The sequence below is a fragment of the Heyndrickxia ginsengihumi genome (assembly GCF_011008565.1).
Classification (GTDB): domain Bacteria; phylum Bacillota; class Bacilli; order Bacillales; family Bacillaceae_C; genus Weizmannia; species Weizmannia ginsengihumi.
In genome coordinates this window covers 115,343-173,013 of record NZ_JAAIWK010000005.1, presented here as the reverse complement: position 1 = coordinate 173,013, position 57,671 = coordinate 115,343, and the positions used below count along the sequence as shown (strand labels likewise).

General features: G+C 34.6%; 44 protein-coding genes and 2 riboswitches (2 of these 46 running past the window's edge). Of the genes, 3 read left to right on the top strand and 41 right to left on the bottom strand.

Annotated elements, in window-relative coordinates; translation table 11 throughout:
• The 3 genes from G4D61_RS05540 to G4D61_RS05530 form a co-directional block, all read right to left on the bottom strand.
• Nucleotides 1-204: the beginning of a sugar transferase gene (locus tag G4D61_RS05540; protein ID WP_025731154.1), read on the bottom strand. Its footprint begins 456 nt before the window's first position; 204 of the gene's 660 nt are visible here — the first part of the coding sequence; the start codon lies at nt 202-204; its stop codon lies off the left edge, out of view.
• A 297-nt stretch (nt 205-501) separates the two neighbouring features.
• Entirely contained in the window at nt 502-1,920 is a 1,419-nt protein-coding gene (locus G4D61_RS05535) for a lipopolysaccharide biosynthesis protein (protein WP_025731153.1), read from the bottom strand.
• Nucleotides 1,917-3,149 (bottom strand): glycosyltransferase, encoded by a 1,233-nt coding sequence (locus G4D61_RS05530; RefSeq protein ID WP_025731152.1) that lies wholly within the window; start codon nt 3,147-3,149, stop codon nt 1,917-1,919. The genes G4D61_RS05535 and G4D61_RS05530 overlap by 4 nt, the downstream gene beginning before the upstream one ends.
• Before the next feature lie 271 nt (nt 3,150-3,420).
• Between G4D61_RS05530 and G4D61_RS05525 the strand changes: the two genes are divergently transcribed.
• On the top strand, nt 3,421-4,554 hold the full coding sequence (locus G4D61_RS05525; protein ID WP_025731151.1) for a M20 peptidase aminoacylase family protein: 1,134 nt from the start codon (nt 3,421-3,423) through the stop codon (nt 4,552-4,554).
• 71 nt (nt 4,555-4,625) lie between these two features.
• On the opposite strand, the gene G4D61_RS05520 is transcribed toward G4D61_RS05525, so the two are convergent.
• The 12 genes from G4D61_RS05520 to G4D61_RS05465 form a co-directional block, all read right to left on the bottom strand.
• Nucleotides 4,626-6,113 carry a UxaA family hydrolase gene (locus G4D61_RS05520; protein WP_163173439.1) on the bottom strand — a complete coding sequence of 496 codons (1,488 nt, stop codon included), beginning with the start codon at nt 6,111-6,113 and terminating at the stop codon, nt 4,626-4,628.
• Entirely contained in the window at nt 6,110-7,600 is a 1,491-nt protein-coding gene (locus G4D61_RS05515) for a tagaturonate reductase (protein WP_163173437.1), read from the bottom strand. The genes G4D61_RS05520 and G4D61_RS05515 overlap by 4 nt, the downstream gene beginning before the upstream one ends.
• A 152-nt stretch (nt 7,601-7,752) precedes the next feature.
• Complete coding sequence (locus tag G4D61_RS05510; RefSeq protein ID WP_035355944.1) at nt 7,753-8,754, bottom strand: LacI family DNA-binding transcriptional regulator; 1,002 nt, start codon at nt 8,752-8,754, stop codon at nt 7,753-7,755.
• A gap of 81 nt (nt 8,755-8,835) precedes the next feature.
• Nucleotides 8,836-10,233: an MFS transporter gene (locus G4D61_RS05505; RefSeq protein ID WP_025731147.1), complete on the bottom strand. Its 1,398-nt coding sequence runs from the start codon at nt 10,231-10,233 to the stop codon at nt 8,836-8,838.
• A 138-nt stretch (nt 10,234-10,371) separates the two neighbouring features.
• Complete coding sequence (uxaC, locus tag G4D61_RS05500) at nt 10,372-11,778, bottom strand: glucuronate isomerase (protein WP_035355946.1); 1,407 nt, start codon at nt 11,776-11,778, stop codon at nt 10,372-10,374.
• A 206-nt stretch (nt 11,779-11,984) separates the two neighbouring features.
• Complete coding sequence (locus tag G4D61_RS05495) at nt 11,985-14,174, bottom strand: SH3 domain-containing protein (protein WP_163173435.1); 2,190 nt, start codon at nt 14,172-14,174, stop codon at nt 11,985-11,987.
• Between the two features lie 493 nt (nt 14,175-14,667).
• Nucleotides 14,668-16,950: an SH3 domain-containing protein gene (locus G4D61_RS05490; protein ID WP_163173433.1), complete on the bottom strand. Its 2,283-nt coding sequence runs from the start codon at nt 16,948-16,950 to the stop codon at nt 14,668-14,670.
• Between the two features lie 409 nt (nt 16,951-17,359).
• Nucleotides 17,360-17,791 (bottom strand): GNAT family N-acetyltransferase, encoded by a 432-nt coding sequence (locus G4D61_RS05485; RefSeq protein WP_163173431.1) that lies wholly within the window; start codon nt 17,789-17,791, stop codon nt 17,360-17,362.
• 322 nt (nt 17,792-18,113) lie between these two features.
• On the bottom strand, nt 18,114-18,842 hold the full coding sequence (locus G4D61_RS05480) for a LytR/AlgR family response regulator transcription factor (protein ID WP_035356202.1): 729 nt from the start codon (nt 18,840-18,842) through the stop codon (nt 18,114-18,116).
• Nucleotides 18,843-18,844: 2 nt separating this feature from the next.
• A complete protein-coding gene (locus G4D61_RS05475; protein WP_025727344.1) occupies nt 18,845-19,570 on the bottom strand; it encodes a hypothetical protein in 726 nt (241 codons plus the stop codon).
• Between the two features lie 694 nt (nt 19,571-20,264).
• On the bottom strand, nt 20,265-21,014 hold the full coding sequence (locus G4D61_RS05470; protein ID WP_025727343.1) for a LytR/AlgR family response regulator transcription factor: 750 nt from the start codon (nt 21,012-21,014) through the stop codon (nt 20,265-20,267).
• Nucleotides 21,015-21,617: 603 nt separating this feature from the next.
• Entirely contained in the window at nt 21,618-21,983 is a 366-nt protein-coding gene (locus tag G4D61_RS05465) for a winged helix-turn-helix transcriptional regulator (protein ID WP_025727342.1), read from the bottom strand.
• A 160-nt stretch (nt 21,984-22,143) separates the two neighbouring features.
• Here G4D61_RS05465 and G4D61_RS05460 point away from each other — a divergent pair, with 160 nt between their 5' ends.
• Nucleotides 22,144-23,355, top strand: a complete 1,212-nt coding sequence (locus G4D61_RS05460) for an MFS transporter (protein WP_025727341.1) — start codon at nt 22,144-22,146, stop codon at nt 23,353-23,355.
• A gap of 48 nt (nt 23,356-23,403) precedes the next feature.
• Complete coding sequence (locus tag G4D61_RS05455; protein ID WP_025727340.1) at nt 23,404-24,246, top strand: aldo/keto reductase; 843 nt, start codon at nt 23,404-23,406, stop codon at nt 24,244-24,246.
• A 232-nt stretch (nt 24,247-24,478) separates the two neighbouring features.
• Here the strand turns inward: G4D61_RS05455 and G4D61_RS05450 are convergent, their stop codons facing one another.
• The 26 genes from G4D61_RS05450 to G4D61_RS05325 form a co-directional block, all read right to left on the bottom strand.
• Nucleotides 24,479-25,780 (bottom strand): ammonium transporter, encoded by a 1,302-nt coding sequence (locus G4D61_RS05450; RefSeq protein ID WP_035348302.1) that lies wholly within the window; start codon nt 25,778-25,780, stop codon nt 24,479-24,481.
• A 14-nt stretch (nt 25,781-25,794) separates the two neighbouring features.
• Complete coding sequence (locus G4D61_RS05445; RefSeq protein WP_025727338.1) at nt 25,795-26,154, bottom strand: P-II family nitrogen regulator; 360 nt, start codon at nt 26,152-26,154, stop codon at nt 25,795-25,797.
• Between the two features lie 388 nt (nt 26,155-26,542).
• Nucleotides 26,543-26,854, bottom strand: a complete 312-nt coding sequence (locus tag G4D61_RS05440) for an STAS domain-containing protein (RefSeq protein WP_025727337.1) — start codon at nt 26,852-26,854, stop codon at nt 26,543-26,545.
• The gene (locus G4D61_RS05435; RefSeq protein ID WP_035353459.1) at nt 26,851-28,923 is read right to left on the bottom strand and encodes a FapA family protein; all 2,073 of its coding nucleotides are present in this window, start codon (nt 28,921-28,923) and stop codon (nt 26,851-26,853) included. Before G4D61_RS05435 ends, G4D61_RS05440 begins: the two co-directional genes overlap by 4 nt.
• A 15-nt stretch (nt 28,924-28,938) precedes the next feature.
• Entirely contained in the window at nt 28,939-29,769 is an 831-nt protein-coding gene (locus tag G4D61_RS05430; RefSeq protein WP_035353457.1) for a PP2C family protein-serine/threonine phosphatase, read from the bottom strand.
• The gene (locus tag G4D61_RS05425; protein WP_163173429.1) at nt 29,769-30,089 is read right to left on the bottom strand and encodes an STAS domain-containing protein; all 321 of its coding nucleotides are present in this window, start codon (nt 30,087-30,089) and stop codon (nt 29,769-29,771) included. Before G4D61_RS05425 ends, G4D61_RS05430 begins: the two co-directional genes overlap by 1 nt.
• A 15-nt stretch (nt 30,090-30,104) precedes the next feature.
• Entirely contained in the window at nt 30,105-31,688 is a 1,584-nt protein-coding gene (locus G4D61_RS05420; protein WP_163173427.1) for a HAMP domain-containing protein, read from the bottom strand.
• A gap of 3 nt (nt 31,689-31,691) precedes the next feature.
• Nucleotides 31,692-33,176 (bottom strand): class I adenylate-forming enzyme family protein, encoded by a 1,485-nt coding sequence (locus G4D61_RS05415; RefSeq protein ID WP_035353449.1) that lies wholly within the window; start codon nt 33,174-33,176, stop codon nt 31,692-31,694.
• 5 nt (nt 33,177-33,181) lie between these two features.
• Entirely contained in the window at nt 33,182-33,409 is a 228-nt protein-coding gene (locus G4D61_RS05410; protein ID WP_025727331.1) for an acyl carrier protein, read from the bottom strand.
• On the bottom strand, nt 33,399-34,469 hold the full coding sequence (locus G4D61_RS05405; protein WP_035353448.1) for an alpha/beta hydrolase: 1,071 nt from the start codon (nt 34,467-34,469) through the stop codon (nt 33,399-33,401). Before G4D61_RS05405 ends, G4D61_RS05410 begins: the two co-directional genes overlap by 11 nt.
• On the bottom strand, nt 34,456-35,391 hold the full coding sequence (locus tag G4D61_RS05400; RefSeq protein ID WP_163173425.1) for an ATP-binding protein: 936 nt from the start codon (nt 35,389-35,391) through the stop codon (nt 34,456-34,458). Before G4D61_RS05400 ends, G4D61_RS05405 begins: the two co-directional genes overlap by 14 nt.
• A 15-nt stretch (nt 35,392-35,406) precedes the next feature.
• A complete protein-coding gene (locus G4D61_RS05395) occupies nt 35,407-36,108 on the bottom strand; it encodes an SDR family oxidoreductase (RefSeq protein WP_035354335.1) in 702 nt (233 codons plus the stop codon).
• Nucleotides 36,109-36,112: 4 nt separating this feature from the next.
• Entirely contained in the window at nt 36,113-36,931 is an 819-nt protein-coding gene (locus tag G4D61_RS05390) for a 6-carboxytetrahydropterin synthase (protein ID WP_035354332.1), read from the bottom strand.
• Between the two features lie 12 nt (nt 36,932-36,943).
• Nucleotides 36,944-37,510 carry a GTP cyclohydrolase I FolE gene (gene folE / locus G4D61_RS05385; RefSeq protein ID WP_035354348.1) on the bottom strand — a complete coding sequence of 189 codons (567 nt, stop codon included), beginning with the start codon at nt 37,508-37,510 and terminating at the stop codon, nt 36,944-36,946.
• Between the two features lie 286 nt (nt 37,511-37,796).
• A riboswitch (cyclic di-GMP riboswitch) is annotated at nt 37,797-37,881 on the bottom strand.
• Nucleotides 37,882-38,238: 357 nt separating this feature from the next.
• Nucleotides 38,239-39,963, bottom strand: coding sequence for a diguanylate cyclase domain-containing protein (locus tag G4D61_RS05380; RefSeq protein ID WP_163173423.1), 1,725 nt, complete (start codon nt 39,961-39,963; stop codon nt 38,239-38,241).
• Nucleotides 39,964-40,309: 346 nt separating this feature from the next.
• Nucleotides 40,310-41,044 carry a LytR/AlgR family response regulator transcription factor gene (locus G4D61_RS05375; RefSeq protein ID WP_367613762.1) on the bottom strand — a complete coding sequence of 245 codons (735 nt, stop codon included), beginning with the start codon at nt 41,042-41,044 and terminating at the stop codon, nt 40,310-40,312.
• 75 nt (nt 41,045-41,119) lie between these two features.
• On the bottom strand, nt 41,120-41,863 hold the full coding sequence (locus tag G4D61_RS05370; protein ID WP_025727324.1) for an EAL domain-containing protein: 744 nt from the start codon (nt 41,861-41,863) through the stop codon (nt 41,120-41,122).
• Between the two features lie 285 nt (nt 41,864-42,148).
• Nucleotides 42,149-45,214 carry an ATP-binding protein gene (locus G4D61_RS05365; protein ID WP_163173415.1) on the bottom strand — a complete coding sequence of 1,022 codons (3,066 nt, stop codon included), beginning with the start codon at nt 45,212-45,214 and terminating at the stop codon, nt 42,149-42,151.
• Between the two features lie 23 nt (nt 45,215-45,237).
• Nucleotides 45,238-45,966, bottom strand: a complete 729-nt coding sequence (locus tag G4D61_RS05360; protein WP_163173413.1) for a LytR/AlgR family response regulator transcription factor — start codon at nt 45,964-45,966, stop codon at nt 45,238-45,240.
• Nucleotides 45,967-46,372: 406 nt separating this feature from the next.
• Nucleotides 46,373-47,569 (bottom strand): trans-sulfuration enzyme family protein, encoded by a 1,197-nt coding sequence (locus G4D61_RS05355; RefSeq protein ID WP_205603213.1) that lies wholly within the window; start codon nt 47,567-47,569, stop codon nt 46,373-46,375.
• 2 nt (nt 47,570-47,571) lie between these two features.
• Nucleotides 47,572-48,756 (bottom strand): cystathionine beta-lyase, encoded by a 1,185-nt coding sequence (metC, locus tag G4D61_RS05350; RefSeq protein ID WP_163173411.1) that lies wholly within the window; start codon nt 48,754-48,756, stop codon nt 47,572-47,574.
• Nucleotides 48,753-49,868, bottom strand: coding sequence for a methionine biosynthesis PLP-dependent protein (locus tag G4D61_RS05345; RefSeq protein WP_163173409.1), 1,116 nt, complete (start codon nt 49,866-49,868; stop codon nt 48,753-48,755). The genes metC and G4D61_RS05345 overlap by 4 nt, the downstream gene beginning before the upstream one ends.
• 112 nt (nt 49,869-49,980) lie before the next feature.
• Nucleotides 49,981-50,096, bottom strand: a riboswitch (SAM riboswitch).
• Between the two features lie 202 nt (nt 50,097-50,298).
• Nucleotides 50,299-51,894 (bottom strand): teichoic acids export ABC transporter ATP-binding subunit TagH, encoded by a 1,596-nt coding sequence (gene tagH / locus G4D61_RS05340; protein WP_163173407.1) that lies wholly within the window; start codon nt 51,892-51,894, stop codon nt 50,299-50,301.
• Between the two features lie 193 nt (nt 51,895-52,087).
• A complete protein-coding gene (locus G4D61_RS05335) occupies nt 52,088-53,428 on the bottom strand; it encodes a glycosyl hydrolase family 28-related protein (RefSeq protein WP_163173405.1) in 1,341 nt (446 codons plus the stop codon).
• Between the two features lie 127 nt (nt 53,429-53,555).
• A complete protein-coding gene (locus tag G4D61_RS05330) occupies nt 53,556-55,562 on the bottom strand; it encodes a DUF6270 domain-containing protein (RefSeq protein WP_163173403.1) in 2,007 nt (668 codons plus the stop codon).
• Nucleotides 55,563-55,594: 32 nt separating this feature from the next.
• Nucleotides 55,595-57,671: the 3' portion of a CDP-glycerol glycerophosphotransferase family protein gene (locus G4D61_RS05325; protein ID WP_163173401.1), read on the bottom strand. It continues 167 nt past the right edge of the window; only the last 2,077 of its 2,244 coding nucleotides appear in the window; its start codon lies off the right edge, out of view; the stop codon is at nt 55,595-55,597.

Genomic DNA, 57,671 nt, shown 5'->3' with positions numbered 1-57,671 from the left:
AGGTGAACCTGGTGTTTCAATCATAATAAGTAGCGAGCATATAAGTATAATTGGCAGTGCAACAATGATGCCAATTATTGAAACGACAAGATCAAAACCTCGTTTCAAATAAAGGTAATGCTCTGCATGATCAGGAATAGAAATGCTAGTTGATGCCGTATTTGAATACTGCTTATATAATTTCATGACCTTTTCAGCACTCACAACTGTATCACCTCAAACGAAAATTGATTGCTTGTTCAACATGCCAATAATCAAAAATGTTTTATCTTCGTCTATATATTTGCAATCATTGACAAATATTGTCGAACAAGCACCCTTGATAGTAGCTAACCCTTAATGTGTATATTAATGTTATTGTGTGTAGGTTTGACTTAGTTATGATGAAGAAGTCGTAAATAAAATATTAAGATTATTTAAACCATTATTTCCAAAAAAAGAGAAAAAAAACGGATATTAAGTGAAAGATATAGGATCTTTCCACTTAATATCCGTTATAAATTACGAACTTAATTCACGTTTACTTTTCTTTCTAATATACATATGCTTTATTTTTTGTATTGTCGTCATTTGTATAAATAACACGACTGCAAGCATACAAACATTCAGTACAGCAATATATTTGATATCGAACGAATTCATAAGCGCTCCTGCAAACATAATAGCAATCGTCCAAAAATGAATTTGCAACGAAAACCCTTGCCAATTTTTATTGGAGAAGAAGCTTCGCCCCCAAAAGAACATAATGTAAGAAATCCCTGTTGCAATCGCTGCCCCGACTGCACCGTATTTAGGAACGAGTACAATACTTAAAATAATGCTTGGAGTAATTGAAAGTACACTGACCCATATATTTAAAAAACTTTTCTTTGAAAATACAATCCCTAAAGTAGTCGTTTCACTAACTGTATACATAACAGGCTGCAAACATAAAAATCCTAAAATATAAATCGCATCGCCATATTTAGGGGATAGTAAGAAAACAATTAATTGTTTAAATATCAGGATAATGAAAAATACTACTGACATAAATAATAATACAGCTTCACTGACTAGCTTAAAATATCGAATATCTTTCTGCTCACTGTACCATCGATATGCTGTTGGTACCCAAAAATTTGTAAAGCTTGTTTGCAAAACAGATAAAATCGCAGCAATTTTTAATGTAGCTGTAAAAATGCCTATCTCATCATAAGTACTCCACGTTCTTAATGCCAATCTGCCAACAGAATTTAACAAACTGGCAACTGATGCAGCAACAGCTAATGGTAAACCAAATGTTAATAATGCCCGAATCAGCCGTTTATCCACTCGAAAACCTTTTATATTTAACAACTTATGATATCGAATGATTAAATAGGCATCTCCTACAATTTGACCAATTGCTGCAGAATATACAACCGCTAAGAAATCTCTTCTGATGAAGATGACAAATATGAGCGTGCATATTAAAATGATTAATTTGATAAGAATATTGAAGATAGAATATTCAAGCGCTTTTTCTTTCATTCTAATTGAGAGCAAAATGAATCTTTCAATGATCATGAATATAATCATCACTCCAAATAAAAAGGAGGCGATGATAAAAGAGTTTTGATCAAATAAAATATGAGAAACAAATCGTAAGTTGAAGCAAATAAATAAAAACATCGTTAATGCTAACAAAAGCGGTAGCAGCAAAGCGTTTTTAAATAATTGCATACGATCTTCGGTTTCATGATATTCACGTGTATATGCCTGATCAATACCTAAATATAAAAATGTGCCAAATAATGTTTGAAATAGTGTAAACATACTGGCTTTCCCATATTCATTCGGAGAAACAAAATGGGTTGTTAATGGAATCGTAATAAAAGCAATGAAAGCTCCGCCTATTGGTCCAATTGAAAAACCTAATAATTTTTTAATAAATCCATTCATTTTGAATAGTTTCCTTTAAATAAGTCAATTAATTGGTTGTTTAAGCGCTCAATATTAAAATCTTCTAATACCGTTTTTCTAGCATTCTCTGTAATCCGTTGCCAATTTTCAGGAGTCGTTATAACAATTTGTAGAGTTCGAACTAACCCTTCAACATCTCTCTCTTCGACTAAAAAACCATTATCATTATGGCGGATTAATTCTGGGATGCCGCTGTGATAAGTGGACACAACGATTTTTCCCATAGCCATCGCTTCCATTAATAAAACAGGAATCCCTTCCATATCTCCATCTTGGCTTGTGACGCTTGGTAATAGGATAATGTGAGCCTTCTTCATAATGTCGATTAATTCATTCTGAGTTTTCCAACCGAGCATATGAATGTGCTTTTCTAAATGCTTTTCTTGAATCATCGTCCGTAACTTTTCTTCTAATGGGCCGCCGCCAACGATCGAATACTGAATGGAATAGCCTTGATCGATAAGCTGACTAACCGCTGAAATTCCATACTCAATTCCCTTTTTTTCTACAAATCGGGCAACCGAAAGTACTCTAATTTCTTTCTCTTGGACAGCCGGACAATATTCAAATTTACCAACATCAATGCCCATATGGTGAACAATGGTATGTTTTGATTTCGCACCTAACTGTTCACAACGGTTCTTCCAATATTCGCTAATCGGTAATTGTGTATGTTTTGACTGGAATAGCTCCTCATATACACTATCACCATGCTTTTTCACATAACGTAACATATCATAGCCATGAAATGTCGTATACAGTTTGCCATGTAACAACCCTAGCTGCATTAATTTTTGTGCCAACAATCCATTGGGTCCAAAATGGGCATGGACAATATCAACATCTGTTAAATCTAATTTTCTTAACGTTTGTATTAACAAAATTAAATTTGGATACTTTAACAAATCTTTCAGGTGAACATTACGTATGTAATTTTTTTTCAATAATTTATGAATATAGTGGCGACAGAGGCCTTTCGAAAGCCCCCAGCCTTTGGATAACTTGCTGTCACGGCCATTTTGATCATAATAAATAACCTTGTCCATGAGATGATATTTCAGCACATCATCATGAACTTTTCCATTTGACTCTGCCTTTTTTGCTAAAATCCAAACATCATGACCAGCGTCAATTAAACCTGTCATTTGATTTAAAATAAAAGTTTGCGATAATTTCGGAAATTCCCCAACAAAAAATAATATCTTCATTTGTTCTTCCTCGTTTCTTAGGCTTAATTCATTCTGCCATGGACTAATAGTATTAGTATCAGCCCTTTTAGCAATTTTTAAAAGAAAAGGGTTAGCCTAACTATCACTTGGAATCATAATTGGAATATAGCTTACTTCTCGAAAAGAGTCAATGGTGCCTGACCCCTTTAGTGAACTAAAGGGGTCAGGCACCATTAAAAATAGGGTTTATAATAACTGTTCTATCATAATATAATGAATATAAAAAATATTATAAACTAGGAGTGTTTCAATGAATTTGGATTTAAGCGAAAACAATCAGCTTACAACAGAAATGATAAACATTTTTCAATATCTCCATACTTATCCGGAAATTAGTATGAAGGAGTATAATACAACCGCTTTTATTAAAAAGAAATTAACAGAGCTTGGTTGCCGCGTGCAAACTTTTGGTAATGAACCAGGAGTGATTGGTGAAATTGGCGAAGGTTCCCCCGTTATTGGCATCCGTGCTGATATGGATGCCCTCTGGCAAAATGTAGATGGTACATTCCGGGCAAACCATTCCTGCGGACATGATGCCCATATGACAATGGTACTTGGTACATTGATGTTACTGCGAGAAATAAACTTGCAGCCCCACGGAACAATACGCTATATTTTCCAGCCTGCAGAGGAAATCGGCAAAGGTGCAAAAATGATGATCCAAAAAGGAATGATTGATGATCTTGATTACTTATTTGGTGTCCATCTCAGACCGTTACATGAAACAGCAAACGGGCATGCAACACCAGTGATTCTTCACGGCGCAAGTGTTTCCATCAGCGGGAAAATTATAGGTGAGGATGCGCATGCAAGCCGGCCAGATTTAGGAACAAATGCAATTGAAGTTGCTGCTTCTCTTGTTAATGAACTCGGCCATATTCATGTCGATCCGATGGTACCACATTCGGTCAAAATGACGCAGCTTCAAGCGGGTGGAGAAAGTAAAAACATCATACCCGGGCAAGCAACCTTTAGTCTTGACCTCCGTGCCCAAACAAACGAAGTAATGGAACAGCTTATTAAGCAAGTTGAATCCGCTGTACACTCCATTTCAAAATTTTTCAAAGTGGAAATTAAACTTAGTATTCCAAACTATCTTGCAGCTGCCACAATGAATCACGATGCGGTGAACATTATGGCGCAAGCAATTGAAGCCGTATTAGGAAAGGATAAGCTTGATCAACCTTTAGTAACAAGCGGAGGAGAAGATTTCCATTTTTACGCAAAAGAACGCCCCCATATTAAAGCAACGATGCTTGGCCTTGGCTGCGGTTTAACCCCTGGCTTGCACCATCCACAAATGTCCTTTGATCATAATGCGATGTTTTCTGGAGCAAAGATCCTTACAACCGCAATATTAAAAGCAATGAAGCAAGGATAATTTGAGATGACGTCTTATAGGGTTAGCCATCTTTAAAGTGGCCAACCCTTCTATTATGTGTATGAACTTGCCTATAGTGTCACACCGTTTTTAAAGATCGCTATCTCTCTGTAGTTATTTCTTTCATTGTTTACTTGTTCTCCATTTGCAACATTAATAATAAATTCAATAAACTGCTCTAGTACAAGCTCCGAAGACTCTTCCAGCACTTTCCCGGCATTAAAGTCAATCCAATGCGGTTTTTTCTCGTATAATGGCGTATTGGACGATACTTTTACAGTCGGTACGAATGTTCCAAACGGTGTCCCTCTCCCTGTCGTAAATAAAACCATATGACAACCTGAGGCTCCCAAGGCGGTTGAAGAAACTAAATCATTACCAGGAGCACTTAATAGATTTAATCCTTGGTGATGTAATCGTTCACCATATTTTAAAACATCTTGTACAACGGAAGTACCAGCTTTTTGTACACAGCCTAAAGATTTATCTTCCAGCGTTGTAATTCCGCCTGCTTTATTTCCAGGAGAAGGATTTTCATAGATTGGCTGCTTGTGCTCAAGAAAATACTCTTTAAAATCATTTATGAGATGAACAGTTTTATCGAAAATCTCTTTATTTGCTGCTCTCTCCATTAGAAGGGTTTCTGCCCCAAACATTTCTGGTACTTCAGTTAATACCGTCGTACCACCTTGAGAAACAAGAAAATCTGAAAACTTTCCAAGCAGCGGATTTGCAGTAATTCCTGAAAAACCATCTGATCCTCCGCATTTTAATCCGATTTTTAGTTCAGATAAAGGGATCGGTTCTCTTTCATCATACATTGCGGCTTCGTAAATATCTTTTAACAGTTTCACACCCTCTTCAATTTCATCTGAAACCTCTTGGGTAACAAGAAATTTTATACGCTCCTCATCGTAATCTCCAAGACTTTTCTTGAAATCATATAAATTGTTATTCTCGCATCCTAAGCCAAGAACGAGCACACCTCCTGCATTCGCATGCTGTACAGCATCAAGCAAGATTGTCCTTGTATACGCATGATCATCCCCCAACTGCGAGCATCCATAACTATGTTTCAATACGAGGGCATTTTCGAACGGGTAGATATGACCAATTTCCTTTTCAAAGCGCTGCAAAATTTTTTCAGCGATTCCATTAACACACCCAACGGTTGGAACAATCCATAACTCATTCCGAATACCCACTTGGCCACTTTTCCTTCGATATCCCCGAAAAGAATACTTTGATTGTTGGACATGTTGACAAAGATTTACTGGTTTATATTCATACGTTTGAACCCCTTTTAAATTTGTTCGAATATTATGTGTGTGAACATGTTCTCCTACTGTTATTGACTTAGTCGCATGCCCAATTGGAAAACCATATTTTATAATATGTTCATGATCAGAGATGGGGTCGATGGCAATTTTATGCCCTCTTTGCACATCTTCTTTTAATAATATGCTTTCACCTCTTATTTGAATCGTTTCTCCCTTTTGTAAATCCTTTAACACGACAGCAACATTATCTTTCTCATTAATTTGCAAAATATGTTTCAAGTGTGATCAGCCCCTTTTTGCCCGATTTCCGCTTCTGCCATGACGGAGGATAAAGCCCCCCCCATTCCCATTTTTTCAATTAAATAAAGCTGTTCAGCAATCGCATTTGTGAATCCTGGAATCTTGTTAAGATCCTGACCCCACCATGCTTCAAATGATAAAACATTTGCAGTTAGTTGCTTACAATCGACTAGCGAACTAGTAAATGTTCTCCATAAATTTGAAAATTGCTGTAAAACATCTGGGGCATCTTCTAATTGGAAAATTCCTCCTTCTCTCATCCCTTTATAAAAGGCGATCAGCGCTGCAAATGAAAATACAAGCTTCATAGGTAATTCATTATTTTGCTCATAGTATGCTAGCAATGTCGGTAAATTCCTTGCTTTAAATTTTGCGATAGAGTTTAAAGCAATCGATTGCAGATAATGGTCATTAAAAGGGTTTTTAAATCTTTCAAAAACACTTTCTGCAAACGATAACAATTTTTTGCGGGGCATATTTAATGACGGAATGATTTCTCGATATAACAGTTCCTTTAAATAAAGTCCAATAAGCGGATCATTGACAGCGTCAGCAACCGTATTCATTCCAGATAAGAAAGCAACAGGTGTCATCGCTGTATGCAAACCATTCAAAATCCTTACTTTCATCGTTCGATAAGGAGTTAAATCATTTACAAAGAGCGTATTTAGGCCAACCTTATTAGCAGGAAACTCCTGTTCCACCCAGTCAGGTCCTTCAATTACCCATAAATGATAAGGTTCACCTGCGACGATGAACTCGTCTTCATAGCCTAATTCCTCTTTCATTTCTTGAATATTATCATAAGGATAACCGGTGACGATGCGGTCAACAAGGCTGGAACAAAATGTATTCCCTCTATGAACCCAGTCTTTAAAAGCGTGATTAAGCCCCCATAAATCAGCATATTGCAGCACAATTTCTTTTAATGTTTCGCCATTTTTTTCAATAAGCTCACAAGGAATGATAATTAGCCCCTTATGTAAATCTCCTTTAAATTCCTTAAAGCGTTCATATAAAAACGCCGTTAATTTCCCTGGAAAACTTTTTTGCGGACAATCTGCTAATTGATCTGTTTCCTCAAAAATAATCCCCGCTTCGGTTGTATTTGAAAAAACAAATCGAAGTTCTTCTTGGTGTGCAAGTTCGACAAACAGGTCATATTCACTGTATAAATTGATTCCTCTACTAATGGACTGAATGATCCGATGTTCCTTCACAATTCGGTTATCCTTTACTCCTTGTAAATATAAAGTATATAAATAATCTTGCTTCTTTAATTTTTCTATTTTCTCATACCCACGCGGCTGCACAACAACGACACTTCCGTTAAATTCTCGCGCTTCATTCATCACATCGATTTGCCAATCGACAAATGCTCTTAAAAAATTTCCTTCTCCGAATTGCAGTACTTTTTCTGGAAAGCTTTGTTTATTGCTAATCATGCTGAAATTTAGTTTCTCCATCATGACACCGCCTTTTTAATTTATGCACACGTTAACATTTTTCGTCATAAAATTGACTTATGACAGACTTCGTTTAACGAACTTGTTGCTTCTTGTATTCACTCGTGTGATCCATGTTCACACGAGTGACCTGCTTTAGCAGTGAAATAAGTTTACTTAACAAGTTTCGATACTGAATTGCGAACGATTAATTCCGTATGCACAAATAATTTTTCATATTCAAATGTCTGCTCTTCAAGCATTTTAAGTAATTTCTCTGCACCAAGTATACTTATTTTTTCAATGGGCCGCTTAATTGTTGAGAGAGAGGGTGTCGTATATTTTGCAGGATCAATATCATCAAAACCGATAATTGACATATCCTTTGGGACGTCGATGCCATTTGCAAATGCTGCATTCATCGCTCCAATTGCCATATCATCATTAGAACAAAACACAGCTGTTGGAGGGTGAGGCAATGAAAGCAATTGCCGCATCGCACTATAACCACTTTCCATTGTGTAGTTTCCTGGTATCATCCAATCCGATCTTGAAGTAAGATGATGAGATTTTAATGCATCCAAATACCCCATTTTACGTTCGTAAGATGATTTGAATCCTTTTATCCCCTCAATAATAGCGATATCACTATGGCCGTTTTCAATTAAGTAATGTACCGCCTGAAAACTTCCTTCACGATCATTTGCAGTAATATTTGTAATCGTCAGCCCACTAACATCGCGATTCAATACGACTAATGGAATACTTTCTTGTGTTACATGTGCAATAAAAGCATGATCTTCTTCACTTTGACTCATTAAAATAATGCCATCAAATCTCCTTTTATGAATAGAAGAAAAATCATGATAATCATCAATGCCACGTACAAATAAATTATATTCTTGGTTGATAACCTGATTAACTCCTTTTACTGTATCAACAAAAAAACTGGCAGAAGTACCGTTCGAAATACTTGTAAAGAAAAGACCGATCGTATAAGACTTTTGTAAAACTAAACTTTTGGCATTATAATTCGGCGTATAATTTAACTGAGATGCAATTTCTAATATTTTCCTTTTTGTATCTGGTTTAATAAGCGGGCTATCATTCAATGCACGAGAAACCGTTGTATGGGACACATTTGCAATTCGAGCAATGTCTTTAATCGTAACCATCGTAGGAAATACACCAACCTTTAATGCCAAACTCTTTTAGTGTTATTGTATATTTTTTCAGTTTATTTTTAAAGGAGTAGATTAATGTCCCGACCTAAGCTCTAATTCATGAACGATTTCCGCATGGCGCTTATCAGTAATTTTATATAAAAAACCGATAATTAACATCGCAATAAACATTGCGACAGCCGGATACAAGCAAAGTAATGCTTTAATTCCAATTAATGCATGAGCGGTTTGTGCAACATTCGGAACATATCCAACTAAGCTTAAACCAATTCCAGAAAGAAATCCTGATAACGCCTGTGCAAGCTTACGCGAAAAATTGAATAACGAATAGGTCGTTGCCTCTTTACGTTCACCAGAATGCCATTCGCCATAATCGATAATATCGGAAACAAATGCCCAAGTAATACCATTTGGCAGACTTATACCGATAAAAGCGATACTGGCTAAAATCGTAAAAACATAAACATTTGAAGGCAGAAGAAAATTTGCTAAATCTGCCAACGTCCCAATACAAAACCCAAGCATAGCTGTTTTCTTTTTACCGAGAAACTTCACTAATAGTGGGAGGATCAGTACGCCTAAAAACGAAGAGCCAATAATAATAAAATTCATATAAGCCATTAATTCAACATTACCGAGATTATACTGTGCAAAGTAAGCGATCATGGCAGATTTAATATTGTAAGCAGAAATAGAAAATACAGTCATGAGTACAATCGTAAGCAAAGGAGTATTTTGAATAAAAGTCTTTAATACAGATTGAACAGAAAGTTTTTCCCTCGGTCCTTCTTTTACAATGACACGTTCTTTACAATTTCGATAACAAATAAAAAATCCAATGATCCCAACGATCGCCATAATAGCCATGACTGCAGGGTAACCAATCTTAGGATCATGAAATTGAACAATCAACGGCATAACGATTACGCTCGTAATAAGTAATGCACCGAGAGATCCCATTTGCCGAAATGTTGATATTTGTGTTCGTTCCTCAGCATTTTGGGTAATCGCAGCTCCAAGCGAGCCGTATGGAATATTTACAAATGAATACCCTATCCCCCATATCATATAAGATGCATAAGCATACATTAATTTACCCATTGTTGATAGATTTGGAGATATAAAGGTTAACACTGTTAAGATTGCGAGGGCAATACTTCCATATAGTAAATATGGACGGAATTTTCCTCTAGATCCTATTCTTTTTCGATAATCAATTGAACTTCCTACTACTGGATCGACAATAGCATTAAAAAATTTACTGACTAAAAAAATTCCTCCGGCTGCGGCTGCTGGTAATCCAGCGACGTCCGTAAAGTATTTCAATAAATATATTTGCCCTAAATCAAACATAAAACCATTTCCAAAATCACCAAAACCGTAAGAAATTTTTTCTTTTAAATTTAACTTTTTAGCTGCAGCATTATGATTCGTATATCTAGCTGTATTTACTGTAGATGTTGTACTCATGTTTACACCTCCCAGAAATAAACTCCTCTTGAACGATATACATTTTTCCGCTATAATTTTTTCTCGTAATATTCTTTTAAAACACCATCTCATGCACAGTCATTGGCAGATGATATTGGCATGAGGTGGGACTAGTGTTTAACAATCAAATGAAAAATAATTCTTTGCGTTGTAATACGAAATATTCTTTACGACTTCACCGAGAAACTCTATTTCATTAGGAATTTCTCCTGCTTCAACCCATTCCCCAAGTAAATTACATACAATTCTTCTAAAGTACTCATGTCGCGTATATGATAAAAAGCTTCGGGAGTCTGTCAGCATTCCGATAAATGTCGTAAAAAGTCCTACGTTTGCAAGCGCCTTCATTTGTCTGAGCATTCCATCCTTCGTATCATTAAACCACCATGCAGTACCAAGTTGCAGCTTTCCAATTGTACTTCCGCCTTGAAAACTTCCAATAATCGCTGCAATGATGTCATGATCGTTTGGATTTACGGAATATAATACTGTCTTCGGTAACGCATTTTGTTGTTCCAAAGAATCTAGCAAAGAAACTAAAGGTTTAGCGATTTTTTCATCATTGATAGAATCATAGCCTGTATCTGGCCCTAATTGTTGGAACATTTTTGTATTGTTGTTTCGGAGTGCATTCATATGATATTGCATAACCCAGCCAAATTTTGAATATAGCTTTCCGAGATAAGTTAACGTAAAAGTTTTATATTTTGTTTCCTCTTCGATTGATACTGTATTTCCTTCTAATCTTTCTTTAAAAATCTTCGCAGCTTCATCTTCAGATGTCTCAGAAAACATAACCATATCAATGGCATGATCTGACACTCTTCCACCTAGCGAATGGAAAAATGCAACCCTTGATTCAAGCGCTTGTAAAAAATCAGCATATGTTCGAATCTCTATTTGCGAAATAGATGCTAATTTTTGGACCCAATCAAGAAACCCCTCACGATTGATTTCTAATCCTTTATCAGGTCGAAACCCTGGTAAAACGCTTACATTAAATGTCGAATCATTTTTCAATAACTCATGGAATTTTAGACAATCTGTTGGATCATCTGTTGTACAAATAACCTTAACATTTGATTCTGTAATAAGATTCCTTACCCCGAATCCTTCTTTATTCAACTGAGTATTTACCTTCTCCCATATTACTGGAGCAGTTTTTTCATTTAGCAGTTCGTATACTCCGAAGTATCTTTGTAATTCTAAATGTGTCCATTGATATAGCGGATTTCCGATTGTCATCGGTACTGTTTTTGCCCAAGCCAAAAACTTATCATAATCATCTGCATTCCCTGTGATGTACTTTTCATCAATGCCATAAGCTCTCATTAAACGCCATTTATAGTGATCCCCGTATAGCCATGCTTCAGTAATATTTTTAAATTTCTTATTCTCATAGATTTCCTGAGGACTTAAATGGCAATGATAATCGATAATTGGCATATCCTTCGCAAAATCATGAAACAATTGAACTGCTGTTTGATTGTGTAAAAGGAAATTCTCATCTAAAAATTTTCGCATTCGCTCACCTTCCTATTCGATTAATGTTAACGTTAACATTTTTCTGTCCATCAAATATAGGTAAATATTAAACATTTAGATTTTCTATAATGTTAACGTTAACATTTAAAATATTAGCAAAACTCAAAACGAACTTCAATCCCTTTTTAAAATATAGATAAAAAGATCGGGCACTAATGTTGCAGTGCCCGATCTTCAATCAGTCATTACTTATAGTTTGGAACTTCCAATGTAATACTATAAGAATCTAACAAATTATATAAGTTATAAATTTCATTAACTTGTTTATATGCCCAGCCAATATCAGTAGCATATTGATGAGTTGCATATCCATAGGTAGCAGCACCGCTAGGGTTCCATCTCATTGCATAAAGTGTATCCTGCCCTGCGCTAATATAACCATTTGCAATAAACCTTGCTCCTCCGATAATGGCTGCCTCTGGGGAGAACCATCCTTGGCTATATGCATAAGCTGCTCCATCTTCAACAGCATTACCATCGTAAGCGCCAATTCCGTACATATTATACACTGTATAAGTTTTACCTTTATAAGTATATGGATAGCCTTTCGCTAATTGTGAAGTTCCATTACCTGTTTCAAGCAATGCATGGGAAATCAAATAAAGTTCATTCACTCCATATGTCTTCGCAGCCGTTATAAATGACTGAGCTTTTCCAGCCAATGTCCCCTTACCTGCAAGAATTTTTTGGTTAACCTCGTTTACATCAATATTTGCCGTTGTAGACAATTTCAAAAATTGTAAGGAACTCACTGGATCATTAATAAAATTTTTAGGGTTTAAATAATACTCAACTTCATTTGCTGTTGCATTTTTCCACGTCTTGTTATAACTAATCTTGTACCAAGTATGTCCATCAGTGCCTGCCACTGTGTCTAAAATCGTAACACTTGTTCCTGATGGTAACGTCTCGGCGACATCATAATTTGTGCCAGCCCCATCCCGAACGTTCCAGCTTCCATCTAACGTACCAGTTGTTGAACTTGTTTTCTTAACTGCATCACTTCGTACGTAACGATTATTTGTATCCGTTTGAGGGGATGCCTTCATTTCAATATTCGTTAATTGGCTTAACGAAATATCATAATCTTGTTCAACCGTTGTAACTTTTCCATTTAGTGTTGCACCGCCGGTTAAATATTTCGTGCTTACATACCCGGTGTTGCCATTAACAGTAACTCTCGCCCAACCATTTGTTTCAGAATATACGGTTACTGCTGTCCCTTTCGGAATGACCGTAATAACACTTGAAGATGTAGAATTACTTTTACGTAAATTTAGATCTGCAGTTGTATATTTCGTTACAGTCTGCTCTGAATCACTATTTCCACTTTGATCATCACTTGTACTTGGTTTTGTTGATGTTAAATATTCTGTATGTACATAGCCTGTCTTATTTCCTACTTGTACTTTCGACCACTCGCCTGATGTTGAGATGACCGTTACACTTGTACCCGGATTTAAGCTTGCTAATACTGAACCGCTTGTGCTCGCTGTTGAGCGCAAGATTAAATGTGACCCTTTATCTACGTTCACATATTTAGTCGTTGTTTTTGTTGTTGAACTACTGCTATTGCTTGTACTGCTTGGTTTTGTTGTTGTTAAATATTCTGTATGTACATAACCTGTCTTACTTCCTACTTGTACTTTCGACCACTCGCCTGATGTTGAAAGGACTGTTACGCTTGTGCCCGGATCTAAGCTAGCTAACACTGAACCGCTTGTGCTCGCTGTTGAACGTAAGATTAAATGTGACCCTTTATCTACGTTCACATATTTGGTCGTTGTTTTTGTTGTTGAACTACTGCTGCTTGTACTGCTTGGTTTTGTTGTTGTTAAATATTCTGAGTGCACATAGCCTGTTTGGCTGCCTGCCTTTACTTTTGACCATGCTCCTGATGTTGAGATAACTGTTACACTTGTACCCGGATTTAAGCTTGCTAAAACCGAGCCGCTCGTCGAAGCTGTTGAGCGCAAGATTAAATGTGACCCTTTATCTACGTTTACATATTTCGTTGTTGTCGAGCTACTGCTACCTGTACTACTACTCGGTTTTGTTGTTACCAAATATTCAGCACTCACATATCCGGTTTTCCCATCAACTTTTACTTTTGCCCAATTACCAGAAATAGAATAGACTGTTACGGCTGTTCCTCTTTTAAGTCGGTCTAATGTTGAAGCACTTGTAGAAGGTTTAGAGCGCAGAAGTAAGCTGGAGTTAGCATCCACATTCACATACTTAGTTACGCTTTTAGTCGTTGAATCACTCGAACTGATCTTAGTTCCCGTTGGTGAAGCTGCATGAACAGCTTTTTCAAAGGCTGGAGTTGACAACACAGCTAAACAAAGAGTAGGAATGACTATACTTTTTTTCATTTCAATCCCCTTTCAGTTTTATATAAAAGATTTAAAACTCATTATAAAAAAGAAAATATTTCCTAATAAATATTGGTTTTTTTTCCTATATATCTAAAATTTACTAATACTATTAGTCTACCATAAGTTTCGTCATTTATTTTAAACATTTTAGCGTTAATTCTATAAATTCATCGAATTGTAGAATAAAATTATGATTATAGTCGTAATTAATCCCTTTTTAATAGATATAGAAAGTCCTATATAAATATAGTAACAATGAATATTTCATATGCTATAAAGGAATTTCGCTAACCAATGGTCAAATTATGGGTATTTAGATTCATTTTATTGTTTTTTATTACCAACACTTATCATTTTCAATACTCTTAAATGTACAACATGTTCATATTCGCAAATCTAGCTAAAAAAAGCAGAACATATGTTGACTGTCAGTTATATAAAAAATTCCCTATAGAGCTCTTTCCTGCTCTATAGGGAATTTTTATTACATTTATTCTTTATATGTCGGTATATCTAAAGTTAGTGAATACGAAGTTAATAAACTATATAAATTATAAATTTGTTGCACTTGTTTTGATGCCCAACCGATATCTGTTGCATATTGGTGAGTTGCTGTATTACTTGCTGCCGCTGCATTTGGATTCCATCTCATTTTATATAAAGTATCTTGTCCAGCATTAATAAAGTCCTTCGCAATAAATGCTGCACCACCAATTATTGCTTTCTCCGGTGTTGTCCATCCTTGGCTATAGGCATATGCCGCTCCTCCAGTAGTAGGATCATTGTCATAAGCACCAATTCCGTACATATTATAGACTGTTACTCCTTTATAACTAACACCGTTCGCGAGGTCAGAAGTTCCTTTTCCTGTTTCAAGTAATGCATGTGCAATTAAATAGATTTCATTAATACCATATGTTTGACCTGCTTTAATAAATGCTGCTGCTTTTCCAGCTAAGATCCCTTTTCCTGCAAGAATTTTTTCATTTACTTCTGCAGGATCTAAGTTCGCTGATGTTGACAATTTAAGGAATTGTAGTTGTTGAATTGCATCTGATGAAAAGTTATTAGGGTCTAAATAATATTTTACATCATCAGGACTCGCATTTACCCAAGACTGGTCGAGACTGACTTGATACCATGTGCTTCCATCAGCGGCTTTTACCTTTGATAAAATTTTCAATGTTGTTCCATTCTTTGCTGTTGCTACAACCCAATAGTTTGTGCCAGCACCGCCCCTAATATTCCATGTACCTGACACAACTCCTTGGGTTGGATTCGTAGAACTGTTTAGCGATGAAAAGGCGCTACTGCTAATAAATGTACTATATTTTTTATCTGTCTGCGGATTTACTTTCATCTGAATATTTACTGCATCGTTTAATGTAATATTATAAGCTTCATATACTTTACTGATTTTTGCAGTAGCGGCCCCCGGAAGCTGAACTACAGTTGAGGAAAGATATGCACTATTTACATATCCCGTCTTCCCATTTGCTGAAACTAATGACCAACCATTTGCTTCGGAATAAAACGTAACAGCTGTTCCACGAGCAAGCTTTGTAACAATGCTTGCTGACGATGAAGGTGTAGAACGCATATTTAAACTTGATCCATTAGAAACATTAACATATTTGATAATCGATTCAGAAGTTGTTGTTGAATTTGAATCACTATGATCATTTTCTGTAACATTTGAACTTGAATTACTGTTGCTAGTGGATGCTGTATTAGTATTTGAACTACTGCTTGTATTATTGTTATTTGTTGTACTACTCGTTGAAGGTGTATTACTACTTGTACTTGGTTTCGTTAAGCTCAAATACTTAGAATGCACATAACCCGTTTTCCCGTTTGCTTCTACTTTTGCCCAATCTCCAGTTGTAGAGTAAACTGTTACGCTTGTTCCTCTTTTTAAGCTTGTTAATATCGTCCCAGTTTCCGAAGCAGTAGAACGTAATATTAAACTAGAACTTTCATCTACATCAACATATTTCGTCGTGACGACAGGCTTTGTCGTTGACAAGTATTTTGATTCAACATACCCGGTTTTTCCACTTACTGTTACTTTTGACCAGCCGTTTGTTGTCGAATAGACTGTGACACTTGCCCCTTTACTTGCCTTCGTTACTACGCTCCCTTTTGTCGATGCCGTTGATCTTATGCTGATACTTGTCGTCGCATATTTTGTCGTCGTGACGACAGGCTTCGTTGTCGACAAATATTGTGAATGCACATAACCTGTTTTTCCATTGGCTTTTACTTTTGACCAGCCCTTTGATGTTGAGTACACTGTGACACTTGTTCCTCTTTTTAAGCTTGCTAACATTTTTCCTTTTGTCGATGCTTGGGAACGTAAAGTCAAACTGGAATTAGAACTGACATTAACATATTTCGTTGTCGTTTTTACTGTCGCAGTTGTACTACTTTTTTCTACAGTTGAAGTACTTATTTTAGCTGTAGATAAATATTTAGAACTAACATAACCTGTTTTTCCATTGACCTTTATCTTTGACCAGCCATTCGAGGTAGAATAGACTGTTACTGCTGTCCCTCTTTTTAAATGATCGAGCACCTTACCGCTTGTTGACGCCTTAGAGCGCAACATCAAGCTAGAGCTGGAACTAACATTGACATATTTTGTCGTCGTTTTCACAGTAGACGTAATAGAAGATTTTGATACTTCTGAAGATGCAGCATGGACAACTTTTTCAAATGCCGGAGTAGACAATACCGCTAAACAAAGAGTCGGTATAACTAAACTTTTTTTCATAGAATCCCCCTTGATTTGTATATCTAGATGATTAAAGAATCTAATATTTGCTAGACTCTTGATTTAATAGAAAATATTTTATGAAACATCGCTTTGAATAACTCTATGATTTAAACAAAGCAGTATTTCTAAAACATTCGGAATCAGTTTATCCGCTCTTTGTAACGATAAAGACAATACCGCCAGGCATCAAAACGAGACTCCACTGAAATGAACAAATTTCATCAATAAACAACATTAATTGACAACTACGACAGTTAAATTCAGTCTATCATATGGTACAAGATTTTTTAAAAAGAAATAATAGGAAATTCAGTCCATTTTTAATAAATATATAGTCTTTCATCCATACTTTTCTTTCTTCATGACGAAAAAATAGCTTTCTGGAAATATTTGCTCAATACATAAATTAAAGAAATTTTTCCATCACAACTGTTTTTACTAAAAAACCATTTGGATTAGTCATCATCTCTTCTTCCGTTATTAGGTGGCCAATAGATTCATATAATTTGGCATTTTTTGATAATGATGCGCACACGAATTTCATTTTTAAAATGCCATTAGTCTGCGCATAACTTTCAAGCCAGCACAACATCGCTTTTGCTACACCCATTCCTCTAGCAGAGGGCGTTACTGAAACTCTAAAGAAGTACAAAGATCCATCCTGTACAGTAAATCTCATGGAACCAACAACTGCTTCATTTATAAAACTGAGCACCGCCTTTTCTTTACTGTTTATAAATGCTTGTTGCAGACTTTCTATCGTTTCATTTAATGCACTTGAAGGAACGTCCATCAAGCGGTACTCTTCAAAAGCTTCTAACATCAGTTGAAAGTTCATGCTCGTCCGCTAATTTTACCTTTATATTCATTGATTTCCACTCCTAGAAATGTTTTTTCTGAAAAGAATATCACATGTTCACTAATGTAAATAGATTCAGAATGAAGATATTCTAAATCCATTCTTTTTTAACATTTTCCTTGTTTTCTCGTTTTCTTTCTTAACTAAGGATGCTCTGATTGATAAACATACTAGCAGATAAAGCAGATGAGGAAGACTCCTGCAGGATCAGCATATCAGCGAAATCCCACAGGAACTTGCGGAGAGGAGACCCGCGGGCCACCCGCGGAAAGCGAACCCCTACAGCGGAATCATCATCAAGTCAATTTGACATATATGCTTGTACTTCGCGGATTTTTAACTTTGATATATGGGCAACTTTTGTTGATTGCGGAAAATAAGCTAAATAAGTTTCACCAAATGATTCAATGCGAATAACCTTGTGTAAATTTACTAAAAAAGATCTGTGCGTCTTAAAAAAGTAACCTGGCAAACTTTTCTCAATTTCCCGCAAAGATTTCGTCGTCTCATATTGATTATTACAAGTATGAAAAACGGTTTTCCGTGCTTGTTTCTCAACAAATAAAATATCATTTACAGATAAAAATAAAAGCCTATTATATGATTTAACTACTACTATCGTTTTTTCATTCACTCGATAATCATTCATCATATTGAAGATATTCAATGATTTTCTAGCTTTTTCAAGAGCCATATAAAATCGGGTTCGTTCAATAGGTTTCAATATATAATCTACTGCGGAAATATTGAAAGCCTCTACAGCAAATTGATCATTTTCCGTAATAAAAATAATCTGTAGGGAAGGGTGTATATCCTTACATGATTTTATGGCCTCCATCCCATTTATCCCCAATATATTGAGTTCGACTAACGCAATATTTGGTTTTTCTTTGATAATAGCCTCTATAAATTTTTCCCTACTATCAACTTCTCCAATAAGATCATATCCATTACAAAGGTCGATAAAATGCTTTAGAGTGGCTCGTGCAGAAGCATCGTCATCAGCAATTACGATCTTTAAAGGTTGCATGTTTATTCCTCTACTTTATGTTTACTACTATAAAAATTTTCTATATTTATTTTTCTTAAGACTTCTAGAAAATAGTTTTGAACAGAAGAAACATATAACATTTCCTCCATCTTGGTCCCCAACATGAAATTCATTGTTTCTCGTGAAACATTTTGCGTAGAAGTAATAAGCTTTTTCCTCTTTCGAAAAGTTAATTGTTTATGTGAAGAAGCTACTTTCGTAATGTAAAATAAGAAAAGTCGCTTAAAACCTAGAAAGAATGCGCTTTTTCCAATATGATCCTTATGGAAATAAACTTGAACCTTTAACGCTTTCAAAGAATTGCAAATAGATTTCGCTATAATAAATTCTTTTAACTCAAACACAACTTTACCTTCGAAGTAAGGAAATTCACTAATTATGGATGTAACAAAGGAGTTAAATTGATAAATGAGGGCAGAAGGAAATATATTGATGAATGATAACTTGTTTTCTAATATATGTAATCGAAAACTTGCGGTGCTTTTGTTAATGGACAAATTATCTAACTCATATAGTAAAAACTGCTTTCTCGCTTCCATCGAGATATTGTCAATCTTGTTTATGATATTTGTTATTATTGTTATGAGACTTCCATAGTCAAACATCTCTCCTTTACTTAGGTTCAATTGAAAACCATCGTTGTTTTCTTTGCTTTCTTTAAACTGCTTAATATCCATTTTCCCCACTCTCTCAACATTAATATCCATAATATACGATTTCTAATGTAGCTTTTTCCTTTATTATTGTCTAACGATTCTAACACCTAACACTCCTTCATAATCTCCTTTTATTGTTTCAAAACGACTTTTTATAACAAAAAAGCATTATTTAACATGGTTATTCCTTTTTTTTAAAAAAGGCTTTGTTAAATAACACTGCTGATTTTAGACACAAGTTTTATCAACAGCATTGTTTAACAAAGCCTTAATGTTATCGATTAAAACACACCGAGACTGGGACAAAAGTATATTAACTAAAGAAAATCCGAATATTGCGATCTAATGCCGCTCCAGAAATATACTTCGCTTTCCGTGGGCGGCTGGTGAGCCTCTTCGTGCTCATGCACTGCGGGGTCTCACTGATGCCTATCCTCCCGTAGGAGTCTACGTATATTTTCGGAGCTGATTTGTGCAATGTTCGTCTTTAGCTAACCACTTTTGATTTTTGTCCCAGCCTCAAAAAATCTATAGGATAAAGTATGTTTACATTCGATAAAATAATTTCATTACTAGAGAATTAAAGCGCAAGGGGAGACTCCTGTGGGATCAGTGTGTCTACGGGAGACCCCGCAGGAGTCTCCCTGACCGCCCGCGGAAAGCGAGCCCCTGGAGCGAGAACGATGACCATATATATATATGATACCTCCAAAACATTCACAATTAAAAGGGTACAATGTTCTATTCAAATAAAAAAATATTGCTGATGCAAACTTTGTAGCATTTTTTCCTTTAAAGCTTTTATCCTTAATTTTGAAATACTTGCATAATGTTCAAAATCCCAAAACTGCGCAGTATATGTATCATTCTTCATTACGATTTGGCTGATTTTCGTTAAATTAATAATATAAGAACGATGGGCTAGAAAAAAATAATCGTCAAGTTCAGTCATTAAATCTCCCAAATTTCCATTTGTTTCATATATCCATTCTTTCGTATATACTAAACATTTTGCCCCGTATTTTTCAATAAAGATAATTTCCTGCAGGGGTACATATGTTGTCCCTTTATGATCTTTAATGATTAAATTTCGGTTGTTCTTCTCTTTCATTTGCCTTCTTTCGTACAAAATCATCGATTCAGCTTTATTAATTGCTTGATAGAGCCGAAGCCTTTCAATAGGCTTTAATATATAGTCAACAGCATTCATTCGAAACGCTTCAATGGCGTACTCATCGCATTTAGTAATAAAAATAACTTTCACATCAGGATGAATCATTAAACAATCCTGAACAGCACGAATTCCATCTACATTTGATATTTGAATGTCTAATAATAATAAGTCAGGTTTTTCTAACCTTACCAACTCTCTAAGCTCATCACTGCTATGACATTGTGCAATCACTCTAATATTCGACAATGGTTTAAGAAAATGATGGAGAATATTTAATGAGTCTTGATGATCATCCGCTATAATGACTTTAATCAAACTCATTTTCCCCTTTCTCCTTCAATTAAATGAACATATATGTTTATCAAAATATTTCCGTATTTCTTCAATATAATTATGTTTACTTCATGTATTTACATGATTTGAAATCCATGTTTCAAGCATCAATGAAACAAAATAATATCTATATAAATTTATCATACGATAGTAGATGATGATAGAAATTAGATTTAGTTGTACTATTTATTCAACATACGTAAAGCTATTAATAACGTTTTTCTTCTCCAGGTGCATTTGAATGTTTACAACTTATCTTAAGCAGGCGAATATAAACAGGGAACTTAAACATACTCTTCGCCATTTCATGAAACCCTTATATTTATTATTATAGCGAACTATTATTTTAACTTTTGTATATATATGATGCCACTTTGCACTTCACCAACTATCAAATTTCTATAATTTCTTATTAAAAATAACTATTTGCATGACATAAACTCATCGTTTACTTCCAAACAAATAAACTAATTAAAAAAGACTGTTCCAAAAGTACCCAGCTTTCAGAAACAGCCTTTATTCTTTAATTTGATATGCCTGTCTCAGCTTATTTCCTTCCTACTATATTAAACAGCCTCGAGACATTACAAATTATTTATTTAAAATACTGTCCTCCAAAACTGCAGATTTATCTCCATATACCTTCATAATATGCTTTTCTCCCCAAGCACATAAAGAATCTAAAATACTTTTTAAACTCCACCCATATTCGCTTAGTTCATATTCCACTTTTGGCGGAACTTGATTATACACAATTCGATTAATCACGCCATCCTCTTCAAGTTCACGTAATTGCTGTGTTAACATTTTTTGCGTAATATTCGGCATAAGACGTTTCAATTCACTTGTACGTTTCTTCCCATGAGTAAGATGGCAAAGAATGACACACTTCCATTTACCGCCTATGACCTCCAAAGTTGCTTCAACAGATATGTTATATTTTTTCTTTTTTTCCATGAGGAAACCTCCTTAACAGGAACTAAAAAGTACCTATATAACTTTTTAGTTCCTATATCACTTTAAAGTACGTACTTTTCTTTTCGTATTCTATATTTCATAATAACATGTGCCGGCAAAATTTAATATAATCATTATTTTTTCTTAAGGAGGGGAAAATATGACTTTAGATAAAAAACGAAGCACACTTGCCTTACTTGCATTAGCCGTCAGTGCTTTCGCAATCGGAACAACTGAGTTTATTAGTGTTGGATTACTGCCCATGATTGCAAATGATCTGCACATTCCTACAACGACTGCAGGTTTAACAGTCTCTTTATATGCGATTGGGGTGGCATTCGGAGCACCTGTACTTACTTCACTTACATCAAGCATGTCGCGAAAGTCATTATTAATTTGGATTATGATTGTCTTTATTTTAGGGAATAGTATTGCAGCAAGTGCAAACAGCATTTCAATACTACTAATTGCACGCGTCATTTCAGCATTTTCACACGGTGTATTTATGTCAATTGGCTCAACCATTGCAGCCGATCTTGTTCCTGAAAACCGCAGAGCATCAGCTATTGCAATTATGTTTACTGGATTGACCGTTGCAACTGTAACTGGTGTACCATTTGGAACATTTTTAGGTGGAGAACTCGGATGGAGATTCGCTTTTATATTTATTGCAATAATCGGATTCATCGCCCTAATTTCTAATAGCATTCTTGTTCCGGCTAACTTGCACAAGGCAGAACGCTCAAGTACGAAAGATCAATTAAAATTGATCACAAATGGCCGTTTGCTACTTCTATTTATTATTACTGCTCTAGGATATGGCGGTACATTTGTTGTCTTTACTTATTTATCTCCAATTCTTCAGCATATAACAGGCTTTAAAGAACAAACAGTAGCTGCCATTTTACTCATATACGGTATTGCAATTGCCATTGGAAATACTTTAGGAGGGAAATTGTCCAACAAAAATCCGATCGCTTCTCTTTTTTATATGTTCTTAATCCAAGCAATCATTCTTTTTATTCTGTCGTTCACTGCACCATTAAAAGTTGCTGGATTAATTACGATCATTTTAATGGGACTGCTTGCTTTTATGAATGTACCTGGATTGCAAGTATATGCCGTTATTTTAGCAGAACGTTTTGTACCAAGTGCCGTTAATGTTGCATCAGCAATTAATATCGCAGCATTTAATGCTGGTATTGCAATCGGTTCATATTTTGGCGGTATTATTACTGACACAATCGGTTTGATTCATACAGGCTGGGTCGGCGGACTAATGGTATTAGCAGCTGTTTTCCTTACAGCTTGGAGCCGGGCATTAGAAAAAAAAGATCAGGGAGCTTTAAAAGTAGGAGCTCGCATTCAATAACTATAGATAACCTACAATCAAATTTATTATTTCATTTAGGAGGAAAACATGACGAGACATTTACAAGATACAACTACTTTGCATAATGGAGTTAAAATGCCTTGGCTTGGCTTAGGTGTATTTAAAGTAGAGGAAGGACCTGAATTAGTCAATGCTGTTAAAACAGCGATTAAACACGGATACCGAAGTATTGATACTGCTTCTATATATGGAAATGAAGAAGGTGTTGGCCAAGGAATTCGTGAAGGCATAAAAGAAGCTGGCATTACACGTGATGAGCTGTTTGTTACATCAAAAGTGTGGAATGCCGACTTAGGTTATGAATCCACCATTGCAGCTTTTGAAACAAGCTTAAAAAAATTAGGCTTGGAAAAATTAGATCTTTATTTAATACATTGGCCTGTTGAAGGAAAATATAAAGAGGCTTGGAAAGCATTAGAAACACTTTATAAGGAAGGAAAAGTAAGAGCAATTGGTGTCAGCAACTTCCAAGTACATCATTTAGAAGATTTAATGAAAGAGGCAGAAATAAAACCGATGATCAACCAAGTTGAATTGCATCCGCGTTTAACCCAAGAAGAAGTTCGGGCATTTTGTGCAAAGCATCATATCCAGGTAGAAGCATGGTCACCTTTAATGCAAGGACAGTTACTGGACAATGAAGAACTTAAACAAATCGCCAATAAATATCAAAAATCAATCGCACAAGTAATTATCCGTTGGGATCTGCAAACCGGTATTGTAACCATTCCTAAATCTACAAAAGAAAACCGTATTATTGAAAATGCCGCAGTATTCGATTTCGAATTAACAGAAGAAGATATGAAAACCATTAATGCCTTAAATCAAAACCTGCGCGTAGGTCCTGATCCAGATCATTTTGATTTTTAACGCCCCTATAATAAAAAACTTGTGAAATGACTTGAGGTTCAGAATGAGATAATTCTGAACCTCTTTTTCGTCACCACAGTAGCAAAAATCGCTCCATCGGTCTACCTAAAAAAATGGATTTACAGCAGGCCCCCAGACCGCCCGTGGAACGCGAAGTATATTTCCGGAGCGGGGCTGGAACGTAATATTCGGGTTTTCTTTAGACATATACTTTTTACCCCGCCTCTTTATTTTAAATAATATCTTTAGCCTTTTCTCCGTTCGTAGGTGCAACCATAATACCAGTCGTTTCCTCAAAATTATAAAGGCTTGTTGGAATATCTGTAAATCTTTCTAATTCATTATAAGCAGGAATACCGTGGTGAGACATATCTAAACCTTCTTTTTCTTCACGTGCACTTACACGCAAACCAACCGTTTTATCACAAACCTTTGCGATAAACGTTCCACCAATTAATCCCCACAAAATAACAACTACAGCGCCTAAAAGCTGTATACCTAATAAGGACGCATGCCCAGTAGTGAACAAACCTTGAGATTTATCAAATAATCCTACAGCAACCGTTCCGAATACTCCATTGAACCCATGCACAGCTACAGCACCTACTGGGTCATCTACTTTTAAATAATCGACAAACAAAGTAGCATAAATGACAATCAAACCAGCTACTGCACCAATAATCACTGCGCTCCATTGAGAGACGTACGCACATCCAGCAGTAATAGCAACTAATCCTGATAATACACCATTGATCGTCATACTTGGATCACTTTTACCGAACTTTTTCATTGTTATAAAAAGCGCAACAGCTCCGCCACTTGCCCCCGCAAGCATTGTATTAAGCGCGATCGACGGAAGTGCCTTATTCGCTGCATCTAAAGTACTTCCCGCATTGAAGGCAAACCAGCCAAACCATAAAATGAATGCTCCTGCTGATGCCAACGGAATGTTACTAGGTGCAAAGACGTTGGCACTGCCGTCGGAATTAAATCTTCCCATTCTCGGGCCTAACAACTTTGCCATCGCAAAAGCGGCAAACCCTCCTACCGCATGTATAGTAGCAGAACCTGCAAAGTCCTTCATACCTAATTTTTCCAGCCAGCCTTCACTATTCCATATCCAATGCCCTGTAATTGGATATAAAATAATACAAATAAGGATTGCTGTTAATACGTACGCTTTAAAATTCATACGTTCTGCAACTGCACCTGAAACAATAGAAATGCAAGCTACAGCAAAACCCATTTGAAACAATACATAAGCTGCACTTGGTAGTTCAATAGAAAGATGGATATGCTCTGGAGATCCAAACAAATTTGTACCAATTATACCGAATAGGTCTTTACCGAACATTAAGCCAAAACCGATTAGCCAAAAGGACAATGCCCCAACAGTTAAATCCACGAAAATTTTCATCGTGACATTAACCGCATTTTTAGTTCGCACTAAACCGGATTCAAGCAGACTGAATCCACCCTCCATAAATAACACCATCGCAGCAGTAATGACGACCCAAATCGTATTGACATACATTGGCTCCACACATCTCACCCCTCTCCATTGACCAGATCATCGATATCAAAATCTGCTTCACCTGTTCGAATATTATAAGCTTCTAAAATTGGATAGATATAAATCTTCCCATCTCCGTTTTCTCCCGTTTGAGCTGAATCTACAATCGTTTTAATCGTTTGCTGCACCATATAGTCAGAAAGGACAATTTCCAATTTCACCTTTGGATGCAACATTACTTGATAATTTTTACCACGGTAGACACCTTGAGTTTCTTTCTGTTTCCCTCTGCCAACAACTTGTGAAACAGTAAAGCCTGTCACACCTATATTTTTTAATCCTTTAATTGTATCCGTTAATTTTTCAGGTCTAATGATTGCTTCAAGTTTTTTCATACAACCACCCTATTTGTTAGGTTTTATAACATTTATATGTCGAATAATATAACACATAATAAAGGATGTCAATGGTAAATCAAGTATATTTATTAAAATTATTTTATTTTAATCAAAATTCCAACTTCTTCTATTTTCATCTAACGATTTATAAAATTGATTGGGATAACCTCCGTGGGATAGGTGAGCCTCTGCCTAAGAAGGCTCACCATCCGCCCGCAGAAAGCGGAAATCAACGCACAATAAACAACTAAAATTAAAAATGCCCCATGTTAATATGGGACATCTCTTCTCTTTATTATCTTATGTATGAATACCTTAGTCGACATTCATTATTCCAATGAAACATCGCAACTTTAAGTATGATTTACATGAGATCGGAAGCCTCTTAGGCAAAAATACTTTCGCCTAAAATTTCCGGTATTTGTAAAAGCTTAAGTACTTCCATCACTTCTGCCGTAACATTACATATCGTTATTTCCTTATTCTGTTCTTGCAGTGTCTGAACTAAAAACATTAAAATCCCTATACCAGAGGAATCTACAAAAAGAACCTTTTCAAAATCTAGTCTTATCGATTGATACTTCTCTAACATCGGAATAAGTTCCTGCTCTATCAATTCGGTACTCTCTATATCTAAATCCCCACTCAACTGAATAACGATATGCTCTCCAGATATAGAATATGAAAGTTGAATCATGACTTACCTCCATTATATGTTTCAAACAAAATACATTGATTGTGATCAAGCCGAGCACGAACATGATAAACTGTTTCTTTTAAAATATGCTTAATAGAACCTATCTGAATGACTGTGCCTTCCATTGCTTTGTTCACTTCGATCGTTTGATTATTCGGTACACAGATCACTGTCGGTTTTCCTCGCAGTGAACCTACCTCATTGATTTTCACCCCTAATCCCCCATATACTTCTTCCCCACGAACAACGCCGCTAACATGCAAACTGCCTCCTGCATGAATTTTTGTATTGATACAACCCTTTCCAACAATAGAAACGTTACCGCTGCTGTATAAACAACTATTAAAAGCATGAGGAAGGGAAATAAAGGAATCTGGTTCAACCATCACTGTACTTCGTTTATGGAGTTCTTGCATTTTCTTCGATAAAAGTAATAGCCAATCAATCGAGATCACTTCATTACTTAAAGATAAAAACAGTGTAGACAATGATAGCGATGTTTCTTTCCATTCATCTTCATCTAAATAGTTTTCTGCCTTTCCTATCATTTCTACATATTGTTGAACTAAGGGAGAAATAGGTTTAAACTTCTTTTCTAATAAAATACGAATAAGTGGCTGCACACCTCTGCTAGAAATATCATTTGATTTAAAAGCAGCTGCTGACGTAAGTTGTTTAATTAATTGAATCATTTTTTCAACATGTTGATTAATTTCTCCTAGAAGCTTTCCTAGTTCGGTGACAATCATATTATGCTTTCCCGCCGATAACTTTGATCCTATGACATTTCCATAAGTCATTATGGCTCCGGACGCAGTAATGGTTGCCTGATTAATTGTTTTATAGACATTAATATTGCCGCGTGCCTCAACGATCATATTTTGTTTCACTTCACCTAAGACATCAATATCTCCCGTAAAGTGAAGGTTACCAGATGATAAATCAACATCCCCATTGTGCTTTAATTTCGGCATAATTTCAACTTTGAACAGTTGTCCTCGCTGTTCAAAGTGCGGACGTCCTGATTCTAGTGCTACAACTTTATCATCAACTAACATGATGCCCTTTCCTGCTCTTACAATGATCGGTACTGTTTGCTTGGCAGGAAGTGGTTCATTTGTGACTGTATATCCAATCTGTCCTGGGATAGGCGGATGAATAATGGCAATAACTGCTCCTCTCTCAACGGTTGTAATAGATTGGATTTCCCTGTAATCGACCCGACCATCTTCCAATTTCTTAGGTGCTTGACTCGTTTCCAATGTTATTTTAATCTCTACCCAGCCATTTTTACCTTCTTTCGGTTTAATTCCTGTAGCAATTTCAAAAGTACCAGGTTCAGTAGTAGTGATTGCCTTCATAATTGCAGCCTGATTGAAACCATGTTTTACTTTTAATTGATCCAACTTTGCCATTACATCCTGATATGTTAATTGATTTGTTATAACCTTATTTTCCTCAATTTTTATATCAATATGTTGGTCTGCTTCAATATCAGGTAGATGGCGCACCCATTTCGCACCTGGTTCAACAGTTAATCGGGCAGATAATTTTAATGGATCTAATTTTAATTCCCATTTCGTTGCAAATTCCTTGTTCTCTACCTTCAGCATATAGGCGCTAGCATCTGTAACAACTGTCGTTTTTTCTTTTACCTCTTGATCATTTTTGAATAACTTAATGCCACTATGAACGGTAATCGAGGGAAAATGGTTTGAAGTAGATGTACTATATAATTTTCCATTTTTAATCCAAACCTTTGCTTCGTCTTTTTCCTTTTCGATTTCGTTTTGTATGTCTTTCTTAAATGATCTTCTATTATTTTTAGCAGGGGTATCATCCTCAATCATCTTTAACATTTGCTCGATATTAGAAAAAGCAGAACTTGATGTACTTGGCTCTTTTTTCGTTAATTTGACAACTGCGTATTTTGAACGAATCCCTAAAAATCCCTTTTTTCCATTATGAATGATTTCAACATTTACTTGATCTTTTGTAGTTTCTAATATTTCAAGCCCTAATCTAATTGCTTCATGAAGATTTTTCCCTTTGGAGATAATAGTTTCCACGGATATATCCTCCCATCACAATAATGGAGAATTTACACTACTTATATTAATTTTTTGATCGAATGTTTTTAACAGAACCATTGTAATGTCATCTTTTTGCGGAACACCTTCTGTAAATTGGTGAATGGATTCTAAAACATATTTCTCAATTTCTTCGATATCTTTTTCTCTATGAATTGATAGTGTTTGAATAAGTCTATCCATTTTATATTGTTCCCCATCTTTATTTTGCGCCTCAATGATTCCATCCGTATAAAAGAAGACCATATCAAGACTATCTAGTTGAATAGACTCTTCTTCATATACTTGACTAGGCAACCCGCCTATCATAATGCCTTTAACAATTGGAACTTGCTTGACTTTTTCACTATTCCCGCATACGTGTATTGGTAAATTATGTCCTGCATTTGCATAAGTAAGAATCCTCGTCTTCGGGTCCCAATCAGCACAAAATAGCGTCACAAAAGATCTTAATGTTCTTAAATCTGCATAGATGGCTTGATTAATAGCCGTTAAAGTTGCACCTGGACTCGGGTTGCTTTCTGCCGCACTCCGAAAGGCTCCCCTCGTTAATATCATGAGCATTGCTGCAGGAATGCCTTTCCCCATGACGTCACCTATAACAATTCTAATTTTGCCATTATTTAAAGGATAAAAGTCGTAATAATCTCCGCCAATTAATCTTGCGGGCAGTGATGCACCAATTACTTCTCCGCCTTCAAAAACAGGCGTCTTTCCATTTAATAGTGATGACTGAATATTTTTTGCCAGTTTCATTTCACGTTGTAATGATTTATTCATTAGTTGTTGATCACCATAGTGATACGTAAGGCTATCATGGAACATTACTGTACCACCTCCCCATGAAATGCATTTACAATTTGATAAAGGCCAACCATTTCGAACACTTGATGAGTCATTTCACTAATACCTTGGAGCCTAATTTTAAAATCATAGTCTTGAGATAAGTAGATTGCATTTAAAATTGAGCCGATTCCTGTTGAATCAATGAACTCCAGCTCGCTAAAATCAAAAACAAATACATCAATTTTCTCCAAGTTCTCTAAGTAGGAATCAATTTGATTGGTTGTAGAAATATCTAACACACCATGAAGTGAAAGAATAACGGTTGATCCCTCTAGTTCTTTTTTTATTGCTAATCCCATTTCGCTTCCACCCCTTTAAAGTTTAAATTTATCCATGCTCTTAAGTAATGCATTGGAAATTTCGGATAGCTCTGCAGATTGCCCCTGTAATGATTTGATTAAATCAGAAAGAGCAATTGTCATATTGGTTGTTGCATACGTACGATCATTTGCTACTATTTTCATTTCCTCAATTTTTTCAAGCGTTTTTTCTTTTTCCTTAAAATTGTATACAGTAAGAATCTCTTTCAAATCATCCAAAAACTCGTTAATTTCATAAAGCTGTTCCCGTGATTTCATAGTAGACTCCGTTGACATTTCAAACATTTTCTCTACCGAATTCGATGCTTCTGCTTCTAATAAAACAGAAAGTTTTTGTGTTTTATCTGCCTGTTGCTTTGTATGCCGTACACTTTCATTCCATGAATCAACCATACTATTCAATCCTTCAGAAAGTTCTGTAAGTTCACTCACACCATATATATTGCTTTTGGCCGTTAGATCACGAGACTCTAAGCGCTTGATTTGGTCAATAATCAAGCGAATTTTCACATAAATTTCATTAAAAAATCTTGCTGTAATGAAGAAAAGCGCAAGTAGAGAAGCTATTCCAGAAACAATAAGAATAATAGAACTGCGAGAAAGCGACTTGCTTAGTTGGGAATAATCTAGGGCAATATAAATTACTTGTCCATCCTTTGTAGGAATAAACATTTTATATACTTTTTCATGTCCATAACTTTTAATATATTCAGTCATACTCTTCCTACCTTTTAAAATATCCAGCATAATTTGTTTGTCTTTTGAATCTTTATAAGTATATTTCCCATAGGCCACTTTTTTTAACGGCGGGTATAGTTTTTTAGCTAGCTCGGGGCTTTTAAACACTGTCGGCTCTAACACACCAATTTCCTTTACAAATGGAAATTTTTCTTCCATTTTATTTATTAGAGTATTTGGACCTACTTTATTAGTAAACTGATAAACTTCATTCGCCTCAATATACGGATTAATAATATAATCTGTACCTGGTGCATGATAATATGCATACTTAAAAAATGTAGGCTTATTTCCATGTGAGCCTGATTGTGAAATCGGTAATGCATACATTGTTCTTGTCGAATAAGTCACACCTGATGTATAGGGAACTTTTTCATTTTGATATAGCTTCTCCAAAGATTGGTAACCGATTGTATATCCTATTTTTTTAAAACTAAATCCAATTTCCGAGGGATCAGTTGCCTTTACCCCAACGATATCATTTTTCTCTTTTCCAAATAGCGTAATGCCTGTGACGCCTAATTCCTTACTAAGACTTTTTAGCTCCTTATTAGTAATACTTTGTAAAGGTTGATCACCTAAACGATAAGAAATTCTCGTCGCGTACGATAACAATCGTAAATCGATTTGATGTTCTATTGATGTAGAGGCTAATTTTGTTTCTGCAATCCCTTGCTCTACACTCTCCGATAATATTAATGATTTTCGTTGAACATCTTTCGCAACCTGTTGTTTTATATAGAAAAATTGCACCGTTCCTGCAATCATTACAATCATCATAAGCGTAATAAATGTTCGGATTAAAAACTGTGCCCTCAATGATCTTGACTTAGTTTTCATGCTCTATTCCTCCGCACAATATTCAATTGCTCTATTTCTTAATGTCACTTTATCCACTTTCCCTTGAATAATCGGTAATTCAGAGATTTTCATCACTTTCCCCGGTATTTTCACATTTGCAATATTCTTTCTTAAATATGAAAATATCTCTTCTAATGTACATTCTGCTTTCGGTACGATAAAGGCAATAATTTCTTCTCCGTAAACAGTATGAGGAATTCCTACAACAGCAGAGTTCACCACCTTCGGATGTTTATTTAGGAATAGCTCAATTTCTGTTGGGATTACTTGTACGCCGCCTTTTTTAATGATTTGTTTCTTTCGTCCAACAATATGGATTTTCCCTTGTTCATTAATTGTCACTAAATCTCCTGTAGCGAACCAACCGTCTTTTGATAGTACTTCTTGTGTCATCCCGTCATTTAAGTAATAGCCGTCAAAACCATACGAAGTCTTGATCATTAGCTCCCCAATGCCATTTTCAGACATATTATCAACTTTATATTGATTCCCTTTTGCCATTGACCATTCTACTGCCTCGCTTCTTATGTCATTGGTATACATTAGAACGCCCTGCTCAGATAATCCATAGCTATTAATAATACGACAACTTTTGAGATCCTTAATCGTTTCTACTAAATCAGCACTAACTTGTTCCCCTGCTAGTGCACATAAACTTATATTTTCTAAACCTTTAATATTAAGTTGTTTAGAAAATATATAAATTCCTTTAAAAATAGATGGGGTTGTATTTAACTTGTTACAATGATTTGATCTAAGTAACTGCAACACGATTGGCATATCAAAACTTTCAGGAATTACCATTTGGACCCCATTACGAAGACAAGTTAACAGCCATGTAATTCCGTACGCTGCGGTTATCGGAATGGTAAGAAAAATTTGATCCTTTTTTTCTAGCTCTAACCCCCATTTAAGAGCCTCCGTCCATTTTTTAATTGCACGCGCACTTAGTTTTATTCCCTTTGGTAAACCGGTGCTCCCTGAAGTACATACAATAAAGTCAATTTCTTCTTTTATATTGGAATCCTTAGTTCCATATAGTTGTTCTACTTCCACTTCTTCTTCAACGAAGGTGAACATTACAGCACTAATATCATTTTTCGTGAGCGAATCTTTAATAATACGCTTGGTCGGTACCCCATTTACTTCTTCAACAGTAAAAACGATATTTGGCTCAATAAGACTTAAAATACTCGCTAGGTCATCATTTTTCAATTGAGGGTTAAGTGGAATAACTGTTCCACCTAAATGATTAATGGCGATAATAAGAGACAGATATGGAAATAGATTAGGAGTGAGGATTGCTATTTTCTTAGCCTTTACATCTCCATGCTGTTGAAGGAAATGAATAAACTCTTCCACTTTACTATGTAAATCGCGGAAAGTATATTTATTCTTATTGGTAATAAGAATTTCTTTATCCCATTCTTGCATCTGTTCAAAAATAAATGGATAAAATTGACTCATAGTAATTACTCCTTTGAAAAAATACTGTACAAGCTACCAACTGTTGCAAGGTCTTCATTACTTTTAATATTGTCTAACGGAGCACCGAGATGATTCGAAAGTTCAATCAATAAATTGACCATTTGCAGCGAATCGATTCCTAAATCATTTTTAAATAATGAATCCCGTTGAATATCGTTAATTGGTATATTTGAAACCTTTGCAATCAATCCAACAAATTGGTCATATGACATCTTTTATATCCTCCTCAAACCATTCCATTGCTTTCCGCCGAATTTCCGAGAGCTTGTAATTGCAGCAATGCCCTTCATTTTCATACTCTACGTAACATTTTCCAATTGGCAAACGACGGTAAAGCTCATAAATATGTTGATCTGTAATCATGACATCCTGCTTACCATGTACTAACATAACTGGATTTAGAAATTGTAATTTTCCTAAGTCAGGAAGCATACTATCTCCTTCAAACACAAATTGTGTCCTTTCAACAAAGTAATCTGGTAATTTAATAGTCTCTTGAATAAATGCAGGTGATACCGCTACTACCTTCTCAACTTTAGGATTACAGCTTCCATATAAAGCCCACGCAGCACCGGAACTTGTTCCGAAAAGTTGAATGGGCAATGTTGGGAAATACATATGCGAGTAGTCAATAACATTATCAACAAAACTTTTCCAACCCTCAATAGTTCCACGAAGCCCCTCAAAAGTATAGGTTTGACCTTGGCCTGGCCCATCAAAACTCAAAACGGCAAATCCATGTTTCACAAAGTCATCTTCATACGTGAATAACTCCTCTTTCGTTGAATCTATCGGATTCATCATTATGACCACTGCTTTATGATTATCCGGAATTCGAATACGACCATAACATTCCCCGCCATTTATCGAAAGTTGTACATATTCTGTTTTGATCATTGCTAATTGATCAGCCTGTTCCATAACTTCTAAACTTTTAAGTAGCCATTGTCTTTTGATACTGTTGTTTTCTGGAAAAAGCCAATAGATGAGCTGATAATACAGTGCCGAAATCTTATACATATATTCCGCCTGCTCGATTGCCCCTTGCTCATATTGCTTCGTAGCTTCACGATAGTTAAGATCGGCTAACTCCTTCCAGCTATTAATCCATGCTTCCTTCATCAAATGTTGTTGTCTAACAATTACAACGTCTTTTCTCTCAACACCATGAACAATCCACCGATCCCAAAAACCATCAATGAGTTTAGCTGTCAAAAGCGTTTTTTCTATTGTTGTTAGTGAACCTGTTTGGTAGCTGCTAGCTTGTTGCACGCTGAAATTCCTCCTTATCATCCTCTTGATCAAACGTTAAAATAATCGTTGCCCCTTGAGACGACGAGCATAATAAAATTTGCTTCGCTACTTTCATCATTAGTGTAAATCCTTGCCCCATTGATTTCTTTGTTGAATATCCGGCTAACAATGTCGCTTTCGGTAGTTCATTTAGAGGAAAACCTGGTCCCTTGTCTTCTATAATGAATCTGATTTCATTTTCACTAGACACTAATGTCATTTTTCCTTCTTCAGCATGCTTAATAGTATTCGTTATTGCCTCTGATAATACTAGCAGCCAGCTCATCATTTTCGTAGGCGGAACACCTTTTTCTTCTAAACATTTTTTTGCTAAATTGCGGCATTCAGGAATATCTGATCGTTGTTTTATCGTCCCTTCACAAATCGTTACACCAATTTTATAATTAGCAATCTCTTCTTCTGGAATTAGCAGCAGTTTCCCTTGACTTGCTGCATAAATCACGTCACGATAAATATCCCATTCAGTATTAATAATTTGTTGTGTTTGTTTTTCATCTTGATGTTGCATAAATAAATCCTGTTTATGAATTTCATACGCCTTCAACATTGCATTTTTTAAATCATTCTTTATTTCTAAATGATGAATATTAGCAGGAATACTTTTTCCATCATTTTGCCAAGTTAGCATTTTTTCGCTATAATATAGAATTTCGTCCACTTTACTTTCAAAATGAAAGGAAGAAAATGATACTCTTGATAGGGAATAAAAATAAATTGAATCTCCTTCGTCTATGCCGAGGTATCGCCCTATTTTGTTTGCAAGAAAACCTCTAGCTGTCATGAAATTAAGATCAACATAGGAAATATTTGGAGGGAGAGACGGAAACTGTTTATCTGTTATATTTAAATGATTCTTAAATAGATTTTTAAACCGCCTCAACGACATAACCCTCCCTTATAAAATTCCTAAAGGTGGCATAATGGTAATCTCATCTACAAAAGCACCAGTAGGCTGTGTGATTAAATGCATAATATGTTGAGCAACAGTCTCTACAGGAATCATATTGTCCATGTCTGGCTTTGGATTGATTTGATCCCAAAAACCGCTTGATACAGCTCCTGGAATTACCGAAGTTACTTGCACGCCTTTTGCCCGAAGTTCTGCCTGTAACACTCTTGTAAATCCGAGCAAGCCAAATTTGGATGCTGAATACCCTCCATTGCCTGGCAAAGCAGTCGTTCCTGCTATTGAAACAAGATTAATGATTTGACCATTTCCTTGTTCAACCATTTGTTTGCCAAAATATTTACAAGTTAAATAGGCCCCTCTTAAATTAACTGCCAGCATTTGATCAAAATCTTCCGTTGATGACTCTAAAATACTCGTAAATGTTCCTACACCTGCACTATTTATAAGCACATCAACATTGCCAAATGTTTGCATTGCTTTTTCATAAAACGTTTGTACTGATTGCTCATCACGTACATCTAATGGTAATTCGAGTATATGATTACCAGAAAGATTAGATTGACTACGGCTGCCGAGCACTAAATTCGCTCCTAAATGTTTTGCCTGCAAAGCTACTTCTCTCCCAATTCCTTTGCTTGCCCCTATTACGACGATCGTTTTTCCTTTAAGTTGTTGGATCTCTTGCATCGCTTTACTCCTCTGGTCCGAAGTATTCAAAATAATTTTTTTCCGTCTCAAATAAACCAATTTTAAATAGATTTGGAACTTTCAAACTCAATAAGTCCCAAATAACAACAGCAACATTTTCAGACGTTGGATTTAATGTTTTGAATTCTTCTGTATCTAAATTTAAATGTTTATGGTCAAATCTACTCATAATTTCTTGATCAACAATTTCATCTAACTCAGTCAAGTCAATAATCATTCCTGTTATTGGATCTGGAATCCCCTTCACGGTTACTTCTAAATAGTAGTTGTGACCATGTCCATAACGATTATTACATTTTCCAAAAAGCGCTTTATTTTCTTCCACACTTAAATCATTGCTATGTAAGCGATGTGCTGTACTAAAATGATATCTTCGCGTTAAACGAACCATTGAAGCAGCCCCTTCCTTTTCAGCATATAGAAAATCATTTTCTTTCAAACGAATTTTATGAAGTTCACAATTCGGTAGCTCCCCATGTAAAGATTCCCATAAAAACTTGACGATATTTTCTGTTGTTGGCAAGTTTGTTTGGAAATATGGGACTTCTTTATTTAGAAATTTGCCATCTAGCTCATTGCACACAAAAGTTTTTACTACTTTATCTACATCCGTAATATTCACGACAATCCCTGATTTCGGATTAACCTTTCCTTTCACCATCACTTCTAATACATAATCATGACCGTGACCATGAGCATTGCTGCATAATCCGAATGTATCGGCATTCTTTTCTTCACTCCATTGATCTACACGATAAAAATGGGCAGCTGAGAAGAAAAGTTTTCTTGAAAGATATAGCATCACTTTATCCTCCTAATCTCGTAAAAGTGCCCTTTCAAACTCTTCTGCTAAAGCAGTGTTTTCTTGAAATATTCCTTTTTTCACTGTTGTGACTGTCGAGCTTCCTGGTTTCTTCACGCCTCTTGCACACATACAAAGATGCTGGCCCTCGATACTAACAATCACGCCTGCTGGCTGCAAAACATTCATAATCGCATCAGCAATTTGTTGGGTCATACGTTCTTGTACTTGAGGTCTTTTGGAAGCAAGTTCAACTAATCTAGCAAATTTACTAAGCCCTACTACCCTGCCATTCGGGATATAACCGATATGTGCTTTCCCAAAGAAGGGAATGAGGTGATGTTCACAGAAGGTGTAATAACTAATATCCTTTACTACGACAAGACCATCATATTGTTCTTCAAATGTTGTCGTTAATGCTGTTTCTGGATTTACTCCAACTCCTGCAAACACTTCTTTATACATTTTCGCTACACGTTTCGGTGTATCTAGTAATCCTTCACGCTCAGGGTTCTCTCCAATTAGTTCCAATATACAGCGAATATGATCTTCTAAAAGTCCGTGTTTTAACTCTTGCATCACTGATTTTTCCTCCTTATAAGTAAAACAAAATATCCCATTGTCTCTCCAAAACTTCATTGGCCTAATATACTCTAGGCTCTTAAAGACTATTGTTTTTATATTGTTGATTTTCGTTCCAGCCAATTCTCCGAAAACAGCCTTAATCTAACATCACTTATTAAGTTTAAATCGCGTTAAATAAGGATCTTATATTAATAAAAAAACTCACCAAAGTGATTGGTGAGTTTTAAAAGGAAAAGTAAATGTAAATAGAATTCCCCCATAAACTTCAATCCAATTCCTTTTCGGCGGCCCGGCGATCATCGCTTCTCAGCATTAGACCCGTAGCTTTGCGTCCTTACTTTTCAGTAAGTTTGCCATTATCGGTTATGGTTAATGGATTTCAACAAAATAAACATTTTGATTTATTTCGTATTAGTAAAAATGATACATCTCTTGTAAATTTCTGTATAATTACTAATTTAAAAATAGTATATAGTAAGCAGATTCATTTAAATAGACCATGTTAAACATAAAAAAGTACATTTAAGAACTTTGTCGAAAAAGGGTAGTTATTTCCGCTTCAGGGGTCGTTCTTGGCAGGGGATCCAGGAGCTATTTTTTTGAACCAATCGTTCAAGTGGAACAGAATTTATGTAAAAACATCCTTCTAGAAAAGAAACTAAAAAAGCAAACTACTGAACATTCTGAATGATAGTAGTTTGCTTTTTGAACTTAACTATACGTTATGGATCAATTCCTCTTTGAAAAATATGATAATTATTCTTCCCTTCTTTTTTTGCACGATATAGAGCAAGATCGGCCTGTTTTAATAATATTTTATGATGGTGTTCATATGGAGGAGAAAAAGCAATGCCAATGCTGCAAGTTGTGTTAAAACAATAATGCCCACATTCCCAATGCTTGTGAAAAGAACCTATAATCCGCTTTGCCATAGCAGTTGCTTGTATACGATTTTCTAAATTGGGCATAAGGATAGCAAACTCATCCCCACCTATCCTTGCCAGCATATCGTTTGTCCTAATGCAAGATTCTACTCTTTTTGCAAAGCTTTTTAAAAGCTCATCTCCAACATCATGCCCCATTGTATCATTCACTTGTTTAAAACCGTCTAGATCAAGCATCATAACAGCAAAAGTCGAATGAGATATACTTGCTTGTTCCATTTCATTCTGCAATCTTTTATAAAATTGAACCCGGTTTGGCAGCCCTGTTAAAGAATCAAATAATGCAAGGTGTTCCAATTTTTCTTCGTACTGCTTTCTTTCCGTTATATCACGCGCGACAAAAATAATACGATCTATTTCATCATGGTCATTGATAATTGGTGTAATCGTAGCATGAAACCATATAATTTCTCCATTTTCATGAACTTTTCTAAATTCAACTGAACCAACTTGGTGGGTCGTGTTTACCTCAATAATTGCATCACGGAATTTAGAGACATCATCAGAATAAACAAAATTTAAGATAGATTTATTTAACGTCTCTTCGGGATCATTTCCAACAATAGCTTTATGGGAGGGTGATATATATTGAATGATTCCATTTGAATCTGTTATTTTAATTAAATCTGATGAAAACTCCGCAATCACCCGGTATTTTTCCTCACTGATCTCAAGTTCTTTAAGATACTTTAATTCCTCAGATATATCTTTATATACCGCTACCCCCCCTCCCCAATTTCCTTCACGATCGAGCAATGGTGAATATGATGCTAACACATCGATTAATTCGCCGTCCTTTGTAACGCACTGAACTTGATGAGAAGGAATGGAGTGCCCCCTTTTCAGAACTTCCACAATTTGTTTAAACCCCTTTTTTTCAGACAAAGGAATAATGCTAATGGATGGATCGTACAATATTTCTTCACGCTTCCATATTAAAATTCTTTCAAAAGCATCATTAATATCAATGAAACGTTGATCGGTATCAAACGTATACATAATATCTGCCGTACTATTCCAAACAAGCTCAAAATGCTCCTTTACTTGTCTTAGCTCTTTCTCCCTAAGTTTCTGATGTGTCACATCCCTAACAAGCACAAAAATATGCGTACATGTATGTTGTTCATCAAAAATCGGTGTCACAGTTGTTTCGTAAACTTTCCAATTCTGATCCAAAAACAACTGATTTTTAACGGAAGTAATTTGAGGTCCTTTTATCGTCTCTTCATAAACAAGGGTCGTTTTTTTATCTATCGCTTCTTGATATTTTTCTTTGATCAATTGAACAGATTGATCCGGTAGAAACTTGCTAATTGATTCCCCATAATATTCAAATGCTGGAATCCCCGACAGCTTCGTTGCTGCTTGATTCACAAATTGATATTGATAATCCCCTTTTTCATCTCTTCGTACTAAATAAACCATATCTGGGATGTTTTCAAATATTTGGAAAAATAAACCAAAACTATTTAATATTGATCCATTATCATGAAGATTGAACATATCTTTCCCTCAATTCATCGCTGTAATTAACCTTTATCCTGCTAATATCACTAATATACTAAAAAGAGTACGAGGCAAAAAGAACATTATAAGACACATTAAGGACATTTGGAAGAAGCTGTTCTAACTAATTTTTAGCATTCTTCAAATTCATGGAATTTATTGAATTATAAAGCTGGTCAATCCTCGAATTTTCTGATCCTTATTTTTTAGCCAGACCAATAGAAAAAGGAAATACAGGATGAGTCATAATTTTAAGGCTGGTAAGTTTCAACATTACGGGGAGCCCCAACAACCTTCATAAGGTATGATCATTGCTGGGACTATCTAAATGAACTGCTAGCAGCTAATTTACTAACAATGATTGTACATTGTATATTTTTAATTTTGAAATATATGCTACTTTGCTGCATTTAGCAAAATATGCTAAATAAGTCTCTCCTGAGGCTTCAATACGAGTAATTTTTTTTAAGTTGACAATAAATGAGCGGTGTGTTTTATAAAAATAGCTTGGTAATGTTTCTTCAATTTCCTGCAGAGTTTCAGTTGTTTCATAACAATGATCAGTTGTGTGAATTACTGTTTTTCTTGCCTTTTTCTCAATAAACAGAATCTCATCTACAACTAAATATAGAAGCGTATTATAAGACTTTACTGCTATTTTTTGATTGGCGTTATGAGACTTCATAACAGATTGTTTCGCTACTTCAAAGCCCTTCCTGGCCTTTTCAAGTGCCAGAAACAACCGGGTCCTTTCAATTGGCTTAATCACATAGTCTGCAGCAGAAACATCGAAAGCTTCTGCTGCAAATTCGTCAAACCCTGTCGTAAAAATAACTTGCAATTGGGGGGCTTTCTCTTTGCATATTTTTACGGCTTCAAGTCCATTTAAACCAGGCATGTTAATATCCACTAAAGCAATATCTGGTTTTTTATGTAAAATGAGTTCTATTAGCTCCTTGCCGTCTTCGGCTTCTCCGACTATACGATAATCAATAAATAAATCTAAAAAATGCTTTAAAATCATTCTAGAAGGATGATCATCATCTGCAATTACAACCTTTAACGTTTCCATTTTCATCTCTCACTTTCCCCTAAATAGCTATTTTAAAACTATAGCCACTTATTATTCGTACCAAAGAAGAGGAAGAGTAATTTAAATCGTTTGCAGCTGTCCAAACAGATTTGCAGTTATTTTGCCTGGTCTGCCAAGTAAATATCCCTGTGCAAATGGTACATTTAACAGCTTTGCAGTTGCTAAATCATTTTCTTTTTCAATCCCTTCTAATACCAATCCAATATGATCCTGACAATAACTTTGCATGGTTGAGATCATCCTTTGCTTTTCTATGGAGGAAGAGAGATCCTTCGCAAAATATCGATCTAATTTAATGAAATTAGGTTGAAAATCCATTACTTTCTGTAGATTAGCAACTCCTTTTCCCACGTCATCCAATGCAAATAAAAATCCATGCTTTTTAAGCATTTGAATCCTCTCTTTTAACAAAGAAGATTCCCAATTTTTTTCTTCTCTAATCGTTTCACTAAACTCAAAGACTACTTTCCCTCGTATTAACGGGAAATCATCTATCAATGTTTGTAAAAATATTTCAAAATGTTCATGAAGGAGAGTGGAAGGAAAAATATTTATAAACAGAAGCTCATGTTTTATATATTTAAGCGGGAAGCAACTTACAGCACCTCGAATTGCCATTGTATCTAATTCATATAAGACTCCCTGTTCCCTTGCTTCAATAAACACATGTTCAATATTTGTTATTTTAGGGTTTGGAACTCTTAATAGTGCTTCAAATCCGTAAATATGCCAATTATTTAATTTCCATAATGATTGATAGACATGTTCCATTTCACCGTTCTCAATCAATTTCCTAATATCCAAAAATTCCTCACCCTCTCCAAAAAATCCTAATTCCAGACATTTAGTGCATATGATAAATGTACTGTTCAACCTAATCAATGTCTAACAGGTGAGCAACATTTGAATCGCATAGTCGGGCTATTAAATGATAAATTTCTACTTTTTAAGACAGAATCTCTGCATTTTAAAACTTTTTTCGACAATTCAATTATTTGGAAACGTTCTAATCAAAAAGTTGGACATGATACATAATATAATATTCCCCATATTATTTATGTCGTCATATCCAGCTGATTTTTCATATTATTACTTCAAATATTTTTTTATCATTCCCAAAAAGTCCGAAATAATGATCGGCTTAACAATAAAATCAGAGAACCCTTCATGATAAGCTCTGTTTATATCTTCAGCCATCGCATAAGCACTTAGCGCAATAACTGGAGGTTGTCGTTTCTTTCCAGCCATTGTTTGGATCTTTTTCATTACGTCGTATCCGCTCATATCAGGGAGATTAATGTCTAATAGAATAAGATCAAACTCTTCCTTCCGAATTCGTTCAATTCCTTCTTCACCTGTCAATGCCGTTTGTAAAAAGAGATTACTATACACACGTTGAAGGATCTTTTGGATTAGCTGAATATTAGAATGATTATCTTCAATGTAAAGAATGTTAACTGCATGCTTCTGCGGAATAATTTCGGTTTGATTTATCATGATCGTTGCACTTGGTCTGTTCGGCATATGATCAATCGGAATGCTAAACCAAAATTCACTTCCATTGTCTTGTTCACTAGCAAACCCAATAGTTCCATTCATTAGTTCAACAAGCTGTTTAACAAGTGAAAGTCCGATTCCCGTTCCTTCTACTTTTATATTTTTAGCTCGATAGAATGGTTCAAAAATATTCGGCTGTTCTTTTTCTGAAATCCCAATACCTGTATCCTTTATACGAAATACAATTTCTCCATTACGTCGTTCACAATGTATAAAAACCTCTCCATTTTGATGGTTATACTTAATCGCATTATCAATTAAGTTAATAAAAATTTGTTTTATTCTAAGAGGATCTCCAAAAATAAAAATATCAAGTGCATTTGTTAAGTCTGAATAAATACGGATATTTCGCCTATTCGCAAGCGGCTGCAGCATGTTTATACATTCTGTTAGTATGTTCACAATGTTTACTTCTTCTATGTTAACTTTTAACTTTCCTGATTCAATTCTAGATAAATCTAGAACCTCGTTAATTAAATTTAATAAATGGCGTCCGCCTCTTAAAATTTCTTGTACAAATGACTGCTGTTGCTGATTAAGCGTTCGATCTAATTCCAGGAGTTGGGAAAAGCCTAATATACCGTTTAATGGCGTCCTCAATTCATGGCTCATTTTCGACAAAAATTCAGACTTTGCTTGGCTTGCCTTAACTGCATCTTCTTTAGAACGGATAATTTCATCTTCCAGCCGTTTTCGGCTTGTTATATCCTCAAATGTCCATAGATGATCTTGGAGTTCATTATTTATTTGGAAAGGGGAATATTTACGATAAATAACCCGCTTATCCGAAATTCTTATTTCATCCCCAGTGGCTTTATTCTTCTTTAGAATTTCCTCAATTCTACTTTGACCTTCAGGGACATGTTTAAACAGCTGTGCATGGAATGTCGAAATATGTTGACCGACCATTTCTTCAGCAGACTGATCGATTTGAAACATCTCACAAAAGCTTTCATTTACAAACACGATTTTACCATCCGGGGCTACGATTAACACACCGATATAAAGACTATTCAAGATCGTATTTACTAAGGCATAGTTTTCTTTAATTATATTTTCTTGATTTTTTTGCTCGGTTATATCTGACATTGTTACCATAACTCGCGAATTTTGTGCGTCATCTTCATCTTTTAGTAGCCTCGTATTTACTGATAACCAAATAGGATTACTATCTTTTCTCTTTAATCCTAACACTTTATTAACAAGTGGTTTTCCAGTCGTTAACGTATAAGAAATTGGAGTTGATTCTGGTGTTGAGCTACGCCCATCCTCTTCCAAAAACTGTGTAGATGCGTCAGCTAACGTTAGTTCAGTAAACGCCGTTTCATCGATCCCCATAAATTCATATACATTCTTATTTAATACAATTTTTTCTTCATCTTTCGCTGAATAGACAAAAATGGCCTCAGACATCATACTTAACACATGCTGGTAAAATTCTTTTTCGTAACGGAGCTTTTTTTCTGCCCGATTTTTATCAGTAATATCAATACACGAACCAATTACCTCTTGTACTTCTCCATTTACAATGACAGGGCGCAATTGGCATAAATAGTCAATGCCATTTAGATGCCCTTCATAACTTACTTGTTCGCCAGCCCATGCAAGGTGATAATATGAAACCTTTTCTTTTGCCATATACTCCGGCAGAAAATCAAACACAGACTTTCCTATTACTTTAGAAGGATTTCCACCGAAGCGATATAACAAATCACCATCGCAAATTGTATGAACAAACTGATCTCCTATTTTTATATATTTAAAAATCATGCCTTGTTGATTGCGAATTGTTTCATATAAATCTCTTTGTGCTTTTTTAATTCTTTCTTTATATTTTCGTAAATCTGAATGATGCGTCCGTTCTGATGTTTCTTTAAACTTACGAAGTGCATATTTATTTAAATCTGAAAATAATACAATTAAACCGATTAGTACCAACACGGCAATACCGAGAGCAAATGCTAGATTATGTCGGGAAAATTGTTTAAAGCCAATCATTTGATTATTGCTCTCATTTTCATGTATTGTAATAGCCCCCATCGTTATATAGTGCATCAGCGTAACGCCAATCCCCAATATGCCACCACTAATAAGATGTTTTAGAAACCATTGCTTTTTTAAATAAAAAGATAAGATAAATGCGAAATATGAACCTAGCCATGCCAGCAAAATAGCCAAAAACATCCATTTTACATCATACGTTATACGAATATACGTATACATTGATAATGTACCAATAAAATGCATTCCTGATATGGACAAGCTCATTACTAAACTAGCAATAAACAAATTTTTTAAAGAAGCCCCTAGCTGCTCTAATAAATAAAAGGATAAGAACGATAAGAGAATGGAAAACATAAAAGCACCTGCAACAAGAGGTGTATTAAACATCATTTTCTCATGAGTATTACGCGCAAGCATTCCAATAAAATGCATTGCGCAAATGCTCATGCCCATCATAATAGATCCAGTAAATAATCCGTTCATTCTTTTTTGATATACTTTACTGATAATATCTAAACTGGCATAAGCACCAATAATTGCTACTATAATAGATAGAATGACAATGTGAACATCTAGTTGATCTGTAAATGACATTCCGTTTCTCCTTTAAAGTACATTTATAACGATTTCATAAATTGTGAGATTTTATCTTTTACTTCATTTATTTTCAGTTTTGATATACTTGCCTGCTGATCAATATGATCAAAATAAGCAAGATAGGTTTCATTTTTAGGGACAATTCGTTTAATTTTTTTTAAATTAATGATATAGGAACGGTGGGCAGGAAAAAAGGAATCATCCAGTTTATTTAGTAAGGTACCAATATTTTCATTTGTCTCAATAACATTATCTTCTGTATAAATTAAACATTTTTTTCCTGATTTCTCAATAAATAGAATATCCTGCTGTGGTATGTAGGAAATACCATGCAAGTCTTTAATAGGGAGATGTTTAATAATGATTTTTGGAGATTCTTTCCGTTCATACATAATAATTGTTATTGCCTTTTCAATTGCTTGGTACAACCGATTTTTTCCAACTGGCTTGACGATATAGTCAATAGCATTCATTTGAAATGCTTCAAGTGCATGGTCATGTTGGGCACAAATAAAGATAAGTTTGACTTGCGGATGAAACATTAGACATTCTTTCACAGCATCCATGCCATTTTTCTTTGACATTTGAACGTCTACTAATAATATATCTGGTTTTTGACGTATCACTGTTTCAACTAGTTCTTCACTATTTTGACATTGTGCAACAATTTCTATATTTGTTATGTCTTTTAGAAAATCTCGCACCGTCTCTAAGGATTGCTGGTCATCATCTGCTAAGATTACTCTCATTAATACAACATTCTTCCTTTCTAATCAAAACTACTAATACATATGTTTATGAAATAAAGAAGCCCCATTACCGATTCTTATCTTTTTCACATTTATTAAGACCAACCATCCTACCTCTCATTCTTATCCTTACATATAGCTCAAGTGTATCATATTTTTTTATTTAAAAAATGTATTACGTATACATCTTTCGATAGCACGTTTTTCCATATCTAACAGAAATAATATTTTTAAAAAATAAGCTTGTCTCTAAAGATTATTGTTCACTTAACTAGAGGCGATGAGTGATTTTCGCTTCAAGGAATTTGTTTTCCGCGGGCAGTTCTTCTAGCCAACTTTATGAACTGTTTAATAAAACACAACAGACTAACAAAAACAAAAAATAAGGTATGAATTCCTGAAGAATTCATACCTTATCAATTTCATAAGTATGTTTTAGCGCTTGTAGTATATCCGCTTTTAAATCATTAATATGTTCAATTCCCACCGAATACCGAACAAAATTAGGAGGAATTCCTGCTGCCTTCATTTGCTCCTCATTCATTGTTCCTTTCCACATTGCAGCGGTATGTACGGCTAATGAATCAACGCCGCCTAAGCTTACGGCATTATGTGATAATGCCAATGCATCTATAAAACGCTCTGTCTCAGCAAATCCACCTTTTATAGCAAATGCGATGACCGCGCCAAAGCCATTCATTTGCTTCTTCGCTAATTCATATTGAGGATGGCTTGGTAGGCCTGGATAAAATACCCGTTCAATTTGCGGTTGCTCCTCTAAAAAATGCGCTAAAGCAAGGGCATTTTGATTAATTTTCTCTACCCTCATCGGCAATGTCCGCAGTCCTCTTAACAATAGCCAGGCATCCATTGGCGAAAGTACCGCACCGATTGAAATGTGCGTTTCCCAAATCTGTTCAGCTAATACTTCATTCGTACAAATAACTCCTGCCATCAAATCATGATGCCCACCTAAATATTTCGTCGCACTATGAACGACTACATCTACACCAAAATCATGTGGCCGTTGATTGATAGGTGACGCAAATGTATTATCTGCAACCACAATGATCCCATTAGCATGTGCTAGCTCTACGACTGCTTCCAAATCAGTAACGACAAGCGTTGGATTAGCAGGAGTCTCAACCATTATCAGCTTTGTATTTGGACGTATTGCATCTTTAAATGCCTGAATATCTGCCTGCTCTACAACCGTGACTTCTACCCCAAATCGCGGTAGCATTTCATCCATAATTTTAGATGTACTCATATAATGCCTTGTCTGTGCAATAACATGGTCACCAGCACGAACTAATGCTAATAGGGTCGTGGAAATAGCCCCCATGCCTGAACCTGTTACCAATGCCGTCTCTGTCCCCTCAAGTTCGGCGACTATTTTACTTACACGCGTATGGAGAGGATTCCCATAACGTGTATAGTACTTCGGGTGTCTCGATGTTCCAGCCATTTCTGCAAATTCATCAGCATCCTTTGCCTGAAATGTAGCTGAATAATAGATTGGTGGATTGATTGCCCCATCACTTTCAACATCATCAGCATGAATAACTACCGTTTCTTTATGTTGCATATCTGGTTCTGACATAATTAAGCTCCTTTGTAAGCGAATGAATGGCCTTTAATTTTTTCAAATGCTTGGGAGAAGTCTTTTTTAAGATCCTCAACATTCTCCAAACCAACAGAAAAACGCAATAAGCTATTACGAATTCCACGCTTTTCCCTTTCTTCCTCCGGCATTGCAGCATGTGACATTTTTGCTGGATAAGATAGAATTGATTCAACCGCGCCAAGACTAACAGCAAATACAGGGATTTTCACATTTGATACAAATGTACGCAGTAATTCTTCATCCTTTAGTTCAAATGATAACACTGCACCAGGTCCAGCTGCTTGCTTTTGCTGCAATTGATGTTGCGGATGACAGGCAAGATGCGGATAATGCACTTTTTGAACAAGCGGATGGTCTTGTAAGAACTCTGCTAATTCAATCGCTGATTTTTGCGATTGTTCCAGTCGCACATGGAGTGTTTTGAGCCCTCTTAAAACAAGCCACGCATCTTGAACACCGAGAACGGCCCCAAAGGAATTTTGTAAGAATCCAAGCTTTTTAGCTAACTTCTCATCTTTTACAACAGCAAGCCCCGCTACGACATCGCTATGACCAGACAAAAACTTCGTTGCACTATGCAAAACAATGTCTGCTCCAAATTGCAACGGTTTTTGTAGAGCTGGCGTTAAAAAAGTATTATCAACATAAGTCAGTGCACCAATCTCTTTTGCTAACTGACTAATTGCTTGAATATCCGTCACCTTCAATAACGGATTAGAAGGTGTTTCAATGTAGAAGGCTTTTGTATTATCCTGAATCGCTAGTTTAACTTCTTCTAGATTTGTCATATCGACAAATGTATGTTCAATACCAAAGCGAGTCAATACTTCTGTGACCATTCGGAACGTACCGCCATATACATCTTCAGTAATCACGACATGATCTCCTGCTGAAAGAAGGAGAAAAGCTGTAGATATCGCGGCCATACCAGATGAGAATGCGAAACCTTTTATTCCTCCTTCTAGTTCAGCAATAACATCTTCAAGTGCCTCCCTAGTCGGATTTAATGAACGGCTATAGTCATATTTTCCAAAGGAGTCAATATTGAACTGGTGATATGTAGAAGCATGCTGAATTGGGACACTAACTGCACCTGTCACAGGGTCAATTTTATGGCTATTGTGTAAAAGCTTTGTCTCAAATGTAAATGTGTCATTTGTCATGATAACGTCACCCTTTCTTTAATATTCGCAAATGATTGTTCCAAGTCTTCAATTAAATCTTGTGCATCTTCAATACCGACAGAAAAACGCAGTAAGCAATTATCAACGCCAGATTGAATACGAATCTGTTCTGGAATATCAGCATGTGTTTGTGTTGCCGGATATGTAATGAAGCTTTCTGTTCCGCCTAAACTTTCCGCAAAGCAAATAAGAGATAGGTTTCCAAGAAATGGGTTCACCCATGCTTCATCTTTAATCCGAAAAGAAATCATGCCGCCTCTGCCTGGATACAAAACATCTTTTACACAGTCATGTTCAGAAAGATATTGAACAATTGCTTTCGCGTTTTTCTCATGTCTTTCCATTCTTAAAGCTAAAGTTTTCATTCCTCTCATCAATAACCAAGAGTCAAATGGACTTAGTGTTGCACCAGCACCGTTATGGTACAGCATTAATTGCTCGCAAAGCTCTTTTCCTTTGGCAATAATGAGTCCTGCCAGAACATCATTGTGACCGCCTAAATATTTCGTTGCACTATGAATGACGATATCAGCGCCAAGTTTAATCGGCTGCTGTAAAAGAGGAGTGTAAAATGTATTATCAACAATCAGCAACACATCATGTTTTTTTGCAATTTCCGAGACAGCAGAAATGTCTGTTTGCTGCATGAGAGGATTTGTTGGAGTTTCAATAAAAATTGCTTTTGTTTTTGGGGTTATATTTCTTTCAATCTCTTTAGGACAACATGTATTAACATATCGACAGCTTAACCCCCATTTTTTATATCCTTGCTCTAATAAGCGATAAGTACCGCCATATAGGTCTTCGCTGACAATCCACTCATCTCCGGATTGAAATAAAGAAAGCACAGTAAATATTGCGGCCATACCGGAACTACAGGCAAAACCTTGATCACCGCATTCTAAATCAGCGATTGCTTCTTCCAGAAGCTGACGAGTAGGATTTCCTGTTCGTACATAATCATATCCAGTAGATTTTCCAATTCCTTCATGACGATAAGCCGTTGAAAAATAAACAGGTGGATTTACAGCTCCTGTCGCTCTCTCACTTCGATTCCCAATTTGAGCAAGTTTTGTTTCTGTTTTAAACATTCAGTAAACACTCCTTAGTAATGTATCTAAATTCAATAAATCATCCACTGTGATAAAATAAAAAAGCCTTCTATAAGAAGAAGACTTTGTCATACGAACACAATCGTCGTTCTTCTTATCTTCCAAGCTACTAAAAATAGCTTGCTGGAATTAGCACCTTTTCAATACAAAACATTGAAGGTTGCTGAGGCGTCTTCGGGCCATTCCCTCGACCTCTCGTGATAAGAATATAAATATTTTCACTTTTCATTAAAGTACACCTATTCAATCAATATGTCAATAGCTTTTTAACAATTAATCGTTTTATTTCAATAATGAAATAAAACAACCTGAGGTCATCTAAATATCTAGAGCAATTATCTCTAATATTAAAATGACGCTCAGGTTGTGTAATTGTAATTGTAATCTCTTTTAAAATGAACGATGATTTTTACCTTTTTAGTACAGTTAAAGTATCAATGGTTCCATTCGTAGATAATACAAAAATAAAATCATATTTAGAACCATGGTACAGCAATGTATCATCAGATTTTAACTGGGGTTCCCCTAATTGTGCAGCCACTTCAGAAGGGGAAGAGCCAGTGACTTTTATCGTAAAGCCCGTTACAACACCTTTTTTATACTTATACGTAGTGTAAGCGAAAGACTGTTCTGCTCCTTTTTTCTTTCCAATCATCGGAATAGCTTCTTTTAAAGAGGGAGTAAAACCGATCAACTGGTCAATTTGCTTAGCAATTTGTTCATCATTCTTTTCATCCTTAATATTAGTCAAAACCTTACTGCTAATCCAACCTTCATACCCCTCAAAAGACACTCTATACCACGTAACCCCATCAGTATTTTTCTTCGATGTTTTTATCTGTAAAGCTTGCCCAAAATTAACGGTAGCAATCGCTGCACCATCAGGAGATTTTCGAATATTTGCCTTTGGAACATCGACATATCGGAATGTACTAGCCTTTTTTTTCTGTTTCTTTGTCTTTTCCGTTGTCACAGTATTCTTCGATTTAGCATGCTCTACAGTGTGATGAACCGCAGAAGACTTGTGATTTTGCTGTTTTGAAAGTAATCCTGACTTTGTCGCGTATATTACGCCGCCGATTAATATCAAGAATATAATTACATAAAGCAGCCGTATAAAATAACGAGCTACTTTATGTTTTTTTTTACTTTCTCTTAAAAGTCCCTGTGGAATTAGCTCATCTTCATCATTCGCAGCCCTCTGTTCCTGTTCCCTCAATCTGCTCCGCTTTTCTAAAACCATTTGTTTAAAGTTTTTTTGTTCTTCTTTAGACATTTTTTTAAACTCTTTTAAAAACTTTTCGTATTCCGGTACGATTTCTTCAATTGTGCCATATGCTTTTACTTCACCTGCTTCAAGCCAAAGCGCCTTTTGACAAAATTTCTTCACCTGTCCAATCGAGTGGCTAATGAAAAAGATTGTTTTGCCTTTTTCCTTAAATTCATTCATCTTATCTAAGCATTTATCCGTGAATGTTTGGTCGCCAACCGATAATGCTTCATCGATTACTAAAACATCAGGATCAACGTTAACTGAAATCGCAAATCCTAGCCGTGATTTCATACCGCTTGAATAATTTTTCACAGGCTGATCAATAAATTTACCTATATCAGCAAATTCGATGATCTCAGGCATTAACTCGCGAATTTGTTTTTTATTAAATCCAAGCATTAAGCATTTTAATTCAATATTCTCTCTACCAGATAAGTTATTATTTAAGCCTGAATTGATCGCAATTAATGATGCCTGCCCTTTTACCTCAATTGAACCTGAAGTTGGAGGAATGATACCGGTAATTAAATTTGATAATGTAGATTTTCCGGCACCGTTAACACCAATGATTCCGATGACATCGCCCTCATCAGCAGTAAAACTAATATTTTGCAATGCATAAAAATCTTCACCATAGCCGTCTGGAATAACGACATCTAATAGCTTTTGGGCATTATTTTTGTACATTTTATATTTTTTTGTAACATTTTTGAAAATGACTGAATGACTCATAATTTCTCTCCAATAATTAATGATCTCTCATGTGCAGTGAAAAGATTATATCACTTATTTACTATAACAAAAATGAAATTACAAATCGACGGTAAGAATAAATATTTAAGGAAATCATTTAAAAAGGAGCTAATATGTTACTATAGCTCCTTCTGAATAATCAAAACATCACAATAATCCATAAAAATGCGAATCAACTAGATAATAATTTATTATTTAATACTCTTGATTCATCACTGTTCAATAGTTGTATATTATAAGTGGTTCCTTTAAAATAATTATCTCTTATTAAAAGACCTTGACATAGCTCTAGTTTAATATTAGGAATATTATTTTTGATTTTTCTATTAGTGCTTATAAAATTATTATTATTAATTTTAATTTTACTATACCTTTTCTCATTATTCTTTATGATATTTCCAGAAATAAGAATATTTTCTTTTTGTGTATTTATAAATTGATTCTTATTTATATAAATATCCTCACCAACTTGCATTTTATCATTAATAATACCCTTCGACGTGTATGTTTCAGATGGAGTAAAAACAAAAATAGAATGTTCACATTCCTCAAATCTATTCCCGGTTATCTCTGTATCCTTATAACTATTTATATGTATACCTGAGAATGAACAGTCTAGAAATGTGTTTTTCGTAATTTGTATATGCCTATTATATTTCCCGATTACTCCTAAACTGTGATCTCCTATACCTACTCCCCATGAACCGAACCCGTCTTTACTGTTATTACCAAATATACAATGAGATACTTTAACATTTTCACACGGAGTCCCATCATAAACTCCTAATATACTGAAACCAATTTTTGTGTGATTTGCGATTTGAACTGCCTCTGCATATCCTCTTGATTTATTGTTAGTAGTATCTTTAAAGCCCATAAATTTGCAATTCTCAATAACAACGTTTTTAGAGGAGTTTAAATCTATACCGTGTGAGTTAACAATATTTAAAACTTTTACATTTCGTATTACAAGACCGTTTGCTCTTGCAATTCCAAAAGCAGTCCCAGGTTTAGGATTGGAGGAATCATTCATCAAAAAAATTCCTCCTTCAATTAAAATATTTCCTTGTCCATTATATCCTGTGTATTGTCCATTCACTTCGCCATTAATTACTACCGTTCCATCATCTTTTCTGACTATAATAGCATCTTTTGCAAGTTTTAAATAAGTGTTACTATATATTCGCAATGCGTGAGTAACAATATATTTGCCATTAGGAATATATACGGTTCCTCCACCATTACTTTTTACTCTATTTAATGCTAATTGAATTGCCTTCCAATCATCATGGTGACCGTCACCAATCGCACCATATTGCTTTACATTGAGTCTAAGAGAAGAATAGTAAGAAGTTTTAAGTATTTTATTTTTTGAGCTTTTTTCTTCATTAATTGATTTAATGTTAGAATTCGATTTATGCTTAGTTAAGTTTATATTCAAAAATAAAATACCTAAAATTAAAATTAATAAAATTAGAGTAATACTAATTGCATATTTCTTTTTATAATTCATTTAAGTATTGGCTCCAATCATCATAATAAATTTATATTCTTCACTAATCAATCTCTACTAATAATTTTTAAGTATCAATGTATCGTATTACAAATTACAAATCAATCCTATATACTTATCGTTATTTTTAAGATCTTGTAACAATTTTTGAAAGTTCACCTATAAGACTTTTATAATAGTTGCTTTCAAAATGGTGAGGTCCAAAAGCATCCTTATGATCCATAGTAGATAAATAGTTATATTTTCTCATATCAATTAATTTGGCATTAGGAGCTTTAGAAAGAAAATAATTATTCATCTTATTCCATATATTATTAAAATAATTCAATTGAGTATTTGTAAATCTTTTCTCTCCTGCGAAATTTTTAACTAATTTATTCTTATCATAATATTCCTTTGCTAGTCCTCCCCAAATAAGAATAACTTTATCTAAGTCTATCAATTTTTCTAGCTCCATAATAAATTGATCACATGACTTTTTCCATTTTTCCCAAAAAGAGGGATTCCTATAATCAAACTGTTCAGTTTCCTTCAACAATTTGTCTTTTAAAAAAGATGTTCTTTGCATTGAACCATGTTGAACCACATAGGCATCTCTGTCTTTAAATTTTCTAACACCATGAATTGCATCTACAAAAAAGTCAATTAAAACATATTCAATATTTTTGTTTTTAAGTTCATTAAAAGTTGACTTTTCAAATTCCCTCTTCAAATTTACAAGATCCGTACCCTTTACTTCAGGAAAATTTTCTTCTTTGAAATCAATTGGGTTGCTAAATAAGCTAATTATCGAAGGCCAAAAATGTGAAAATTCAACACTAAAGTACGTTTTATAATCTGGATTAAAAAAATCATCTTTACTACTGAATGCTAGACGCGTAAAACATGAACCAATGATACCTAATTTGACTGCTTTTTCTGTATTTGGTTCAATGCTAATTTTTAGCGTATTATCATCAGAAATAAGTGCAATCTTAATATTATTATTTACATATATAGTATCTTCAAATTTATTGTTTGTTACTAAAATATATCTTTCTTCATTTTTCTCTATACACAACTGGTAAGCTTGTCTTATATTAGTATCTAAATTTTTAAATATTTCTTCTATATCTAAATTTATATATATATTTTCTTCTTTATTTACCACATTTATTTCTCTAAATGGTACTAATTCTAAGTCATTATAAATTTTTTGCTCTCTAAAAAGAAAACATTTTATATTATTAGTAGAGCTAAGTTCTTTCTTTAACTTTAGTGATAATAAATAACCATTTAAGTTGATAGAATTAATAATAATACTTTTAAAAAGGGATTCTACACGAATAGATAATCCATTTGAAAGTGTCCAATATGGATTGATTTTATTATCACTATTTATATTTATTTCTTCAATTTTAAGCTCTTCATCCCTTTTTAAATCAGCCTCAAGACTTATACCGTCTTCCTTTACTTCTGCAACAAAGTCTAAAACAGTAATGATGTCATCATAAGTAAAATTATTTATTTGTTCAAAATCTAAACTAAATAAATTACTACTTAATCTTTGTAATTCCAAACTTTCAGAATACACTAAAGTATCCTTGAATACTCTTTTTTTCAGATACAAATTATCAATAAATAATTCTTCTTCAGAGTTTTTTATAGAAGAAGTAACAGCTAGCATTATTTTTTTATTTTTATTATCAATATTTAAATAATCTATTTTGTTTCTTAAAGTATTTTTTTGAATCTTAAATGCTAATTCATTTTTTCCTCTACCTATTAGAGTCATTTTTGCAAGTTTATTAAGAGATATCTCTTTAATTTCTTTCAACTGCTTTTTAATATTATCATTAATAAAAAGATCATAATAATTTCCATTACCATCCATAACATTTATATAGACCAGTTGTTTTACCGGGTTTATTATTTGAAAGCATTTAACGAGTTCTTTCAAGCTAATGTTAACTTCATAATGATTATTGTTATGATGGTGTACATCTACCTCAGAACAATTTTCATAAGAATACATTAGGAATCTACCCGTGTCTCGTAACCTTAGTTCTAATTTAAGATTATCAAAATCTTTCTTTGCAGAAAAAATAATATTTATAAACGTCTTATTAACATTAATCTTTTCAACTTGAAACAATTTCATTCTCCTTTTGTATAAACTTCTATTTTTTAAAATTTTTCTTTTAATAAAGCACTCTTAATATTTAATGCTAATTTAGAAGTTAGACTATTTCTTTTCATATATTGCCATAATTTATGAATTAATTTATTTGAATTTAATTTTATTAAATAATTATCGTAGTCTACTCTTCTTTTTAGTAGATCTTGTCTTTGAATAATATTCTCGAAAATTCTTTCTGAATTCTTCGAATCAATATAAGCAAAATAATTATTCCTTTTATCAGCAAATTCCTTTTTTTCTTTAAATCCTCTAACTGCATACTCATTAATTATAGTAAGGAGCCCCGACAAGCTAAATACTCTATCTCCAAAAATCTCTTTTTCCATATTTAAATAACTACCTTGATATTTTTTATAGTCTTCATAATCGAATTGATAAAAAATAACTGGTTTCTTTTGATAGTACATATCCCATGCTACGCTTGAATAATCTGTAACAAGTAAAGAAGAACTCATTAGTAGTTCATTTACTTTTTCCTCTCCATACTTATAAACTTTTACTCTCTTATTTGCACTTGAGAATTTACTAATATATGCTTTGAACTTTGGATGAATATAAAAATTCAACTCAATATCATACTTAACTAAAATTCTTTCTAGTTCAAGAGAATTTAATAATGATGTGTATTGACGATAATACTCTGTTTTAATAAATTTTTCCTCAGTCCAATCATCCATCCAGGATCTCCAAGTTGGCATTAGTAGGATTGTCTTCTTACCACATGATTTATCAGTTAATTGATCCCACCGACTTAAACCAGTTAAAATTATTTCCTCATCTTTATATCCAAAGTTATCTCGTATAATTGATTTCTCATAATTAGAAGAAACTACAAATAAATTAACCGCATTTGAACTAGTCTTTTTAAATATATGATCAACTTTTTTTAAACCGATAACACCATGTTGTAGAAAGACTAGTTTTTTTCTTTTTAATGACTGTTTTATTCTCCCACGCTGGGCTCTAATATTATAAACATGTCCTTTAGATTCTGAAGATATAAGTAACTTTGCAGCATATAAATATACCATATATTTAAAACTCATATATTCTATTACCTTATCATCCATTTCAAAAAGATTTTTATAATCAGAGGAATCTTTTTTTATAATATAGTAAAAACTATCCTTTTTATTATGTTCATAACAATATTTAAAAAAGAAGTAAGCATTATCTTGAGCAGATTCAGAGAATTTTTCAAAAGCAAGCCATATTTTTTTTCGATCAAAGTAAAATTTGAAAATTATATAAAAAAGGTAGGCTAGTCTTTCCTTAAATCTATAAAATTCGCTTTCATATTTTTCCTTTTCTTTATAAATCAGAGCAATTGAATTTACTGCTGTAATATATGGATAGATCCAATATCCATTATCATAGGTATATGACTGACGAATACTGTGGTTAATTTTTTTCTTAACTTTGAATGAAGGATTTTTAATTCTCAAGAAAAATTCTTCCCCATCAACTTGAATTACTAAATAAAAATCCCAGTAATAATTTTCAAACAGTAAGTTAGAAATATCTAAACAAAAATAAACAGATGAGTAATTCTTCTTTCTAACTTCATTAATTTGAAACTCATATTTAATATTTTCATTTTTATTTCTATATATAAGTAATAAGGATTTTATTTCGTATGACTTTAATTCTAAAAATTTTAGTTTTAAATGACCTGTAATAGTACTATTATTCATATTAAACTTTAATAATTTCATGCGAAATGATAATTTTTCATTTGATAAATTCAAATAATTCTTTATTACTAGTGAAAAACCATTTTTGGTAGTTAAATAAGGTGTTACTAAATTAGTTCCTTCTGATACAAAAGATTGGAAATATCTCATATGCTTAAATTGAACATCCCTATCAAATAAGCCTATTCGATATTCTTTTATCACACCTAAATCATTACATTCTTCAATTAGATAAAAATCCCAACGTGATACCATATGACTATATTTCTGTATAAATTGGCCCACATTAATAACAATTACTCCATTACTCTTGATAGAATTGCTAGTTAACTTCTTAATCCATCTAATTTTGGATCTTCTCTCTTGTATA

Excerpts from the sequence above, each read along its gene's own strand:
- G4D61_RS05535 (WP_025731153.1), bottom strand. The coding sequence starts at position 1,920 with ATGAATGGATTTATTAAAAAATTATTAGGTTTTTCAATTGGACCAATA.
- G4D61_RS05530 (WP_025731152.1), bottom strand. The coding sequence starts at position 3,149 with ATGAAGATATTATTTTTTGTTGGGGAATTTCCGAAATTATCGCAAACT.
- G4D61_RS05525 (WP_025731151.1), top strand. The coding sequence starts at position 3,421 with ATGAATTTGGATTTAAGCGAAAACAATCAGCTTACAACAGAAATGATA.
- G4D61_RS05515 (WP_163173437.1), bottom strand. The coding sequence starts at position 7,600 with ATGGAGAAACTAAATTTCAGCATGATTAGCAATAAACAAAGCTTTCCA.
- G4D61_RS05510 (WP_035355944.1), bottom strand. The coding sequence starts at position 8,754 with ATGGTTACGATTAAAGACATTGCTCGAATTGCAAATGTGTCCCATACA.
- G4D61_RS05505 (WP_025731147.1), bottom strand. The coding sequence starts at position 10,233 with ATGAGTACAACATCTACAGTAAATACAGCTAGATATACGAATCATAAT.
- uxaC (WP_035355946.1), bottom strand. The coding sequence starts at position 11,778 with ATGCGAAAATTTTTAGATGAGAATTTCCTTTTACACAATCAAACAGCA.
- G4D61_RS05495 (WP_163173435.1), bottom strand. The coding sequence starts at position 14,174 with ATGAAAAAAAGTATAGTCATTCCTACTCTTTGTTTAGCTGTGTTGTCA.
- G4D61_RS05490 (WP_163173433.1), bottom strand. The coding sequence starts at position 16,950 with ATGAAAAAAAGTTTAGTTATACCGACTCTTTGTTTAGCGGTATTGTCT.
- G4D61_RS05485 (WP_163173431.1), bottom strand. The coding sequence starts at position 17,791 with ATGAACTTTCAACTGATGTTAGAAGCTTTTGAAGAGTACCGCTTGATG.
- G4D61_RS05480 (WP_035356202.1), bottom strand. The coding sequence starts at position 18,842 with ATGCAACCTTTAAAGATCGTAATTGCTGATGACGATGCTTCTGCACGA.
- G4D61_RS05475 (WP_025727344.1), bottom strand. The coding sequence starts at position 19,570 with ATGGATATTAATGTTGAGAGAGTGGGGAAAATGGATATTAAGCAGTTT.
- G4D61_RS05470 (WP_025727343.1), bottom strand. The coding sequence starts at position 21,014 with ATGAGTTTGATTAAAGTCATTATAGCGGATGATCATCAAGACTCATTA.
- G4D61_RS05465 (WP_025727342.1), bottom strand. The coding sequence starts at position 21,983 with ATGGAAAAAAAGAAAAAATATAACATATCTGTTGAAGCAACTTTGGAG.
- G4D61_RS05460 (WP_025727341.1), top strand. The coding sequence starts at position 22,144 with ATGACTTTAGATAAAAAACGAAGCACACTTGCCTTACTTGCATTAGCC.
- G4D61_RS05455 (WP_025727340.1), top strand. The coding sequence starts at position 23,404 with ATGACGAGACATTTACAAGATACAACTACTTTGCATAATGGAGTTAAA.
- G4D61_RS05450 (WP_035348302.1), bottom strand. The coding sequence starts at position 25,780 with ATGTATGTCAATACGATTTGGGTCGTCATTACTGCTGCGATGGTGTTA.
- G4D61_RS05445 (WP_025727338.1), bottom strand. The coding sequence starts at position 26,154 with ATGAAAAAACTTGAAGCAATCATTAGACCTGAAAAATTAACGGATACA.
- G4D61_RS05440 (WP_025727337.1), bottom strand. The coding sequence starts at position 26,854 with ATGATTCAACTTTCATATTCTATATCTGGAGAGCATATCGTTATTCAG.
- G4D61_RS05430 (WP_035353457.1), bottom strand. The coding sequence starts at position 29,769 with ATGTTCCATGATAGCCTTACGTATCACTATGGTGATCAACAACTAATG.
- G4D61_RS05425 (WP_163173429.1), bottom strand. The coding sequence starts at position 30,089 with ATGGGATTAGCAATAAAAAAAGAACTAGAGGGATCAACCGTTATTCTT.
- G4D61_RS05420 (WP_163173427.1), bottom strand. The coding sequence starts at position 31,688 with ATGAAAACTAAGTCAAGATCATTGAGGGCACAGTTTTTAATCCGAACA.
- G4D61_RS05415 (WP_035353449.1), bottom strand. The coding sequence starts at position 33,176 with ATGAGTCAATTTTATCCATTTATTTTTGAACAGATGCAAGAATGGGAT.
- G4D61_RS05410 (WP_025727331.1), bottom strand. The coding sequence starts at position 33,409 with ATGTCATATGACCAATTTGTTGGATTGATTGCAAAGGTTTCAAATATA.
- G4D61_RS05395 (WP_035354335.1), bottom strand. The coding sequence starts at position 36,108 with ATGCAAGAGATCCAACAACTTAAAGGAAAAACGATCGTCGTAATAGGG.
- G4D61_RS05390 (WP_035354332.1), bottom strand. The coding sequence starts at position 36,931 with ATGCTATATCTTTCAAGAAAACTTTTCTTCTCAGCTGCCCATTTTTAT.
- folE (WP_035354348.1), bottom strand. The coding sequence starts at position 37,510 with ATGCAAGAGTTAAAACACGGACTTTTAGAAGATCATATTCGCTGTATA.
- G4D61_RS05380 (WP_163173423.1), bottom strand. The coding sequence starts at position 39,963 with ATGTTCAATCTTCATGATAATGGATCAATATTAAATAGTTTTGGTTTA.
- G4D61_RS05375 (WP_367613762.1), bottom strand. The coding sequence starts at position 41,044 with ATGAAAATGGAAACGTTAAAGGTTGTAATTGCAGATGATGATCATCCT.
- G4D61_RS05365 (WP_163173415.1), bottom strand. The coding sequence starts at position 45,214 with ATGTCATTTACAGATCAACTAGATGTTCACATTGTCATTCTATCTATT.
- G4D61_RS05360 (WP_163173413.1), bottom strand. The coding sequence starts at position 45,966 with ATGAGAGTAATCTTAGCAGATGATGACCAGCAATCCTTAGAGACGGTG.
- G4D61_RS05355 (WP_205603213.1), bottom strand. The coding sequence starts at position 47,569 with ATGTCAGAACCAGATATGCAACATAAAGAAACGGTAGTTATTCATGCT.
- metC (WP_163173411.1), bottom strand. The coding sequence starts at position 48,756 with ATGACAAATGACACATTTACATTTGAGACAAAGCTTTTACACAATAGC.
- G4D61_RS05345 (WP_163173409.1), bottom strand. The coding sequence starts at position 49,868 with ATGTTTAAAACAGAAACAAAACTTGCTCAAATTGGGAATCGAAGTGAG.
- tagH (WP_163173407.1), bottom strand. The coding sequence starts at position 51,894 with ATGAGTCATTCAGTCATTTTCAAAAATGTTACAAAAAAATATAAAATG.
- G4D61_RS05335 (WP_163173405.1), bottom strand. The coding sequence starts at position 53,428 with ATGAATTATAAAAAGAAATATGCAATTAGTATTACTCTAATTTTATTA.